This window comes from Actinomadura nitritigenes (assembly GCF_017573545.1).
Lineage (GTDB): Bacteria > Actinomycetota > Actinomycetes > Streptosporangiales > Streptosporangiaceae > Spirillospora > Spirillospora nitritigenes.
Genome location: NZ_JAGEOK010000029.1, coordinates 54,803 through 110,450 on the forward strand (window position 1 = coordinate 54,803; position 55,648 = coordinate 110,450).

Annotated in this window: 54 protein-coding genes and 1 riboswitch (2 of these 55 cut by a window edge); of the genes, 34 read left to right on the forward strand and 20 right to left on the reverse strand. The window is 75.2% G+C overall.

Annotated features, from left to right (window positions below):
- A protein-coding gene (locus tag J4557_RS36030) for a sigma-70 family RNA polymerase sigma factor (protein WP_208271272.1) crosses the window boundary here: on the reverse strand, positions 1–158 show its start. The gene continues 706 nt to the left of window position 1, outside the view; only the first 158 of its 864 coding nucleotides appear in the window; the start codon lies at positions 156–158; its stop codon lies off the left edge, out of view.
- Between the two features lie 78 nt (positions 159–236).
- Between J4557_RS36030 and J4557_RS36035 the strand changes: the two genes are divergently transcribed.
- Entirely contained in the window at positions 237–932 is a 696-nt protein-coding gene (locus J4557_RS36035) for an FMN-dependent NADH-azoreductase (RefSeq protein WP_208271273.1), read from the forward strand.
- Between the two features lie 15 nt (positions 933–947).
- Positions 948–1,592: a hypothetical protein gene (locus tag J4557_RS36040; protein WP_208271274.1), complete on the forward strand. Its 645-nt coding sequence runs from the start codon at positions 948–950 to the stop codon at positions 1,590–1,592.
- A gap of 31 nt (positions 1,593–1,623) precedes the next feature.
- Here J4557_RS36040 and J4557_RS36045 read toward each other — a convergent pair whose 3' ends face one another.
- The 4 genes from J4557_RS36045 to J4557_RS36060 form a co-directional block, all read right to left on the reverse strand.
- Entirely contained in the window at positions 1,624–2,403 is a 780-nt protein-coding gene (locus J4557_RS36045; RefSeq protein ID WP_243776900.1) for a group II truncated hemoglobin, read from the reverse strand.
- 64 nt (positions 2,404–2,467) lie between these two features.
- Positions 2,468–3,007, reverse strand: a complete 540-nt coding sequence (locus J4557_RS36050; RefSeq protein WP_243776901.1) for a copper resistance CopC family protein — start codon at positions 3,005–3,007, stop codon at positions 2,468–2,470.
- Positions 3,004–3,711, reverse strand: a complete 708-nt coding sequence (locus tag J4557_RS36055) for a YcnI family copper-binding membrane protein (RefSeq protein WP_208271275.1) — start codon at positions 3,709–3,711, stop codon at positions 3,004–3,006. The genes J4557_RS36050 and J4557_RS36055 overlap by 4 nt, the downstream gene beginning before the upstream one ends.
- A gap of 78 nt (positions 3,712–3,789) precedes the next feature.
- Positions 3,790–4,413: a hypothetical protein gene (locus J4557_RS36060; RefSeq protein ID WP_208271276.1), complete on the reverse strand. Its 624-nt coding sequence runs from the start codon at positions 4,411–4,413 to the stop codon at positions 3,790–3,792.
- A gap of 108 nt (positions 4,414–4,521) precedes the next feature.
- A riboswitch (cobalamin riboswitch) is annotated at positions 4,522–4,750 on the forward strand.
- 94 nt (positions 4,751–4,844) lie between these two features.
- On the opposite strand from J4557_RS36060, the gene J4557_RS36065 reads away from it, so the two are divergent.
- The 3 genes from J4557_RS36065 to J4557_RS36075 all read left to right on the forward strand — a co-directional run bounded on the left by J4557_RS36065 (position 4,845) and on the right by J4557_RS36075 (position 8,534).
- On the forward strand, positions 4,845–7,163 hold the full coding sequence (locus tag J4557_RS36065) for a ribonucleoside-diphosphate reductase subunit alpha (protein WP_307800407.1): 2,319 nt from the start codon (positions 4,845–4,847) through the stop codon (positions 7,161–7,163).
- On the forward strand, positions 7,163–8,161 hold the full coding sequence (locus tag J4557_RS36070; protein ID WP_208271277.1) for a ribonucleotide-diphosphate reductase subunit beta: 999 nt from the start codon (positions 7,163–7,165) through the stop codon (positions 8,159–8,161). The genes J4557_RS36065 and J4557_RS36070 overlap by 1 nt, the downstream gene beginning before the upstream one ends.
- A gap of 76 nt (positions 8,162–8,237) precedes the next feature.
- Positions 8,238–8,534, forward strand: a complete 297-nt coding sequence (locus J4557_RS36075) for a hypothetical protein (protein ID WP_208271278.1) — start codon at positions 8,238–8,240, stop codon at positions 8,532–8,534.
- 127 nt (positions 8,535–8,661) lie between these two features.
- Here the strand turns inward: J4557_RS36075 and J4557_RS36080 are convergent, their stop codons facing one another.
- Positions 8,662–9,642, reverse strand: a complete 981-nt coding sequence (locus J4557_RS36080) for an aldo/keto reductase (RefSeq protein ID WP_208271279.1) — start codon at positions 9,640–9,642, stop codon at positions 8,662–8,664.
- 121 nt (positions 9,643–9,763) lie between these two features.
- On the opposite strand from J4557_RS36080, the gene J4557_RS36085 reads away from it, so the two are divergent.
- From J4557_RS36085 to J4557_RS36095, 3 genes are all read left to right on the forward strand, one after another.
- Entirely contained in the window at positions 9,764–10,603 is an 840-nt protein-coding gene (locus J4557_RS36085) for a helix-turn-helix transcriptional regulator (protein WP_208271280.1), read from the forward strand.
- An 89-nt stretch (positions 10,604–10,692) separates the two neighbouring features.
- Positions 10,693–11,682 (forward strand): DMT family transporter, encoded by a 990-nt coding sequence (locus J4557_RS36090; protein WP_208271281.1) that lies wholly within the window; start codon positions 10,693–10,695, stop codon positions 11,680–11,682.
- An 11-nt stretch (positions 11,683–11,693) separates the two neighbouring features.
- Positions 11,694–12,626 carry a LysR family transcriptional regulator gene (locus tag J4557_RS36095; protein ID WP_208271282.1) on the forward strand — a complete coding sequence of 311 codons (933 nt, stop codon included), beginning with the start codon at positions 11,694–11,696 and terminating at the stop codon, positions 12,624–12,626.
- A gap of 28 nt (positions 12,627–12,654) precedes the next feature.
- Here the strand turns inward: J4557_RS36095 and J4557_RS36100 are convergent, their stop codons facing one another.
- The gene (locus J4557_RS36100; RefSeq protein ID WP_208271283.1) at positions 12,655–13,089 is read right to left on the reverse strand and encodes a MarR family winged helix-turn-helix transcriptional regulator; all 435 of its coding nucleotides are present in this window, start codon (positions 13,087–13,089) and stop codon (positions 12,655–12,657) included.
- Between the two features lie 112 nt (positions 13,090–13,201).
- Between J4557_RS36100 and J4557_RS36105 the strand changes: the two genes are divergently transcribed.
- The 3 genes from J4557_RS36105 (at position 13,202) to J4557_RS36120 (ending at position 17,853) form a co-directional block, all read left to right on the forward strand.
- Entirely contained in the window at positions 13,202–13,837 is a 636-nt protein-coding gene (locus J4557_RS36105) for an MBL fold metallo-hydrolase (protein ID WP_208271284.1), read from the forward strand.
- A 42-nt stretch (positions 13,838–13,879) separates the two neighbouring features.
- Positions 13,880–17,293, forward strand: a complete 3,414-nt coding sequence (locus J4557_RS36110) for a DUF4132 domain-containing protein (RefSeq protein WP_208271285.1) — start codon at positions 13,880–13,882, stop codon at positions 17,291–17,293.
- A 146-nt stretch (positions 17,294–17,439) separates the two neighbouring features.
- Entirely contained in the window at positions 17,440–17,853 is a 414-nt protein-coding gene (locus J4557_RS36120) for an acyl-CoA thioesterase (protein ID WP_243776902.1), read from the forward strand.
- A gap of 14 nt (positions 17,854–17,867) precedes the next feature.
- Here J4557_RS36120 and J4557_RS36125 read toward each other — a convergent pair whose 3' ends face one another.
- Complete coding sequence (locus J4557_RS36125) at positions 17,868–18,719, reverse strand: helix-turn-helix transcriptional regulator (protein ID WP_208271287.1); 852 nt, start codon at positions 18,717–18,719, stop codon at positions 17,868–17,870.
- 114 nt (positions 18,720–18,833) lie between these two features.
- Between J4557_RS36125 and J4557_RS36130 the strand changes: the two genes are divergently transcribed.
- Positions 18,834–19,700, forward strand: a complete 867-nt coding sequence (locus tag J4557_RS36130; RefSeq protein WP_208271288.1) for an NAD-dependent epimerase/dehydratase family protein — start codon at positions 18,834–18,836, stop codon at positions 19,698–19,700.
- 131 nt (positions 19,701–19,831) lie between these two features.
- Here the strand turns inward: J4557_RS36130 and J4557_RS36135 are convergent, their stop codons facing one another.
- A complete protein-coding gene (locus J4557_RS36135) occupies positions 19,832–20,215 on the reverse strand; it encodes a winged helix-turn-helix transcriptional regulator (RefSeq protein WP_208271289.1) in 384 nt (127 codons plus the stop codon).
- A gap of 82 nt (positions 20,216–20,297) precedes the next feature.
- Between J4557_RS36135 and J4557_RS36140 the strand changes: the two genes are divergently transcribed.
- Positions 20,298–21,011: an SDR family oxidoreductase gene (locus tag J4557_RS36140; protein WP_208271290.1), complete on the forward strand. Its 714-nt coding sequence runs from the start codon at positions 20,298–20,300 to the stop codon at positions 21,009–21,011.
- Positions 21,012–21,096: 85 nt separating this feature from the next.
- Here the strand turns inward: J4557_RS36140 and J4557_RS36145 are convergent, their stop codons facing one another.
- Complete coding sequence (locus J4557_RS36145; protein ID WP_208271291.1) at positions 21,097–21,828, reverse strand: PaaX family transcriptional regulator C-terminal domain-containing protein; 732 nt, start codon at positions 21,826–21,828, stop codon at positions 21,097–21,099.
- A 111-nt stretch (positions 21,829–21,939) separates the two neighbouring features.
- Between J4557_RS36145 and J4557_RS36150 the strand changes: the two genes are divergently transcribed.
- The 6 genes from J4557_RS36150 (at position 21,940) to J4557_RS36175 (ending at position 31,332) form a co-directional block, all read left to right on the forward strand.
- A complete protein-coding gene (locus J4557_RS36150) occupies positions 21,940–23,706 on the forward strand; it encodes an acyl-CoA dehydrogenase family protein (RefSeq protein WP_208271292.1) in 1,767 nt (588 codons plus the stop codon).
- Between the two features lies 1 nt (position 23,707).
- Complete coding sequence (locus J4557_RS36155; RefSeq protein ID WP_208271293.1) at positions 23,708–24,478, forward strand: crotonase/enoyl-CoA hydratase family protein; 771 nt, start codon at positions 23,708–23,710, stop codon at positions 24,476–24,478.
- A gap of 94 nt (positions 24,479–24,572) precedes the next feature.
- Complete coding sequence (locus J4557_RS36160) at positions 24,573–26,720, forward strand: serine/threonine-protein kinase (RefSeq protein WP_208271294.1); 2,148 nt, start codon at positions 24,573–24,575, stop codon at positions 26,718–26,720.
- 29 nt (positions 26,721–26,749) lie between these two features.
- A complete protein-coding gene (locus tag J4557_RS36165) occupies positions 26,750–28,825 on the forward strand; it encodes a protein kinase domain-containing protein (RefSeq protein ID WP_243776920.1) in 2,076 nt (691 codons plus the stop codon).
- A gap of 86 nt (positions 28,826–28,911) precedes the next feature.
- Positions 28,912–30,159 (forward strand): cytochrome P450, encoded by a 1,248-nt coding sequence (locus J4557_RS36170; protein WP_208271296.1) that lies wholly within the window; start codon positions 28,912–28,914, stop codon positions 30,157–30,159.
- A gap of 75 nt (positions 30,160–30,234) precedes the next feature.
- A complete protein-coding gene (locus J4557_RS36175; protein WP_208271297.1) occupies positions 30,235–31,332 on the forward strand; it encodes an NAD(P)-dependent alcohol dehydrogenase in 1,098 nt (365 codons plus the stop codon).
- An 11-nt stretch (positions 31,333–31,343) separates the two neighbouring features.
- On the opposite strand, the gene J4557_RS36180 is transcribed toward J4557_RS36175, so the two are convergent.
- On the reverse strand, positions 31,344–32,252 hold the full coding sequence (locus J4557_RS36180; protein WP_243776903.1) for a 2-hydroxyacid dehydrogenase: 909 nt from the start codon (positions 32,250–32,252) through the stop codon (positions 31,344–31,346).
- 77 nt (positions 32,253–32,329) lie between these two features.
- Here J4557_RS36180 and J4557_RS36185 point away from each other — a divergent pair, with 77 nt between their 5' ends.
- The 3 genes from J4557_RS36185 to J4557_RS36195 all read left to right on the forward strand — a co-directional run bounded on the left by J4557_RS36185 (position 32,330) and on the right by J4557_RS36195 (position 34,566).
- Positions 32,330–32,725 carry a hypothetical protein gene (locus J4557_RS36185; protein ID WP_243776904.1) on the forward strand — a complete coding sequence of 132 codons (396 nt, stop codon included), beginning with the start codon at positions 32,330–32,332 and terminating at the stop codon, positions 32,723–32,725.
- Positions 32,722–33,732 carry a nitronate monooxygenase gene (locus J4557_RS36190; protein WP_208271298.1) on the forward strand — a complete coding sequence of 337 codons (1,011 nt, stop codon included), beginning with the start codon at positions 32,722–32,724 and terminating at the stop codon, positions 33,730–33,732. The genes J4557_RS36185 and J4557_RS36190 overlap by 4 nt, the downstream gene beginning before the upstream one ends.
- 225 nt (positions 33,733–33,957) lie before the next feature.
- A complete protein-coding gene (locus J4557_RS36195; protein ID WP_208271299.1) occupies positions 33,958–34,566 on the forward strand; it encodes a hypothetical protein in 609 nt (202 codons plus the stop codon).
- A gap of 15 nt (positions 34,567–34,581) precedes the next feature.
- On the opposite strand, the gene J4557_RS36200 is transcribed toward J4557_RS36195, so the two are convergent.
- Positions 34,582–35,010, reverse strand: coding sequence for a MarR family winged helix-turn-helix transcriptional regulator (locus J4557_RS36200; protein WP_208271300.1), 429 nt, complete (start codon positions 35,008–35,010; stop codon positions 34,582–34,584).
- Positions 35,011–35,119: 109 nt separating this feature from the next.
- On the opposite strand from J4557_RS36200, the gene J4557_RS36205 reads away from it, so the two are divergent.
- A complete protein-coding gene (locus tag J4557_RS36205; protein WP_208271301.1) occupies positions 35,120–36,010 on the forward strand; it encodes an MBL fold metallo-hydrolase in 891 nt (296 codons plus the stop codon).
- Positions 36,007–37,203 carry an MFS transporter gene (locus tag J4557_RS36210; RefSeq protein ID WP_208271302.1) on the forward strand — a complete coding sequence of 399 codons (1,197 nt, stop codon included), beginning with the start codon at positions 36,007–36,009 and terminating at the stop codon, positions 37,201–37,203. Before J4557_RS36205 ends, J4557_RS36210 begins: the two co-directional genes overlap by 4 nt.
- Before the next feature lie 17 nt (positions 37,204–37,220).
- Here the strand turns inward: J4557_RS36210 and fahA are convergent, their stop codons facing one another.
- From fahA to J4557_RS36230, 4 genes are all read right to left on the reverse strand, one after another.
- Entirely contained in the window at positions 37,221–38,393 is a 1,173-nt protein-coding gene (fahA, locus tag J4557_RS36215; protein WP_208271303.1) for a fumarylacetoacetase, read from the reverse strand.
- On the reverse strand, positions 38,390–39,232 hold the full coding sequence (locus tag J4557_RS36220; RefSeq protein ID WP_208271304.1) for a hypothetical protein: 843 nt from the start codon (positions 39,230–39,232) through the stop codon (positions 38,390–38,392). The genes fahA and J4557_RS36220 overlap by 4 nt, the downstream gene beginning before the upstream one ends.
- Positions 39,229–40,425 carry a homogentisate 1,2-dioxygenase gene (locus J4557_RS36225; protein WP_208271305.1) on the reverse strand — a complete coding sequence of 399 codons (1,197 nt, stop codon included), beginning with the start codon at positions 40,423–40,425 and terminating at the stop codon, positions 39,229–39,231. The genes J4557_RS36220 and J4557_RS36225 overlap by 4 nt, the downstream gene beginning before the upstream one ends.
- Positions 40,426–40,601: 176 nt before the next feature.
- The gene (locus J4557_RS36230; protein ID WP_208271306.1) at positions 40,602–41,132 is read right to left on the reverse strand and encodes a MarR family winged helix-turn-helix transcriptional regulator; all 531 of its coding nucleotides are present in this window, start codon (positions 41,130–41,132) and stop codon (positions 40,602–40,604) included.
- Positions 41,133–41,248: 116 nt separating this feature from the next.
- Between J4557_RS36230 and J4557_RS36235 the strand changes: the two genes are divergently transcribed.
- The gene (locus J4557_RS36235) at positions 41,249–42,985 is read left to right on the forward strand and encodes a pyruvate dehydrogenase (RefSeq protein WP_208271307.1); all 1,737 of its coding nucleotides are present in this window, start codon (positions 41,249–41,251) and stop codon (positions 42,983–42,985) included.
- Between the two features lie 42 nt (positions 42,986–43,027).
- Here J4557_RS36235 and J4557_RS36240 read toward each other — a convergent pair whose 3' ends face one another.
- Complete coding sequence (locus J4557_RS36240; protein WP_208271308.1) at positions 43,028–43,939, reverse strand: LysR family transcriptional regulator; 912 nt, start codon at positions 43,937–43,939, stop codon at positions 43,028–43,030.
- A 164-nt stretch (positions 43,940–44,103) separates the two neighbouring features.
- On the opposite strand from J4557_RS36240, the gene J4557_RS36245 reads away from it, so the two are divergent.
- The 6 genes from J4557_RS36245 to J4557_RS36270 all read left to right on the forward strand — a co-directional run bounded on the left by J4557_RS36245 (position 44,104) and on the right by J4557_RS36270 (position 48,931).
- Complete coding sequence (locus J4557_RS36245) at positions 44,104–45,429, forward strand: MFS transporter (RefSeq protein WP_208271309.1); 1,326 nt, start codon at positions 44,104–44,106, stop codon at positions 45,427–45,429.
- A gap of 96 nt (positions 45,430–45,525) precedes the next feature.
- Positions 45,526–45,864, forward strand: coding sequence for a helix-turn-helix domain-containing protein (locus J4557_RS36250; RefSeq protein WP_208271350.1), 339 nt, complete (start codon positions 45,526–45,528; stop codon positions 45,862–45,864).
- A 49-nt stretch (positions 45,865–45,913) separates the two neighbouring features.
- Entirely contained in the window at positions 45,914–46,321 is a 408-nt protein-coding gene (locus J4557_RS36255) for a VOC family protein (protein ID WP_208271310.1), read from the forward strand.
- A 59-nt stretch (positions 46,322–46,380) separates the two neighbouring features.
- Complete coding sequence (locus J4557_RS51870; protein ID WP_208271311.1) at positions 46,381–47,556, forward strand: sensor histidine kinase; 1,176 nt, start codon at positions 46,381–46,383, stop codon at positions 47,554–47,556.
- Positions 47,553–48,224, forward strand: a complete 672-nt coding sequence (locus J4557_RS36265; protein WP_208271312.1) for a response regulator transcription factor — start codon at positions 47,553–47,555, stop codon at positions 48,222–48,224. The genes J4557_RS51870 and J4557_RS36265 overlap by 4 nt, the downstream gene beginning before the upstream one ends.
- Before the next feature lie 80 nt (positions 48,225–48,304).
- Positions 48,305–48,931: a hypothetical protein gene (locus J4557_RS36270; RefSeq protein ID WP_208271313.1), complete on the forward strand. Its 627-nt coding sequence runs from the start codon at positions 48,305–48,307 to the stop codon at positions 48,929–48,931.
- Here J4557_RS36270 and J4557_RS36275 read toward each other — a convergent pair.
- Positions 48,924–49,517, reverse strand: a complete 594-nt coding sequence (locus tag J4557_RS36275) for a TetR/AcrR family transcriptional regulator (protein WP_208271314.1) — start codon at positions 49,515–49,517, stop codon at positions 48,924–48,926. The two genes, J4557_RS36270 and J4557_RS36275, sit on opposite strands and share 8 nt — an antisense overlap.
- Before the next feature lie 182 nt (positions 49,518–49,699).
- Here J4557_RS36275 and J4557_RS36280 point away from each other — a divergent pair, with 182 nt between their 5' ends.
- A complete protein-coding gene (locus tag J4557_RS36280; protein WP_208271351.1) occupies positions 49,700–51,352 on the forward strand; it encodes an MDR family MFS transporter in 1,653 nt (550 codons plus the stop codon).
- Positions 51,353–51,546: 194 nt separating this feature from the next.
- Positions 51,547–53,166, forward strand: a complete 1,620-nt coding sequence (locus J4557_RS36285; protein WP_208271315.1) for an AMP-binding protein — start codon at positions 51,547–51,549, stop codon at positions 53,164–53,166.
- A 30-nt stretch (positions 53,167–53,196) separates the two neighbouring features.
- Here J4557_RS36285 and J4557_RS36290 read toward each other — a convergent pair whose 3' ends face one another.
- A complete protein-coding gene (locus J4557_RS36290) occupies positions 53,197–53,643 on the reverse strand; it encodes an ATP-binding protein (protein ID WP_208271352.1) in 447 nt (148 codons plus the stop codon).
- 508 nt (positions 53,644–54,151) lie between these two features.
- On the opposite strand from J4557_RS36290, the gene J4557_RS36295 reads away from it, so the two are divergent.
- A complete protein-coding gene (locus tag J4557_RS36295; RefSeq protein ID WP_208271316.1) occupies positions 54,152–55,351 on the forward strand; it encodes a hypothetical protein in 1,200 nt (399 codons plus the stop codon).
- Between the two features lie 3 nt (positions 55,352–55,354).
- Here the strand turns inward: J4557_RS36295 and J4557_RS51220 are convergent, their stop codons facing one another.
- Positions 55,355–55,648, reverse strand: partial view of a DUF4232 domain-containing protein gene (locus J4557_RS51220; protein WP_208271317.1) — the end only. The gene runs 321 nt beyond the window's last position; 294 of the gene's 615 nt are visible here — the last part of the coding sequence; its start codon lies beyond the right edge, outside the window — the gene reads right to left on this strand; its stop codon occupies positions 55,355–55,357.

A 55,648-nucleotide genomic window follows, 5' to 3' on the forward strand; every position in this document is an offset into this window, starting at 1 on the left:
AGGTTCGCGACGTCCCCGGCGCCCGCCCGGGACGCCCGCAGCCACGTCTCCTGGACCGCGTCGTCGGCCTCGTCCAGCGAGCCGAGCATCCGGTACGCGACCGCCCGCAGGTGGCCGCGGCACTCATCGAACCGCTCCGCCAGCACCTGCTCGTCCATCCGTCCCCTTTCGTCGGCGCGGGTCGTCATAGCTGTGGGAACAAGGACGACACGAGAGCGAAGGAGACGCGCTCCACCATGCTATCGGCCCACGACCAGGTCACCTCGCTGCTGCACCTGGACTCCAGCCACTCCGGCGATTCCATTACCCGGCGCCTGTCCGCGCGGTTCGCGGACGCGTGGCGGGAACGGCACGGGACGTCCGGTCACCGGTACCGCGATCTCGTCGCCGATCCGGTGCCGCCGATATCGGCGGCCTACTGCGAACTCGGACGCCGCGTCGAGAGGAACGGCTACGTGCCGCCCGCGAAAGTCGACGCGCTCGTGGAGGACGCCGCCGAGGAACGCGAATGGTCGCTGACCCTGCCGCTGGTCGAGCAGTTCCTCGACGCCGGAACGGTGCTGATCGGCGCCCCCATGTACAACTTCTCGGTCCCCGCTTCGCTCAAGGCGTGGATCGACCGGATCACCTTTCCCGGTGCGTACACCGACCCGGACACGGGCCGGAGCCTGCTGCACGGCAAGCGGATCGTCGTCGTGACGGCGCGCGGCGGCGCTTACGGTCCCGGCACGCCGCGCGAGGGCTTCGACTTCCAGGAGCCCTACCTGCGGGCCTACTTCGGCAATCTCGGCGTCGCCGAGGACGGCGTGACCTTCGTCAACGCCGAAATGACACTCGCCGGCCTCGTCCCGCACCTGGCACGATTCAAGGGAATGGCGGCACGATCGCTCGCCGAGGCCCGCGAGGCGGTGACCGCCCTGGCCTCTCGCTGACAAGGGGGTCGCCGTGTGGAGCCCGGAATCGTCGTCGTGCTGAACGGCCTCGCCGGTGCGCGGAAGGCGGGCGCCGTCGCCGGAATGGCCGTCGGTGCGCTCATGGCGGCCGCTCTTGGGGCCGCCATCGCCGTCGGCGCGACGAGGGGGAGTTGCTCGGCGGCGGGCGTCGCCGCCTGGGCCGGCGGCGTGGCCGTGCTGGTCGCCACCGCCGTGGTGTGGACGGCGCTCCCGCGCCTGCGCCGCAGGTTCGCCCATCCCAGGGTCTGGCTCGACGGGACGGTCCTGCACGCTCGCCTCCGTGACGGGCTGCGGAGCTGCGACCTCGCGACCGCGCGGGACGTCTCGGTCGAGGACGTGCCGCCCCGGCACGTCCGGCAGTGGAACCCGGCGTTCCAGCGGGCAGAGATCGTCACGGTTCCGGGGATCGCGCGCTTCCGGGTCGGGACCGGCACGGGGGCGATCGACTTCGCGCTGTACGACACCCAGCGGAGGGCGGAGGTGCCGCGGGAGACGCTGAAGGCGCTGGCGGACGCGATCCTCGCCGGCCCGGACCGCGAGGGGCGGGCCGGCGAGGGCGCCGACGACGCCGTCCGGAAGCTGCGCGAGATGGCGGTGGCGGCGGTGAGACTGCGGGGCGTTCCTCGCCGGCTTCCCTGAGCGCGGCTCGCGCGCGCCGTCGGCTCGGCGGCTACCCGGCGGGCGTGTAGGGCGGGGCCTCGCCCCAGCTCCAGTGGGGCATGGGGGCTTCGAGGGGCGGGGTCGCGCCGGGCTGGGAGTTCGCCAGCGCGATCCGGGTGCCCCACTCGATGTAGGACGCGAACGCGGCGCGGAACTCGGGGTCGGCGGGCAGGCCGACCTCGTCCGCCGCGTCCATGAGCAGGGCGACCCAGCGGCGGCGCTGCGCCTCGGTGATCGCCTTGCCGAGGTGCTGCCGGACCATGTGGTGGTAGCCGCCGCGCTCGCGGCTGTAGCGCTCGGGGCCGCGGAACACCTCGCCCAGCCAGATCGCGACCCATTTCGGGTGGTCCGGGGCCATGTGCTCGAAGAGGGGGCGGAGCAGGTCGTCCTTCAGGACGGCGGTGTAGAAGACCTCGGTGAGGCGCTGGAGGGCCTCTTCGCCGCCGGCCCAGTCGTACATGGTGGGGACGGACGAGCCCCTGCCGCGGACGGGCGTCGCCTCGTAGTGCCGCATCTCCTCGATCTGCTCGACGTACGGCTTGATCTCGGCGAAGAAGGCGGGGAAGTGCTCGCCGGAACGGAAGCCCCGGGAGTGGTCCTCGGCGGACGTCCAGCGGATCCGCAGGACATAGCACTCGGGCTCGTCGACGCAGCGGGACAGCTCGTAGTCGACGCACTGCGGCGCGGCGGCGAGCGGGACGGCGGCGCGGGCGTAGGCGGCTTCGAACTCCTCCGCCCTCGCCCGGTCGATCCGGTAGCGGATGTACTCGACGATCACTGGGGCCCCCAAGGAATGATCTTCCGGTCGGGTAATCAATGTAACGTTGTAATCACCCGACCGGAAGACCTTGTGATCATTCGTTCGGGGGCGCCCCCGAAGTACGGCGGTACCAGGCGAACCCGCCGCCCGCGATCGCCACGACGGCGGCGGCGAGGCCGATCCACAGCCAGCCGGACGAGCCGCCGGAGCCGTTCCCGGCGGTCTTCGCGGCGGGCGCGGACGCCCCGGGCGCCGCGCCGGCGCCGGTGGACCCGGTGACGGTGAACCTGTAGGTGCCGCTGATCGGATGGCCGTCCGGCGACACGACGCGCCAGCCGACCGTGTACACACCGTTCGGCAGCGTGCCCTTCACCGCCTCGGTGACCTTGTCGTCCACCGCCCGGGCCTTGCCCGCCTCGCGCCGCCCGCCACCGGCGTCCGTCAGCACGACCTGCGGCAGCTGCACCGGGTCGGCGTACGTCAGGACGATCTGGGAAGGCGGCGCGACCGTCGCGTTCGCGGCGGGGTTCGCGCCGGTCAGCGACGTGTGCGCGGAGGCGGGCGAGGCGGTCAGCGCCAGCGCGGCGCAGGCCGCGGCGGCGCCGGAGGCGGCGCGCCGGACGGCCCGGCTCATGCCCGGCTCCGCGCGCGGGTCAGGCCGTAGCCGCCGACCGCGATGCCGATCACGCCGGCGCCGATGCCGACGCCGCCGAGCACCCGCGCGGTGCCGTCGTCGGAGCCCGCCTCCGCCTCGGCGGCGGGCTTCGACCGGGCGGTGAGCCCGGCGGCGTCGGCGGCGCCCTTGGGCGTCAGCTTCAGCGTCGGCGCCGGGTGCTCGGGCTCGTCGGAGCCGTCGCCCGGGTCCTGCTCCCACTTGACGACCTGGCCGTCCGAGTAGGTCTGGTCGGCCTTGAACGTCATCGTGTCGGTGTCGGTCGGCAGCGGGCCGAGCGAGACGTCGAACTCCTGGAACTGGCCGGGCGCGATCCTGCCGCCGGACCAGGTGATCCGCGTGACGGCCTTGGTCAGCTCGCCGCCCTCGGTCTTGATCGGCTTCGGCAGCGTGGACTCCACGACCTTCGCCGTCCAGCCGGGGACGGGGCGCACCGACACCGACGCGAGCGGGTGGTCGACCGGGAAGTCCACCACGAGCTCGGTGGTGTCGGCGCTGTCCTCCTCGTTCGGCACCCGGAACGAGACCTTGGCGTAGGAGCCCTGCTCGGCGGTCCTCGGGTTGACGGTGACGTGCGCGGACGCGGCGGTCGCGAACGCGACCACGCCGGCGCCGGCGAGGACGGCGAGCGTGCCGAACCGGCGGGCATGCGTGCGGGAAGGCAAGACGGAACTCCGTTCGAGTCGTACGGGAAGGGCCGGCGCGCCGGAGGGACCCGGCGGCCGGTGACGTACGGCGCTCGCTCAGCTGCGGGCGAGCGCCCTCGAACGCGGCGGGGGACCCCGCCGGACGACCTGGTGCCGGAGCGTGCGTCCCGTGGCGATCGCGCCGGCCGCCACCGGCACCACCGGGGTACGCACCGGGCGCTCCGCCGGTTCGATCAGCAGCAGCGCGAGCAGCAGCCGGATCGGGCGGTCGGCGGCGGACGCGAGGCGCCGCGCGAGGGACCACGCGGCCCGCTCGCCGCGCCGCAGCCACCAGGCCGCGACCACGGCGGCGGCGACGTGCGCGACGGTCATGGACGTGCCGGAGCCGTGCATCGCGGGCATCGCGGGCATCGCGGCGGCGTGGCCCGCCTGGGCGGCGGTGTCGCAGTGCCGCATGCCCTCGGTCGCGCTCGCGAACAGCGTGTGCAGCGCGAACTGGCCGCCGAGCAGCCCGCCCATGATCGTCGGGAGGGAGCGCTCGTGGCCCGCGAGGGCGGCGGCGACGGCGAGGGCCCCGCCGAACCCGGCGAGCACCGCCCAGCCCGGCACCGGCTCGTGCGACGCCAGGTCGTGGCCGAGGGTCGCGAGCGTGACGCACACGGTCGCGAAGACGACCGCGCGCGCGGTGCGGAAGGCCGGCTGCCGGGGACGCGGGGACATGACGGGGACATCGTCCCACCCGGGTCCGGGGGCGTGCATCCGCCCCCCGGGGTCCCCTCCCGACGCGCCCTACATGTTGGGGTTGCGCAATGAGGATCAACAAGATGTAGGGTTCAATCCCGTGCTGGTTCGCCCCCGCCGCTCGCGGCGGGGGCGTCGTAAGAGGGAACCCGGTGCAAGTCCGGGACTGCCCCGCAGCGGTGAGCGGGAACGACCGCCGTCACAGGCACTGAACCGGATCGTCCGGATCGGGAAGCGACGGCCAGTAGGTCGTGCCTCCGTCAGGAGGCGCGGGCGCCCGCGAGTCCGAAGACCTGCCATGCACGCCGTACGTCCGAGGCTTCGCGGGTGAGCCGGGGGACGGTGCGCGGCAGCCTGCCGTCGCGCCCGTTCGCATGCCCTCGCGAGGCCGTCTCACGAGGGGAGAGAACGTGACAGTCACCATGGACGCGGAGGCGCCGGCCGCCGGGGGGATCGCGGCCGAGGTCGCCGCGGCCTGCGCCGGCATCGAGGGGACCGCGCCGGAACGGGTGCTCGGCGCGGTCCGGGCCGGGGACGGCGCGAGCGCCGCCGGCCTGCGGGACCTGGCGATCGGGGAGGCCGCCGCGCTGGTCGCGGTGGAGCCGGGGTACTCCCGGGTCGCCGCGCGGCTGCTGGCCGCCCGGATCCGCGACGAGACCGCCGAGGCCGGCGTCCGGAGCTTCGCGGAGTCCGTCGCCGCCGCGCACGCCGAGGGCCTCCTCGCCGACGGCCCCGCCGCGTTCGTCGCCGCCAACGCCGCCGCGCTGGACGCCCTGATCGACGAGGGTCCGGGGGGCGTGGGGGGTCGTCCCCCCTCGGGAGGCACGGAGGCGGACGACCGGTTCGGGTACTTCGGGCTCCGCACCCTCTACGACCGGTACCTGCTGCGGCATCCGCGCACCCGGCTCGTCCTGGAGCGCCCCCAGCACTTCTTCCTGCGGGTGGCCGTGGGCCTGTCCGACACGGTGGACGAGGCGGCCGAGCTGTACGGGCTGCTCAGCACGCTGTCGTACCTGCCCAGCTCGCCGACGCTGTTCAACTCCGCCGCGCGGCGCCCGCAGCTGTCGTCGTGCTTCCTGCTGGACTCGCCGCGCGACGAGCTGGAGGCGATCTACGAGCGGTACGGGCAGGTCGCGCGGCTCAGCAAGTACGCGGGCGGGATCGGGATCTCGTGGACGCGGGTCCGGTCGCGCGGGTCGCTGATCCGGGGGACGAACGGGCACTCGAACGGGATCGTCCCGTGGCTGCGCACGCTGGACGCGTCCGTCGCCGCCGTCAACCAGGGCGGCCGCCGCAAGGGCGCCGCGTGCGTGTACCTGGAGCCGTGGCACGCCGACGTCGAGGAGTTCCTCGAGCTGCGGGACAACACCGGTGAGGAGGCGCGCCGCACGCACAACCTGAACCTGGCGAACTGGATCCCGGACGAGTTCATGCGCCGCGTCGAGGCGGACGGGACGTGGTCGCTGTTCGACCCGAAGGAGGTCCCGGAGCTGACGGACCTGTGGGGCGACGCCTTCGACGAGGCGTACCGGGCGGCCGAGAGGGAGGGCCGGTACGTCCGGCAGATCCCGGCCCGGAAGCTGTACGGGCGGATGATGCGGACGCTCGCCGAGACCGGCAACGGCTGGATGACCTTCAAGGACGCCGCGAACCGGGCCTGCAACCAGACCGCCGAGCCGGGCCGGACCGTCCACCTGTCGAACCTGTGCACCGAGATCCTGGAGGTCACGGGCGAGAACGAGGCGGCGGTGTGCAACCTCGGGTCGGTGAACCTGGCGGCGCACGTGTCGCCGTCCGGGCTCGACTGGGACCGGCTGCGCGCGACGGTCCGCACCGCCGTCCGGTTCCTGGACCGCACCATCGACCGCGGCTTCTACCCGACGCCCGAGGCGGAGACGGCCAACCGGAGGTGGCGTCCCGTCGGCCTCGGCGTCATGGGGCTCGCCGACGTGTTCTTCACGCTCCGGCTCCCGTTCGACTCCGCCGAGGCCCGCGAGCTGTCCACCCGGATCGCCGAGGAGATCGCGCTCGCCGCCTACGCCGCGTCCGCCGACCTCGCCGAGGCGCACGGCCCGCTCCCGGCCTACGCCGAGACCCGCACCGCGCGCGGGCAGCTGCACCTCGACCACTTCCCGGACGCCGCGCCGGCCCGTCCCGCCGAATGGGAGGCGCTCCGCGCCCGGATCGCCGAGGTGGGGCTGCGCAACTCGCTGCTGGTCGCGATCGCGCCGACCGCGACGATCGCGTCCATCGCGGGCTGCTACGAGTGCATCGAGCCGCAGGTGTCCAACCTGTTCAAGCGCGAGACGCTGTCGGGCGAGTTCCTGCAGATCAACGGGTACCTCGTCGAGGACCTGAAGTCGCTCGGGCTGTGGAACGACGCCGTCCGCGAGGCGATCAAGCGGGCGAACGGCTCGATCCAGGGCCTCGTCGACCTGCCCGAGGAGATGCGGGACCTCTACCGGACGGCCTGGGAGCTGCCGCAGAAGGCCCTCATCGACCTCGCCGCCGCCCGCACCCCGTACATCGACCAGTCGCACTCCCTGAACCTGTTCATGGAGACCCCGACGATCGGGAAGCTGTCCTCGATGTACGCCTACGCGTGGCGCAGCGGCCTGAAGACCACCTACTACCTGCGCTCACGGCCCGCCACGCGGATCGCGCAGACGACCGTCGCCGCGACGGTCTGCTCCCTGGAGAACCCCGAGACCTGCGAGGCGTGCCAGTAATGCCGCTGCTCGACCCCGGCATGGACCTGACCCTGCGGCCCATGCGTTACCCCGACTTCTACGAGCGCTACCGCGCCGCGATCCGCAACACCTGGACGGTCGAGGAGGTGGACCTCGCCTCCGACCTCGCCGACCTCGCCCGCCTCACCCCGGCGGAGCTGCATCTGGTGAACCGGCTCGTCGCGTTCTTCGCCACCGGCGACTCGATCGTGGCGAACAACCTCGTCCTCAACCTCTACAAGCACGTCAACGCGCCGGAGGCCCGGCTGTACCTGTCGCGGCAGCTGTTCGAGGAGGCGGTGCACGTCCAGTTCTACCTGACCCTCCTCGACACCTACCTGCCCGACCAGGACGAGCGGGCCCGGGCGTTCGCGGCGATCGAGCACATCCCGTCCATCCGGGCGAAGGCGGAGTTCTGCTTCCGCTGGATCGACTCGCTCGGCGCGCTCGACGAGCTGCGCACCGCCGCGGACCGGCGCGCGTTCCTGCTCAACCTGGTCTGCTTCGCCGCGTGCATCGAGGGCCTGTTCTTCTACGGTGCGTTCGCCTACGTGTACTGGCTGCGGTCCCGCGGCCTGCTGAACGGCCTCGCGTCCGGGACGAACTGGGTGTTCCGCGACGAGTCCATGCACATGGAGTTCGCGTTCTCGGTCGTCGACACCGTCCGGGCGGAGGAGCCGGAGCTGTTCGACGCGGAGCTGACCGCGCGGGTCACCACGATGCTGGAGGAGGCCGTCGAGGCGGAGCTGGCGTTCGCGCGCGACCTGTGCGGCGACGGCCTGCCCGGGATGGGCGCCGGCGACATGCGCGCCTACCTGGAGTACGTCGCCGACCAGCGGCTCGCCCGCCTCGGCCTGCCGGTCCGGTACGGGACGGCGAACCCGTTCGCGTTCATGGAGCTGCAGGACGTCCAGGAGCTGTCGAACTTCTTCGAGCGCCGCGTCTCGGCGTACCAGATCGGCGTGGAGGGCAGCGTCGCCTTCGACGAGGCGTTCTGACGCCGCCGGGCCCGGCCCCGAACTTTCCGGTCGTGATGCGCGTTGAACTGGGAAAGCTAGGCCGAGGAGGAAGAACATGGCTTCTCTCATCGACCGGATCATGAAGTTCGTCCGGGGACCGCAGGGGCAGAAGGCCCGGGCGAAGGCGGAGCGGTTCGCGCAGAGCCCGCAGGCGCAGAAGGCGCGGGCGAAGGCGGAGCGGCTCGCGCACGGCCCGCAGGGCCAGAAGGCGCGGGCCAAGGCGGAGCAGCTCGCCCGCAGCCCGCAGGCGCAGAAGGCCCGCGCGAAGGCGGACCAGCTCATCAACGACCCGCGCAACCAGGAGAGGGCGCAGAGGCTCCTCTCCCGCCTGCGCGGCGGTCCCCGCCGCTGACCGCGCGGACGGCCCGCCCCGATCCGCGGACGGCCCGCCCCGATCCGCGGACGGCCCGCCCCGATCCGCGGACGGCCCGCCCCGATCCGGGGGCGGGCCGTCCGGCGCGCCGGGTTGCGAGGCCGGCTCAGGTGTCGAGGTTGGCGAGGTAGGACTCGTTGCCCTGGGCGCCCGCCGCCGCCTCCGGCGGGACGATCCGCTCCAGCCGCTCGGAGACCTCCGCGTCCAGCGCCAGGTCCCCGGCGGCGGCGTTGGCGCGGGCGTTCGCCGCCTTGCGGGTCCCCGGGATCGGCAGCGCCCCGCGGTCGACCAGCCAGGCCAGCACGAGCTGCGCCGCCGTGACGCCCTGCTCGGCGGCGAGCGCGGCCACCCGGTCCGCGAGCGAGACGTTGCGCTCCACGTTGCCGGCCTGGAAGCGCGGGTTGCCGCGCCGCCAGTCGCCCGCCTCCAGGTCGTCGAACCCGCGGACCTGGCCGCCGAGGAGGCCGCGCCCGAGCGGGCTGTACGCGACGAACGCGATGCCGAGCTCCGCGCACGCCGGGACCAGCTCCTTCTCCGGCGCCCGCTGGAGCGGCGAGTACTCGGTCTGCAGGGCGGTCACGGGGTGGACGGCGTGCGCGCGCCGCAGCGTCCGCTCCGACACCTCCGACAGCCCGTACCCGCCGATCTTCCCGGCCTGGACGAGCTCGCCGAGCGCCCCGGCCGTCTCCTCGATCGGGGTCGTGGGGTCGAGCCGGTGCAGGTAGTACACGTCCACGTGGTCGGTCCGGAGCCGCGACAGGCTGGCGTCCAGGGCCCGCCGGACGTACTCGGGCCGCCCCATGCCGGGGACGAGGATGCCGTCCGCGTCCTGGTTCCCGCCGAACTTGGTGGCGAGGACGTACTCGTCCCGCCGCTTCTCCAGCGTGCGGCCGATCAGGGTCTCGCTGTACCCGGCGCCGTAGATGTCGGCGGTGTCGACGAACGTGACGCCGGCGTCCAGCGCGGCCAGGAGCGTCTCGGTGGCGTCGCGCTCCTCGACGCCGCCGTAGACGGGCGCCACGTTCATCGCGCCGAACCCCACCACCGACACCTGCGGGCCGTCCGTTCCAAGGGTGCGATAGCGCACTGGTAGTCACCTCTCGTCCGTCAAAGATCTGCCTTCACCCTGCCCCGCTCGCCCCCAGGCAACCAGTGCCCGCCGATGGCTAGGACGCGGAGGGCCACCCTCCGGAGGCACACTGGGGCCCATGGCGACACGCGAGATGGCGGACTTCCTGCGCTCCCGGCGCGACCGCATCGGCCCCTCGTCCGTGGGCCTGCCCGGCGGCGGGCGGCGGCGCGCCCCCGGCCTGCGCCGCGCGGAGGTCGCGCTGCTCGCCGGGATCAGCCCCGACTACTACATGCGGCTGGAGCAGGGCCGCGGCATCCGCCCCTCGCCGTCCGTCCTGGACGGTCTCGCCCGGGCGCTCGTCCTCAACGACGACGAGCGCGACCACCTCTACCGGCTGGCGCTCTCCCTGCCGTCCCCGCCCTCCGCCGCGGCGGACGCCCCGGTGGCGGACGCCCCCGTGCACCCCAACGTGCGGCGCCTCCTGGACGAGATCGCCCCCGTCCCCGCCTACGTGATCAACCCCCGCCTCGACGTGCTGGCCTGGAACGGGACGGCCGCCGCGCTCATGCCGCACATGGCGGAGCAGCCCGCGCCGCGCCGCAACATGCTCCGGTACGCGCTCCGCGACCCGCGCGCCCGCACGTTCTACGTGGAGTGGGAGGAGGTCGCCCGGCACGGCATCGCGCAGCTGCGCACCGCCACCGGCCGCGACCCGGACGACCCGGCGACCCGGGCGCTGGTCCGCGAACTGTCCGGGGACCCGTGGTTCCGCACGTGGTGGGAGCGGCAGGACGTCAAGGGCCCGGGCATGGGCCGCAAGGAGTACCGGCACCCGGTGGTCGGCCGGCTGTCGCTCGACTACATCGGCATGGTCCTCCCCGGCACCCCCGACCACCAGTTCGTCACCCTCACCGCCCCCGAAGAAGGCCCGTCAGCCCCGGCCCTGAAAAAGCTGGCCGCCCTGGCCCGCTCCTGAGCGTCGACGCTCGTCGAATAAGCGTCACTAAAGCTTTCCGGGACAAAAAGTAACTGGAACTTTTCGGTGTGGTCGGGAACGGTGGCGGCATGGCCTCCCGCTCCGGTTCCGCTCACGTCCTCGCCCTGGCGGGCACCGTCGTGCTCTGGGCCTCGGCCTTCCCCGCCATCCGGGTCGGCATCGACGGCCTCGGCGTGGCGGCGCTGTCGTTCCTGCGGATCGCGATCGCGGCCGTGGCGCTGACCCTGGTGGCGCCATTGGCCAAGGTGCGCCCGCCCCGGCGCCGCGACCTGCCGATGATCGCCTTGTGCGGGGCCACCGGCGTCACCGCCTACCAGGTCCTGCTCAACTGGGGCGAGGTCCGGGTGGAGGCCGGGACCGCGAGCCTGCTGATCGCGACCGCCCCCGTCTTCAGCGTCCTGCTGGGAAGCCTGCTCCTCGAGGAGCGGCCGACCCGCACCGTCATCGCCGGCAGCGGCGTCGCGCTCGCCGGTGCGGCCATGGTCGGCCTGGCCGAGGGCGCCGGCGGGTTCACCGTCTCGGCCCTCATCGTCCTGGCCGCCGCCGTCGTCCAGGGGACCTACCACTTCGCGACCAAGCCCCTGCTCCGCCGCTACACCGGCCTGGAGGTCGCGACTTACGCGATGGTCGCGGGAACCGTCCTCGCGCTGCCCCTGGTCCCCGCGGCGTGGCCCGCGACCTTCCGCGCACCGGCGGGCGCGCTGGCCTCCGCGGTCTATCTGGGCCTGCTGCCGTCCGCGCTCGGCTTCGTCATCTGGGCCCACGCCGTCGCCCGCCTGCCGCTCGCGGCCTCCACGGCGGCCCTGTACCTGGTGCCGCCGGTGGCGCTGATCGTCTCGTTCGTCTGGCTCGGCGAGGTGCCCCACCCCATCGCGCTGATGGGCGGTGCGGTCAGCGCGGCAGGGGTGATCCTCATCCACCGGCGCAGGGCGGCTCCGGACCCCGGCGACGCACCGGACGGCGACGCGCCGGACTCCGGTGACGCCTCGGACGGCCACGTGCCCGAGGCCGTCGGGACACACTGGGAACCGCCGCCCCGATTCGAGCGATCCGACTAAGGAGCCTGTCCGTGCTCGACGTACGCCGTCTGCGGATCCTCCAGCACCTGGCCGCCTACGGCACCGTCGCGGCCACCGCCGAGGCCCTGCACCTGACGCCGCCGGCCGTTTCCCAGCACCTCGCCGCCCTGCAGAAGGAGGCGGGCGCCCCCGTGGTGGAGAAGGTCGGCCGCACGCTGCGGCTCACCGCGGCCGGAGAGCTGCTGGTGGCCCATGCCGAGATCATCCTCGCGGAACTCGCGGCGGCCGAGGCCGGCCTGGCCGCCCTGCAGACCGGACGGCGCGGCATCGTGCGGATCGCCGCGTTCCCCTCCGCCGCCCGCGCCCTCATCACGCCCCTGTGGCGGCGCCTGGCCGAGACGGACGCCTCGCCGGCCCCCTCGCTGCGGCTCTCCGTCGTGGAACCCGATGAAGCGCTCGACCAGCTGCGCAAGCGCTCCACCGACCTCGCCGTGGTGCACAGCTACACCGTGCTGCCGCGCGACTTCCCCGCCGCGTGTGAGCAGGCCGTCCTGATGGAGGAACCGGTGCTGCTCGCCCTGCACCCCCGGCGGGCCGAGGCGCTGCGCCTGGCCCCTGGCGAGCCCGCGGACCTCTCCCGCCTGTCGGACGCGCCGTGGCTGACGCCCGGCCCGGAGACCTCCTGCCACGAGATGATCCAGCGAGCCTGCGGCATCGCCGGTTTCGTCCCGGACATCTGCGTTCGCAGCAGCGATTTCGCCGTGCTGGCCGGCCTGGTCGCGGCGGGAGCGGGCGCCGCGCTGATCCCCCGCATGGCCCTGCCGGAGAGCACTGCGGCTCTCAGCCTCCACCCCCTGGCCCACCCCGTCTCCCGGACCATCTTCACCGTCAGCCGGGCGGGCACCGTCAAGCGCCCCGACCTGCGGCGCGTGCTGGACCTGCTGCACGACCCGGTGACCGTTCCCGGGGGAGCACGCGACTGAACGCGTGCCGGCCGGTCAGCGGGGTGGGTCAGCGGGGCGGGTCGGCGGACGCGGTGAGGCGGTCGAGGAGGGCGGGGAGCTCGGCGAGGCGGTCCTGCTCGTCCGGCGTCAGTTCCGTCGCGATGGCCCGTGCGAGCCAGTCGCGGCGGGCGCCGCGGTCGCGGTCGAGGGCGGCGCGGCCCTCGGGGGTGATCGCGATGACGCGGCCCCGGCCGTCGCGGGGGTCGGGGCGGCGGGCGGCGTAGCCGAGGTTCTCGAGGTCCTTCACCGTGCGGCTCTGGCTCTGGTGCCGGACGCGGCGCCGCTGCGCGAGGGAGGCGATGCTCGCCTCGCCCTCGCGGTCGAGCAGCCCGAGCGTCTGGGCGATGGGCGGCGCGAGCGCGTCCGCCTCGGACCGGGTGGCGCGGACGAGCCCGCCGATGGACGTGCGCAGCCGCTCGGCGAGCTGGTCGTGGTCCGTCATGGCGGCCTCCGGGGACGCGGCGTCCCGCCAGTATATACAGCAAAGGTGTACAGTTGGAGCTGTACACCTTTGCCGCCCCCCTGCCGAACCGCACTGGAAGGAAGGCCACGCGATGCAGTTGACCAAGCACGCCCACGCCTGCGTCGTCCTCGAGAAGGGGGACACGACGATCGTCGTCGACCCCGGGACGTTCACCCCGGACGCGGAGGCCGCCGTCGCCGCCGCCGACGCGGTCCTCATCACGCACGAGCACTTCGACCACTTCGACGAGGGCCTGCTCGGCGCCGCCCTGGAGAAGCGTCCCGACCTGCACGTCCACGGCCCCGCCTCGGTGCGGGACAAGCTCGGCGAGTACGGCGGCCGGGTGCGGGCCGTCGCGTCCGGCGACGCGCTGTACATCGGGGACTTCGCCGTCACCGTCCACGGCGAGCGGCACGCGATGATCCACCCGGACATCCCGATCGTGGCCAACACCGGCTACCTGTTCGACGGCCGGGTCTACCACCCGGGCGACAGCTACCACGTCCCCGACGTCCCGGTCGACACGCTGCTGCTGCCGACCAGCGGGCCGTGGACCAAGGTCGGCGAGGCCGTCGACTTCGTCCGCGGCGTCCGGCCCGCCCGCCTCCTGCAGATCCATGAGCTGATGCTCAGCGAGCTGGGGCAGAACTCGGTCGCCGGAATGCTGACCAACCTGACCGGCCTCGAACTGGCGCTCCTCGCCCCCGGAGACGCTCGGGAACTCTGAACCGGCAGGGGATGTCGGCGCCCTGCACTACGGTGGCCCGGCATGATCAAGAAGAGCTCCCCGCCGCCCGGCGAGGACGTCCTGGAGATCCCGCGATCCTGGAAGCGGCACCTGCATCCCCGGCGCGGCGGCCATCCCGGGCCGGGAATCGAGATCGCCGGGACGAGTGAGGCGGAGGTCCTGGCCCCCTACGCGGCCGCGATCGAGACGGCGCTGAGCCACCGCAAGACCGACCCGGCCCTCGCGGCGGCGGCGCGGCAGCACCTCGCGGGCAACGCCGATCCGCTGGGCGCGGCGGTGGTCGCGGTCGTCCCGGAGTCGGAGGTCCACTCGGGCGAGGCGGCCGTCCGGTCCCTGGACGCCTGGATCACGGCGTACGGGCTGCCGTTCGCCGTCCGCGCCTTCGTCGAGCGGACCGGCGTCACGTCCGGCAGCGCCTACGGCACCGGGAAGGGCGGAGTGGTGCCGCCGGCCGTCCCGGGCTTCGACGGGTACCGGCTCGGGGACGCGGCCAAGCGGCTCCGGACGGTGCTGGCCGGGGCCGGTGACGCCGCCTACCGGGAGGCCGTCGCGGTGCTCGCCGGTCTGCGCACGACGCCGATGCGCCGGATGGTCGCCGCCTACCTCGTCCCGACGGAGCTGGACTGGGTCGCCGAATGCTGCGCCCTCCCCGAGGGCGCGGTGCCGAGGGAGCTGCTGCTGCGGTCCCTGGGATCGGCCGGGCACCTCGAGATCCTGGGCGCCGCCGCGCGGATCTCGGTCTCCGACTGCTACTACATCGAGAACCTCGTCACCCTGGCCGAGGGCGTGGGCCCCGCCATCGCGCCGTTCATGGCCGAGGCGTTCGACCGCCACCACGGCAGCGCCCCGCGCCGCAAGGGGCTGCTGGACGTGCTGGGCCGCCTGCCGAGCGACGAGGCGTTCCGGCTCATGCTGGAACGCCGCGGGAACGCCCACATGCGGGCCGCGCTGCGCGACACGATGCGGCGCTTCCCCGTCCGCGCCGTCCGCGTCCTGGCGGCGGCCGCGGCGGCGGGGGACGCCACGGCGGGGGAGCTGCTGGCCGACCACCTGCGCGGCGGCGCGGTGCCCGTCCCGCCGGATCTCCCGGCGGAGGCCCGCGCGGTCGTGGAGAAGCTGGCGGCGGCGGACGGCCTGGTCCCCGAGGCCGCGGCCGGCGACCTGCCACGGCTCCTGGTCGATCCGCCCTGGGCCCGCGCGCGGCCGCGCCGCGAGCCGGTCGTCGTCAAGGGCCTCTCCGCCCCCGGGCGGCAGGACGTCGTGTGGGCACCGGGCGAACGCGACGCCTGGCTGGCCACGGAGATCGCCGACCCCAGCGGCGGCGGCGTGACCGTCCGCGCCGTCCGCCCGACGGCCGCGGTCGACGCGACCTGGGAGAGGCGGATCGCGAACATCCGCGCGGGCGTCGCGCTCGACCCCGTCCAGCGCGAGGCCTACTGGCAGGGCGCGATGCTGGCGAAGGGCCCCGAGGAGCTGGTCCGTCCGGCGCTGCGCGAGTGGCGGCCCGCCGGGTGGAACCAGCGGGGGCTCGGCACGCGCAACGCGTGGAGCCCGGACCACTGGCTCCGGCCGATCATCGCCCGCTTCGGCCTCGACGCGCTCCCGGTCACGCTGAGCTTCGCCCGTGCCCGCCCCGCGCGGGGCGCCGAGCTGCTGCTGCCCTTCCTGGACGGCGAGGTCGCGGAGGCGATGGCCGGCTGGCTGCTGCGCGTCCCCGGAGCCCGCGAACCGGTGGCCGCATGGTTCGCCCGGCACGGCCGGGCGGCACTGCCGTACCTGCTCCCCGCGGCCCTCGGCAAGGCCGGACGGGCTCGCACGGCCGCCGAGTACGCGCTCCACTTCGTCGCGGGCGGCGAAGGCGAGGACGCGGTGATCGCCGCCGCGCGCCCGCACGGGGAGCGGGCCGTCGCCGCCGTGGAGGGGCTGCTGTCCGGCGACGCGGAGGACCTGCTTCCCCGGAAGAAGGCCCCGGAGCCCGCGGAGGTGAACGTCGAGGCCCTTCCGCAGGTGCTGCTGCGGGGCGGCGAGCGGGCGCTGCCCGTCCCGGCCGTCCGGCACCTGCTCACCCTCCTGGCGATGGCGTCGTCGGGCGAGGAGGTCCCCGGACTCGTAGGCGTCCTGGAGGTCTGCGACGAGCGGTCGCTCGCCGAGTTCGGGTGGGCGCTGTTCCGCGACTGGCGGGAGCGCGGCGCCGTCGCGAAGGAGGCGTGGCGGTTCACCGCCCTCGGACGGCTCGGCGACGACGAGGCCGTGCGCGGGCTGGTGCCCCTGATCCGCGCCTGGCCGGGGGAGGGCGGCCACCATCACGCGGTGCGCGGGCTCGACGTGCTCGCCCTGATCGGGACGGACCTCGCGCTGCGCGAGCTCCACGCCATCTCCCAGAAGGCCCGGTACAAGGGCCTCAAGCAGCGCGCCCAGGAGAAGGTCGAGGAGATCGCGGCGGCTCGCGGCCTCACCCCGGAGCAGCTCGGCGACCGGCTGGTCCCCGACCTCGGCCTGGACGCCGCCGGCACGCTCGTCCTCGACTACGGGCCGCGGCGGTTCACCGCCGGCTTCGACGAGACGCTGCGCCCCCATGTCGTCGACGAGCTCGGCCGGCGCCGAGCGGACCTGCCCAAGCCCGGGGTCCGCGACGATCCCGCGCTGGCCCCCGCCGCGCACCGGCGCTACGCGGACCTGAAGAAGGACGTCCGCGCGATCGCGGGCCTCCAGATCCGGCGCCTGGAACTGGCGATGACGGCGGGGCGCCGGTGGACGCCGGACGAGTTCACCGCGTTCTTCGTCCGGCACCCGCTGGTGTGGCACATCGCCCGGCGCCTGGTCTGGCTCGCCGAGCACGGCGGCACGGCGACGGCGTTCCGGCTCGCCGAGGACCGCACCTTCGCCGACGTCGCCGACACCGCCGTCGCGCTGCCGGACGGCGCCGCCGTCGGGATCGCCCATCCGCTGCACCTCGGGGACGCGCTGGACGGCTGGTCCGCGGTCTTCGCCGACTACGAGATCCTGCAGCCGTTCCCGCAGCTCGGGCGGGACGTGCACGCGCTGACCGACGAGGAGGCGGCGGGCGGGCGGCTGCCGCGGTTCGAGGGCGCGACCGTCCCCTTCGGGAACGTGCTCGGGCTGGAGCGGCGCGGCTGGCACCGGGGGCCGGTCAACTCCGACGGCGGGATCGACTCCATGGTCCGTCCGGTCGCGCGCCGGCAGGACGGGGCGTGGACGCGGTACGTCGTCGTCACGCTGGAGACGGGGCTGTACGCCGGCGATGTGCGCGCGTCAGGGGACCAGACGTTCGAGGCCGTCTGGATCGGCGCCGACCCGGCTCCCGAGCGCTTCTCCCACCTCGACCGCCAGGACGGGCCGTACCGCTTCGGCGAGCTGGACCCGGTCACGGCCTCCGAGGTGATCGCCGACCTCGAGGAGGCGACCGCGCGCTGACGCACGCCGTACACGCTGCCCGACCTGCCGTACGACTACGCCGCGCTGGAGCCGGCGATCAACGGGACGTTGGACGCGTTCCGCACGCAGCTCACGACGTCCACCGTGCCGCGTGTCACCAGCGGATACCTAGACTGGCGCGCGTGATGAGCGACTACCCCCACCAGGTCAGCATGCCGACGCGCTGGAAGGACAACGACGTCTACGGGCACGTCAACAACGCCGTGCACTACTCGCTGATGGACACCGCCATCAACGAGTGGATGATCGGCAAGGCGGGGTTCGCGCCGCTGGACGCGCCGTCGATCGCGCTGTGCGTGGAGTCGCACTGCCGGTACGAGGCCGAGGTGTCGTTCCCGGACACGATCCGGCTCGGCCTCCGGGTCGGCAAGCTCGGCACGTCCAGCGTCCGCTGGGAGATCGGCATGTACCGGGCGTCCGACGACGCGCTCATCGCCGAGGGCCACTTCGTACACGTCTTCGTCGACCGGGAGACCCGGCGGCCCGTGCCGATCGCCGAGCCGATGCGCGGCGAGATGGCCAAGCTCGTCGTCGCCTGACGGCGACCGGCCGATCAGGCCGGGACGTCCATCCGCCGCGTCCCGACGACCTTGAGCAGCCGCAGCGCCTCCTGCGCGGACGACCCCGGCTCCGCGGTGAAGATCACCAGATGCTGGTCCCGGTCGGGGACGGCGAGGACGTCGAAGTCCAGCTCGATCTCCCCGACCTCCGGATGCGCGAACCGCTGCCGGGTGTGGTGCTCGATGCGCAGCTCCCGCGACTCCCACAGCGCCGCGAACTCCGCGCTCGCCGCCGCCAGCTCGGCCACGAGGGCGCGGATCTCCGCGCTGTCCGGATAGCGGGCCGCCGCCACCCGCAGGTAGCTGACGGCGGTGACGACGAAGCGGCCGTGGCCGGACGCGGTGATCGCGGAGTCGCCGGAGCCGCCGTGCAGGAAGTAGCGGCGCAGCAGGTTCCGGTCCGGGCCGCCGAGCGCGGCGAAGTCGCCGAGCAGCGCCGCCGCGAGCGGGTTCCACGCCAGCACCCGGCAGGTGTCGTCGAGGACGACGGCGGGCGCGTCGCCCAGCCGGTCGAGCAGCGTGCGGGTCGCCGGCGCCACCTCGCGGGACGGTCCGCCGTCCCGCTCGCGCTCCCGCTCCCCGGCGAGCCGGAACAGGTGGGCGCGCTCCTGGTCCGTCAGCCGCAGCGCCCGCGCGATGCCGTGCAGCACCTGCGGCGACGGGTTGCGCCCGCGCGCCTGCTCCAGCCGGCTGTAGTGGTCGACGGAGATGTGCGCGAGCCCGGCGACCTCCTCGCGGCGCAGCCCCGGCGTCCGGCGGTGCGCCCCCGGCGGCAGGCCGGCGTCCTCGGGCCGCAGCCGCTCCCGCCTCGTCCGCAGGAAGGCGGCCAGCTCGCGCTTGTCCATGCGTCCACGATACGGCGGGCACGGGCCGCCCAGAGGGGGACCGTCGGTCCCTGGCCGGGCGCCGCCGGCGGACGCAGGGTGGTCGGCGGGAACCACCGACACGAGGACGGGACGATGCACATCTTCATCACGGGCGCCAGCGGCTACGTGGGCGGGGTGGTCGCGGAGAACCTGGTCAGGGCGGGGCATCGGGTCTCCGCGCTCGCCAGGTCCGACGCGGCGGAGGAGCGGGTCGCCGCGCTCGGGGCGGTGCCGGTCCGCGGCGCGCTCGGCGACGTCCGCGTCCTGCGCGAGGCCGCCGCGTCCGCCGACACCGTGATCCACACCGCCGTCGACTACACCGACCCGGGCATGCGCGAGGTCGAGGAGGCGGCGCTGGACGCGTTCCTGGACGCCGGACGGCCGCTGATCTACACCAGCACCGGCCTGGTCTACCCCGACGGCAGGGGGAAGCCGGTCACCGAGGACGCCCCGACCGAACCGGACGCGTCGTCCCCGCAGCCGTGGAAGGCGCTGGGGGAACGCCAGGCGCTGGAGGCCGGGACCGCCACGGTGATCCGGGCCGGGCTCGTCCACGGCAGGGGCGGCTCCGGCCTGCTGGAGGGCATGTTCGCCTCGGCCCGGCAGAACGGCGTCACCGCCTACATCGAGGACGGCGCGAACGAGTGGTCGTCCGTCCACGTCGACGACCTCGCGGCCCTCTACGCGGCCGCCGTGGCGGGCGCGCGCGGCAGGACCGTCGTCAACGCGGCGTCCCGGACCACGACGGCGATGCGCGCCATCGCCGAGGCGGTCGCCGAGAAGGCGGGCGCGAAGGCGGTCTCGCTCACCCGGGAGCAGGGCCGCGAGCTGCTCGGCCCGTTCGCCGACGTGCTGACCCGCTCGACGCCCCTGGACCCGTCCCGCGCCGAGTCCCTGTTCGGCTGGCGCGCCACCGGACCGTCCCTGCTGGAGGACATCCGCTCCGGCTCGTACGGGTGACGTCCGCGGCCCGGCCCCGGCCTCCGGGCGCGGGGCCGGTCAGCGCAGCACGGTCGCTGAGGCCGGCCGCGCCGAGAATGAGGGCGCGTCGCGCCCCTCCCGTCTCGGTGGCCGGTGCTCGTGCTCGGGGATCAGCCCCCGGAACCGCCGCCGACGGGCGGGCCGGTGGTGGCGTCGTAGGTCTGCTGGGCGGTGATGATCTCGGCGGCGTGGTCGCGGATCCAGCCGGTCAGGCCGCGGAGGGGCGCGGTGATGCCGCGGCCGAGCGGGGTGAGGGCGTAGGTGACCGAGGGCGGGACGGTCGGCTCCACCGTGCGGAGGACGAGGCCGTCGCGGACGAGGGTGCGGAGCGTCTGCGACAGCATCTTCTCGCTGACGCCCTCGATGCGGTCGCGCAGCTCGTAGAAGCGCAGGTCGGAGGAGTCCAGCGCGGTGAGGACGAGGATGCCCCAGCGGCGGGTCACGTGGTCGAGGACGACCCGCGCCGGGCAGTCGCGCCGGAAGACGTCGTCCATCAGGGCACCTACTCCCGCCGCCTGGGCTTACTTTTCAGTACGTACTTTCGATAGGTTAGCCCACCCTTCTAGCGTGGCCGGCATGGAACCAGTCGCGCTCGTGACCGGTGGGGGCCGTGGCATCGGCGCCGCCACCGCCAGGGAACTCGCCCGCCGCGGATTCCGCGTGGTCGTCAACTACCACCGCGACCGGGCGTCGGCGGAGGCCGTCGCCGCGGAGACGGGCGGGACGGCGGTGCGCGCGGACGTCCGGGACCCGGCCGAGGCGGCGGCGCTCGTGGCCGCGTGCGGGCCGGTGACCGCCCTGGTGTGCAACGCGAACATCGATCCGTCGTTCGGGCCGGTGCGGTCGCTGCCGTGGGAGGCGTTCATCGGGAAGGTGGAGGGCGAGCTCGCCGCCGCGTATCACGTGACCCAGGCCGTCCTGCCGGACATGCCGGCGCACGGGCGGATCGTCTACGTGTCGAGCCTCAGCGCCGATCTCACCCGGCCCATGACCGGCGCGCACACGACGGCGAAGGCGGCGCTGGACGCGTTCGCGCGGCACGTGGCGGCGGAGGCGAGCCCGGTGGCGGTCAACGTGGTCGCGCCGGCCGCGGTGCGCACCGAGGGGTCGGCGGCCGCGCGGACGCCGGAGATCGAGGAGGCGCTGGCGGGGCGGTCCGTGCTGGGGCGGATGGTGGAGCCCGACGACGTCGCGGCGGTGATCGCCGCGGTGGTGGACGGGTCGCTGCCCGCGGTGGCGGGCGCGCGCATCCCGGTCGACGCGGGGTTCCGGGTGCTCGCGGCCCCGTGAGCGGCCCGTGAGCGGGCGCGGCGGGCGGGCGGGCGCGGCGGGCGGCGGGGGCTCGCGCCGCGGACGGCCGCCGCGACGGCGGCTGTCAGGGTTGGAGTTCGCTGGTGAGGAGCCGGGCGAAGTCGGTCTCGAAGGCCGCGTAGCCCTCGCGGAGGGCGTCGCCGGGCCAGCCGGGCGGGAGCAGCGCGGACGGCAGGATCGGGTCGCGGAGGAGATGGCGGAGGGCGGCGGCCGCGAGGGTGAAGCGCTCGGCGATGCCGCCGGCGCCGGCGAGGGACGTGCGGAGCGCCTCGGCGGTCGCGGCCCAGCCGTCGAGGTCCCAGAGGGTGCGGGCGAGGGCGGCGGGGTCCTGCTCGGGGCGGCCTTCGAGGAAGGTGCACTGGCGGACGACGGTCCCGGGGCGGGGCCGGTCGAGGTTGGCGGGGCGCAGCCAGGTGCCCTCGCGCAGTTCGGCGAGGCGGAGCGCGGACATGGCCTGGCGGAGCGCGGCGCGGTCGGCGGCGGGGCGGCGCTCGGCGGTGATGACGGCGATCTCCCAGGCGCCGTCCCAGGGGCGGGTGCGCGGGCGGCGGCTCTCGTCCTGGCGGGCCTGGCGCTCCAGGAGCCGGTCGGTGAGGGCGTACCGGCCGTCGGTCTGGACGAGGTCGCCGGAGGTGACCATGCGGGAGAGCGCGACGCGGATCGTGCCCTCGGCGATGCCGAACAGGTCGCCGACGCGGACGAGGTGGCGGGCGGCGAGGCGGGGCGGGTGGACGCCCAGCAGGGTGCTCAGCACGACGGAGCGTGCCGTGAGGGGGCGGATCTGGAGCGTGTCCATGGCTGGTGGGGACTTTATCCGGTGCGGGCCCGGCGGGCGGGCGGTCCGGGCGCGGCCGCCGGTGAGATTACAGTCTTCCATCACGTGACATGGAAGCGTAATGTCCGGGGCATGGCCTCTTACCTGATCGAGCCGTTCGACCGGCTCCCCTTCGGCGGCCCGGACAAGGCCCGCCGGTACGCGACGGAGCGCTACCAGGGGGCGGCGGGCCTCAACTGGTACGACTGCGACCCGACGCTGCGCTTCCTGATGCGGCGCCACCTCGGCGACGGCTTCGGCTGGGCCGAGCCCCGGCTCCGCGAGCTGGGCGCGCTCATGGGCGGCCCGGTGAACGCGTGGGCGGAGGAGACCGACCGGAACCCGCCGCGGCTCGAGAAGTACGACCGGTGGGGGCGCGACGTCAGCGAGGTCGTCATGCCGCAGTCGTTCGAGGCGGCCCGGCGGGAGCTGGTGGCGACGTCGTTCACCCGGCCCGCCTTCGTCGCGGAGGCGAAGGCGAACGGGGTGGACCCGGCGCCGCTCGGCGTCGCCTGGAGCTACCTGCTCGACCAGGCCGACATCGGCATGGCGTGCGCGCTCGGCACCGGCGGGGACATGGTCGTCGGGCTCACCGAGCTGTTCGCGCCGGACGAGGTGAAGGAGCGCGTCCGCGCGCTGTTCGCCGAGGGCGCGTTCTCCGGCGAGGCCGCGCAGATGCTCACCGAGCGGTCCGGCGGCTCCGACCTCGGGGCGCTGGAGTCGACGGCGTCCCGGGACGGCGACGCCTGGCGGCTCAACGGGTTCAAGTGGTTCGCGTCGAACGCGAACGGGTCGGCGTTCGTCGTCCTCGCGAAGCCCGAGGGCGCGGTGGACGGGGTGCGCGGCATCGCGCCGTTCCTCGTCCTGCGGGAGCGGCGGGACGGGACGCGCAACGGCGTGCGGATCCGGCGGCTGAAGGACAAGCTCGGCACCCGGTCGGTGGCGTCCGCGGAGATCGAGTTCACCGACGCGGAGGCGTTCCTGCTGGCCCCGGCGTCGAGCGCGGGCGAGGGCGGGGACGGCAAGGGCCTCGCGCGGATGATGGAGCTGACGAACGGCGCGCGGCTCGGCATCGCGATGATGGGGCTCGGCTGCGCGCGCCGGTCGCTGGTGGAGTCGCTCTGCTACACCCGGGCGCGCGAGGCGTTCGGGGCGTCGCTGGGCGAGCAGCCGCTGATGCGGCGCAAGCTCGCCGAGATGATCGTGGAGACGGAGGCCGCCCAGGCGCTGGTGTTCGACGGGTACCTGGGGAGACCCCGCCTGCGCGTGGGTGCGGCGCTCGTCAAGCTGCGCGCGGCGCGGCTCGGCGTGACCGCCGCGAGCGACGCGATCGAGATCCACGGCGGCAACGGCTACATCGAGCAGTGGCCGGTCGCCCGCATCCTGCGGGACGCGCAGGTCAACCCGGTCTGGGAGGGCGGCGACAACATCCTCTGCCTGGACGTCCGCCGCGCCGTCGAGCGCGACGACGCGCACGAGCCGTTCCTCGACCGGCTCGCCGGGGCCGTCGCGAGCGCGCCCGGCGGCGACGACGCGACCGCCGACCTCGTGAACGCGCGGATCGGGCACCTCCGCGAGGCGATCGGGAAGTGGCGCGGCCTCGACCGGGCGACGGCGGAGGCGCGGCTGTACCCCCTCGCCCAGTACATGGCCGACGTGTACGCGGCGGCGCTGCTGCTGGAGCAGGCCGGCTGGGAGCGCGCCGATTCCGGCGCCGACCGCAAGGCGCTCGTCGCGCGCCTCTACGCTCGGAGGCACCTCGCCGACGCCGGCCCGCTGCGGGCGATCGACGCGCCGGCCGAGGACCTCGAACGCTTCAAGGACCTGGCGGACGGCGCGTTCGTCCGCGCGGAGGAGTGACATGCACGTCAGGAGCGAGCGCCGCGGGCCCGTGACGACCGTGATCATGTCCCGTCCGGAGGCGCGCAACGCCGTGGACGGGGCCGTGGCGGACGGGCTCGCGGCGGCGTTCCGGGCGTTCGACGCCGACCCGGACGCGAGCGTCGCCGTCCTGTGGGGCGAGGGCGGGACGTTCTGCGCGGGCGCCGACCTGAAGTCGATCGGCACCGGGCGGAGCCCGCGCGTGGACGCGCCGCCCGCCGACGGCCCGCTCGGCTGCACGCGGATGCGGCTGTCGAAGCCGGTGGTCGCGGCCGTCGCGGGGCACGCGGTCGCGGGCGGCATGGAGCTGGCGCTCTGGTGCGACCTGCGGGTCGTCGAGGAGGACGCGACGTTCGGCGTGTACTGCCGCCGCTGGGGCGTCCCGCTGGTGGACGGCGGGACGGTCCGGCTGCCGCGGCTGATCGGGACGAGCCGCGCCATGGACCTGATCCTCACGGGCCGTCCGGTCGGCGCGCGGGAGGCGTTCGACATCGGCCTGGCGAACCGGCTCGTCCCGCCGGGGACGTCCCGGGAGGCGGCGGAGGAGCTGGCGGCGGACCTCGCCCGCTTCCCGCAGGCGTGCCTGCGCAACGACCGCATGTCCGTCCTGGACGCGGAGGGCCTGCCGGAGGACGAGGCGCTCGCCGTCGAGTACCGCCACGGCCTCGGCTCCCTGCGGGACGCCCTCGACGGAGCCGGGAGGTTCACCGCGGGCCACGGCCGCCACGGGGATTTCGGCGACCTGGGCTGACGTCCCCGCGCCGCCGCGCCCGCCGCGGGACGGGCGGTCCGCGGGGGTGTGAAAGCCGTCGCCGAATGCCCGGATCGCTCTATCATGTCGGCCGGTGGACAGCCGGTTGAAGAGCCTGGGCGCACACGATCCGGCGCGGGTGGGGCCGTACCGGCTGCTGGCGGTGCTCGGCAGCGGCGGGATGGGGCGCGTCTACCTGGGGCGGTCCCCGGGGGCGCGGGCCGCGGCCGTCAAGGTGGTGCGTCCCGAGCTGTCCGGCGACCCCGCGTTCCTGGCGCGGTTCCGGCGCGAGGCGGCGGCGGCCCGCGCGGTCGGCGGCGCGTTCACCTCGCCGGTCCTGGACGCCGACACCGCGGCGGCGCCGCCGTGGCTGGCCACCGCGTTCGTCGCCGGGCCTCCGCTGAGCGACGCGGTGCGGGCGCACGGCCCGCTGGAGGAGCCGGTCGCGCGGGTCCTCGGGGCCGCGCTCGCCGAGGCGCTGGCGGCGGTGCACGGCGCGGGGCTCGTCCACCGCGACCTCAAGCCCGCGAACGTGCTGCTCGCCGCCGACGGCCCCCGGGTCATCGACTTCGGGATCAGCCGGGCCCTGGACGGCACGGCCGTCACCCGCAGCGGCGCGCTGGTCGGGTCCCCGGCGTTCATGGCGCCCGAGCAGGTCGCCTCGGGACGCCGCGCGGGGCCCGCCGCCGACGTGTTCGCGCTGGGCGGCGTGCTGGTGTACGCCGCGACCGGCACGCCGCCGTTCGGCACCGGGGCGGTTCCGGCCGTGCTCGCCCGCGTCGTCGGGGCCGACCCGCTGCTGGACGGCGTGCCGGACGGCCTGCGGCCCGTGGTGGCCGCGTGCCTGGACAAGGACCCCGACCGGCGCCCGTCCCCGGCGGAACTGGTCGAGCGGCTCGGCGGGGCCGATCCGGGGGAGTGGTGGCCCGCACCGGTCCGCGCGGAGATCGCCGCGCGGGCGGGCGAGGCGTCCGCCCTGCTCAGCGCGCCGCCGCCCGTCCCGGACGGGGGCCCGACGCACCCGGCCGCCGAGGACGGCGCGCCGACGGTGCGCGAGCCGTCGCCGACGCGCGTCCTGCCGGACCCTCCCGGCCGACGACGCTTCCTGGCCGTGGCCGGTGCCGCCGCGGGAGCCGCCGTGGCGGCGGGCGTCACCGGATGGCTGCTGCACGACCGGGACTCCCACCGGCCGGGCGGCCCGCGCTCCGCGGTCGTCGGCGCGCCGCAGGGACCGAAGCCGCTCTGGACGTACACCCCCGCGCTGGAGGGCCCGTCGCCGGACCTGCCCGCCGTCGTGAGCGGCGGCGCGGTGCTGCTCGGCGAGGCGTCCCGGCTCACGTGCCTGGACGCCGCGACGGGCGCCCGGCGCTGGACGGCGCAAGAGGACGCCGGGATCGGCCACGTCGAGGTCTCCGGCGGCACCGTGTACGCCGTCGCGGGGAACGGCGACCTGTCCGCGTTCGACGTCGCCACAGGTGAGCGCCGGTGGCGGACGAGCGGCGACCGCCTGCCCCGGCACCCCGGCGACGGCGTCCTCGGGATCGCCGGCACCCTCATGATCGGTTACCGGGACCTCGGGGACGGGAGCGCCGCGTCCGTCGAGGCGTTCGAGGTGCGGGGCGGGCGGGTGCGGTGGCGGCGGTCCGTGGCGTCCCGGCCCTCGCCCGTGGTGAGGGCGGGCCGTCTGCTGGCCGCCCGGGACGGCGCCCTGCGGGCGTTCGACGCGGCGACGGGACGGCAGGCGTGGCAGGTGCCGCTGGGCCCCGTCCCGGAGCTGTCCGTGCAGGCGTCCGAGTCGGCCGTGCTGGTCCCGGCGAACGGCACGCTCACGGCGTACTCCGTGGACGCCGGGACGAGGCTGTGGACCGCCGGCGGGCTCGGCCGTTACGGGCCGGACGTCCTCGTGGCGGCCGGGAACCTGGTGTGCGTCGCCGACGGCGCCACCGCGATCGGCCTGGACGCGCGCACGGGGAGCGTCCGGTGGCGCACCCGGCTGCCCGCCGTCCCGGCCGCCGCGACGCCGCCGTGGTCCCCGGCGCCGGTCGCCGTGCCGATCGCCCCCGACGACGCGCAGGCCCGGACCGCGGCCGGCGCGGGGCTGGCGGTGCTGGACCCGGGCGGCGGCCGCGTCCGCTGGACGTACCGCGTCCCCAACGACGCCCAGACGCGGTGGGACGTGCGGGCCGACGGCACCCGCGCGTACGCCTTCGACGGCAGGCGGCTGCTGGTGTTCCGAGGATGACGGCCGACGCGGGGAGGACCGGAGTGGAGATGACGGAGCCGCTGCGCCCCGAGGACCCGGAGGCGCTCGGGCCGCACCGCCTCCTCGGGCGGCTGGGGCAGGGCGGGATGGGAAGGGTCTACCTCGCGCGCTCCCGCGCCGGGCGGCTGCTCGCCGTGAAGGCCGTCCACGCCGAGTACGCCGGCGACCCGGCGTTCCGCGCGCGGTTCCGGCGGGAGATCGACGCCGCGCGGCGGGTGGCGGGGGCCTTCACCGCGCCCGTCGTCGACGCCGACCCGGACGGATCGCCGCCGTGGCTCGCCACCGCCTACGTGCCCGGGCCGTCGCTGCGGGACGCGGTGCTGCGGCACGGCCCGCTGCCGGAGGGCACGGTCCGCGCGCTCGGGGCCGGGCTCGCCGAGGCGCTGGCCGCGGTGCACGCGGCGGGGCTCGTGCACCGCGACCTCAAGCCGTCCAACGTCCTGCTGGCGGCCGACGGGCCGCGGCTGATCGACTTCGGGATCAGCCGGGCGGCGGACGACGCGGCGCTGACGGCCGCCGGGGCGGTCGTCGGCTCGGCCGGGTACCTCTCGCCCGAGCAGGCCGCCGCCGAGGAGGCGGGCCCGGCGTCCGACGTGTTCTCGCTCGGTGCGACCCTCGCCTTCGCCGCGACCGGACGCCCGCCGTTCGGCGACGCCCGCCCGGAGGCGCTGCTGTACCGGGTCGGCCACGAGGACCCCGACCTGGCCGGAGTGCCGGGACCGCTCCGCGGCCTCCTGGCCGCCTGCCTGCAACGCGATCCGGAGCGGCGGCCGCCCGTCGGCCGGCTGCCAGCGCTGCTCCTCCCGGAACCCGGCGCCGCCCCGGGTGCGGCGCCGGCTCCGGGTGAGCACTGGTTGCCGGACCCGGTCGCGGCCGAGGTGGCGGAGTGGAGCGCTGACGCCGCGAACGCCGGAGACGGCACGTCCGGTGGTGGAGGGGTCGGCCGCCGGTGGCTGCTGGCGGGGCTGGCGGCCGCCGGGGCCGCGGCGGTGGCGGGCGGCGCGATCGCCCTCGCGACCCGCGGCGGCTCGACGCCCCGGCCCCGGCCGTCGGCCGAGCCGAAGATCACCCCTCGCCGGCTCTGGAGCGCGCGCACCGAGAAGCCGGACGGCATCGCGATCGAAGGCGGCCTGGTGCTCTACGCCACCGGCGCGTTCTCCGCCGACCTCGTCGCGCTCGACCTCAGCAGGGGGCAGCGGCGGTGGCGCAAGGGCAAGGTGCTGTTCGCGGACGGGCCCAGCGAGGAGTGGGCCCGGCCGCCCGTCGCCGCGTACGGCGGCGCCCTGTACGCCGCGCTGGGGTCGCTGAACGGCGGCGCCCCGCTGCGCGCCCTCGACCCCGCCACCGGCGCCGTCCGGGCGACGATCGAGCTGCCCGGCGGCCTCGAACCGGGCCTCGTGTGGGGAGCGCAGGGGCCGGTGGTCTTCTGTAGATCATCCGACGCCGACCGCGCCCTGATCGCGGTCGACGTGGCGGCCCGGAAGATCCTCTGGTCGTACCGGGGGCAGGGCGTGGAGGACGACATGGTCACCGTCCCGCCCGCCGGGGGCCTGGTGTTCCGGACCGAGCGGACCGGGACCGTGCACGCCCACGCGGTCGCGGACGGCACCGAGCGCTGGCGCGTCCCGACCGACGCCGCCGCCGGGGACCAGCCGGTGATCGCGGCCGGGGACACCGTCTACGTGACCGGCGGCCACCTGTACGCGCTGGACGCCGCGACCGGGCGCACGCGCTGGGCGTTCGCCACCGGGGCGGACGGGCGGGCCGCCGTCCGGGACCGCGACGTCTTCGTCACGCTGCCCCGCCTCACCGCGCTCGACGCGCGCACCGGCGCGCCGCGCTGGCAGGTGGAGGTGGGCGCGACGCTCGGGCGCCTCGCGATCTGCGGGGACCTGCTGCTCGCCCCGTCCCTCTACGGGGAGCACCCCGCCGTCCACGGCTGGGAGGCGGGCACGGGGAGGCGGCGCTGGGAGTATCCGATCCCCGCGGAGGCGGGCGCGAACCCCTACCCCTCCATCGTGACCGCCGGAGACCTCTTCGCGATCGGCGACGGTTCGGCGATCGCCGCCTTCCAGGTCACCTGACCGGGACGCCCGCCCTGGAGTAACCCTGCACTTACGGTCCGGGGCGCGCCGTTCTAAGCTCGACACCGACGACTCGAAGGAGCGGTATGACCCTGAGCGTGGACGAGGCGGGCCTGGCGCTCGCCGATCCGAAGGCGTACGCCGACGAGGCACGGCTGCACGAGGCGCTCGCGCTGCTGCGGCGGGAGTCGCCGGTGCGGTGGGTGGACGCGCCGGACTACAACCCCTTCTGGGCGATCACGAAGCACGCCGACGTGCTGGAGATCGAGCGGAACCACGAGATCTTCCTGAACGCCCCGCGCCCGCTGCTCGGCACCGCCGAGTTCGACGAGCTGAACCGGGAGCGCGCGGAGCAGGGCATCGCGCTGCGCACCCTGATCCACATGGACGACCCCGACCACCGGGTGATCCGGGCGATCGGCGCGGACTGGTTCCGGCCGCGCGCGATGCGGGCGCTCGAACCGCGGGTGAAGGAGCTGGCGAAGCGGTACGTCGACCGGATGGTGGAGCTCGGCGGCGAGTGCGACTTCGCGCGGCAGGTCGCGGTGCACTTCCCGCTGTACGTCATCCTGTCGCTGCTCGGCCTGCCGGAGAGCGACTTCGACCGGATGCTGAAGCTGACGCAGGAGCTGTTCGGCGGGGACGACGCCGAGCTGCAGCGCGGCCAGACGAACGAGGAGAAGCTGCAGGTCCTGCTGGACTTCTTCGCCTACTTCCAGGGGCTGACGGAGGAGCGCCGCAAGCACCCGACCGACGACCTGGCGTCCGCCATCGCGAACGCGAGGATCGACGGGGAGCCGCTGAACGACTTCGACACCGCGTCCTACTACGTCATCATCGCGACGGCCGGGCACGACACGACGAGCGCGACGATCGCGGGCGGCCTCCAGGCCCTCATCGAGCACCCCGAGCAGCGGGAGCGGCTCACGGGCGACCCGGGCCTGATGTCCCTCGCCGTGGACGAGATGATCCGCTGGGTCACCCCGGTGAAGGAGTTCATGCGGACCGCGGCCCGCGACTACGACCTGCGCGGCACGACGATCCGGGAGGGCGACGCGGTGCTGCTGTCCTACCCGTCCGCGAACCGCGACGAGGACGTGTTCGACGACCCGTTCTCGTTCGACGTCGGGCGCGACCCGAACAAGCACCTGGCGTTCGGGTTCGGCGTGCACTACTGCCTGGGCGCGGCGCTGGCCCGCATCGAGGTCCGCGCCTTCTTCGAGGAGTTGCTGCCGCGGCTGCGCTCGATCGAGCTCGCGGGTCCGGCGGAGAGCATCGCGACCACGTTCGTCGGCGGCCTGAAGCGGCTGCCCGTCCGCTACTCGCTGGCCTGATCCCCGCCCGTCCCGATCCCCGCCCGTCCCGATCCCCGCCCGTCCTGATACGCGCCGCCCTGACAGGAGAGCCCAGTGCAGATCGACGCCGCGGTGCTGCGGGCCGCAGACGCCCCCTACACGATCGAGCGCGTCGAGCTCGCCGACCCCGGGCCGGGCGAGATCGTCGTCCGGATCGCGGGGGTCGGGATGTGCCACACCGACCTGCTCGGGCGGGTGCCGGGCGACCTGGTCGCCAAGCCGGTGATCCTCGGGCACGAGGGGTCCGGCGTGGTCGAGGCGGTGGGGCCGGGCGTGTCCGGTGTCACCGAGGGCGACCACGTGGTCATGTCGTTCGACTCGTGCGGGTCCTGCGCGAACTGCCGCGACGCGGTGCCCGGCGCGTGCCCGCAGATGGCCGCGCTGAACATGATCGCCGTTCCGCTGGACGGGCGGCCCCGCGCCACCGACGCCGAGGGGAACGCGGTCGGCAACCGGTGGTTCGGGCAGTCGTCGTTCGCGTCGCACGCCCTCGGCACCGTGCGGAACGTCGTCCCGGTGACGAAGGACGTGCCGATCGAGAAGCTCGGGCCGCTCGGCTGCGGCGTGCAGACCGGCGCCGCGTCCGTGCTGGTCTCCCTCGGCGTCCGGGCCGGCGACGGCATCGCGGTGTTCGGCGCGGGCGCGGTCGGGCTCTCCGCCGTGATGGCCGCGAAGGTCGCGGGCGCCACCACGATCGTCGCGGTCGACCTGAACGACGCGCGGCTCGACCTGGCCCGCGAGCTCGGCGCCACGCACACGGTCAACGGCGCGGACGACGACATCGCGGGGCAGATCAGGGCGCTGTCGGGCGGCGAGGGCGTGCAGTACTCGTTCGACACGACCGCCGTCCCGTCCGTGGTGTCGGCGGCGGTCGCGTCGCTGCGCACCACCGGCGTCTGCGGCCTCGTCGGCGTCGGCTCCGAGGAGTACCGGCTCGACCCGAACCTGCTGCTCATGGGCCGGACGGTCAAGGGCATCATCGAGGGCGACGCCGTCCCGCACACCTTCATCCCGAAGATGATCGACCTGTGGCGCCGGGACCTGTTCCCCTTCGACCGCCTCATCGCGACCTACCCGCTCGACCGGATCAACCAGGCCGAGGCGGCCGCCGCGTCCGGCGAGGTCGTCAAACCCGTCCTCCTCCCCCGCTGAGCCGCGGCGGGTCAGCGCACGCGGTGGAGGAGGTCGCGGCCGGAGGCGAGCCGCCGGCAGTTCTCCACCGCGACCTCGAAGTACCGGTCCCACGTCTCGCCGGTGAGCCACGCGACGTGCGGCATCACGACGACGTTGTCGAGCGCGAGCAGCGGGTTCCCCGGATCGACCGGCTCGCGCTCGAAGACGTCGAGCCCGGCGCCGCCGAGATGACCGGACGTCAGCGCCGCGACCAGCGCCGACTCGTCGATCACCGCGCCGCGCGCCGTGTTCACCACGACCGCGCCGGGCGGCAGCAGCGCGAGCCGCTCGGCGTTCAGCAGGTGGTGCGTCTCGCCGGTCAGCGGGATGTGCACCGACAGGACGTCGCTGGCCCGCAGCAGGTCGTCCAGCTCCCGCCAGGCCGGGTCGTCGCGGCGCGGGCGCCGCGAGGTGTACAGGACGCGGGCGCCGACCGCCTCCAGCATCCCGCGCAGCAGCCCCGCGATCTCGCCCCCGCCGAGCAGCCCGACCGTCCGGCCCCGCAGCTCCCCGCCGGCCAGGGACCGGTCGGCGGGCCAGCCCTCGCCGCGCCGCGTCCGCGCGTCGAACGCGACGAGCTTGCGCAGCGCCGCGAGCGCCAGCAGCAGGCTCGTCTCCGCGACGGCCTGCGCGTTGCGGCCCGGCATGTTCGCGACGGCGATCCCGCGCTCGGCGGCGGCGTCCAGGTCGATGGTGTTCACCCCGGTGCCGAGCTTCTGGATCAGCCGCAGCTTCGGTGCCCGGTCCATGTCCTCGGCGGTCAGCGGCCGCAGCACGTGCCAGATGACCTCGGTGTCCGGCAGCAGCGCGTGGAAGCGGGCGTCGTCCTGCTCGGAGCAGCCGACGATGTCCAGGCCGGGCTCGGTGTGGTCCATGTCGTAGTGCAGCAGCACCCGCATCCTGGTCCCTCTCGGTCGGTTCGCGTTCGCTGAACCCGGCGGTCGCGGCCGGTGTCCCGCGGGCTATCTTTCCGATCGTGACGCATACCGCGAGCCCGGGAGGGGCCGCCCCCGACGGCCGCGCCGCCTCCGTGCTCCGCTTCCTCGCCGAGATCGTCGCCTGGGCCGCCGCGCCCTGGGCGCTCGCCCCCCACTCCGTCGTCCTCGCCGTGCTCGCCGACGTCGTGCTGATCGGCCTGCCGACGGTGTTCGCGACGCCCGGCGACAAGGCGCGCGTGATGGTCCCGGTGCCGGGCGTCGCGACGATCGGGCTGGTGCTGCTCCAGCTCGCCGCCGCGGTCGCCGCGTCCTGGGCCGCCTGGCCGGTTCCCGCCGCGATCGCGGTGACGGTGCTGTGCGCGGCGGTCGTCGTGTCCGAGCAGCCGCGCTGGCGGTGGTTGGTCCGCGGCGCCCCGGAAAAGGAGGCGGTATGACGGCATCCCGGCTTCCCGACCTGCCGATCGTCCAGGCGCCGATGGCGGGCGGCCCGTCCACGCCGGAGCTCGCCGCGGCCGTGTCGGACGCGGGCGGGCTCGGCTTCCTCGGCGCCGGCTACAAGACGGTGGACGCCATGCGCGCCGACATCGACCGGACGCGCGCGCTGACGTCCCGCCCGTTCGGCGTCAACGTCTTCATGCCGTCGCACGACGACGCCGACCCCGCCGCCGTCGCCGCCTACCGCGACGCCCTCGCGCCCGAGGCGCGCCGGCTCGGCGTCGCCCCCGGCACCCCGTCGGCCCGCGACGACGCCTACGACGCGAAGATCGCCGACCTGCTCGCTGACCCGCCCGCCGTCGTGAGCTTCACGTTCGGCTGCCCGGACGCCGCCGCCGTCCGCGCCTTCCAGGAGCGCGGCACCGCCGTCGTCGTCACCGTGACCACCGCCGAGGAGGCCCGGCTGGCGTCCGCCGCCGACGCGCTGTGCGCGCAGGGGACCGAGGCGGGCGGGCACCGCGGCTCGTTCACCAACACCCTCGACGGCGCGCTCCCGCTCCGCGACCTGCTCCGTGACGTCCTCGCGGTCACGGACCTTCCCGTCATCGCGGCCGGCGGCCTCGGCACGCCGGACGACGTCGCCGGCGTCCTCGCCCTCGGCGCCGTCGCCGCCCAGCTCGGCACGGTCTTCCTGCGCTGCCCTGAGAGCGGCGCGAGCGCCGTGCACAAGGCCGCGCTCGCCGACCCGCGCTTCACGTCCACCGCGATGACCAGGGCTTTCAGCGGACGGCCCGCGCGCGGTCTGGTCAACCGCTTCCTCACCGAGCACTCCGCCGACGCGCCCGCCGCCTACCCGGACGTCCACTACGTGACGTCGCCGCTGCGCAAGGCCGCCGCCGCCCAGGGCGATCCGGACATGGTCAACCTCTGGGCCGGCACCGCGTTCCGCGCCGCCGCCGAGACCCCCGCCGCCGACCTCGTCGGCCACCTGGCGTCCCGCCTCTGACCCGCTGACCCGCGCGACGCGTCCCGCCTCCGGGCCGGTCGGCCGGGCCGCGCCGGTCGGCCGCGCCGGTCGGCCGCGCCGGTCGGCCGCGCCGGTCGGCCGGGCCGGGCGGACGAGGCGGCCGGTGCCGCAGCCGCGGCACCGCTGGAGAATCCCTCCGGCGGGGGAGGCGGGTCGTGCCGGCGGGGGAGGTGCGGCCGGGGTGTGCGCGCGAGGCTTCGAGGCATGACCGATTCCGCTGTTGTCGCCGCGCGTCCCCGGCGGCTGCGGGCCGCGTGGGCCTCCGCGCACGCGCCCGTCCCCGGGGTGCCGCGCTGGGCGCGTGCCGCCGCGCTGGCCGTCCCGTTCGCCGTGCTGCCGTCCAGCCTGTGGCGGATCGCGGCCGTCGCCCTGCACCTGCCGATCGTCCGGCACACGGGGGGCGACGAGAGCGGCAACCTGCCGTCCTGGCTGCCGATCGAGCTGTACGTGGTGCTGCTGTCGGTGCTCTCGGAACTGCTCGCGTTCACCGCCGTCGGGCTGGTGTCGACGTGGGGCGAGGTGTTCCCGAGGTGGGTGCCGTTCCTGCGCGGACGGCGCGTGCCGACGCTCGCCGCGGTCGTCCCGGGTGCGATCGGCGCGGCCATCCTGACCTGCCTGTGGACGTGGGTGTTCGTGATGCTGGCGTTCGGCCGCAACCTCGAGGGCGAACGGCTCACCGCCGACTCGCCGCTCAACGCCGACACCTGGCAGGGCGCCCTGGTCGTCGTCGCCTACGTCCCGCTGGTCGCGTGGGGGCCGCTGCTCGCGGCGGTCACGTTCGCCTACTACCGGCGCCGCGCCCACCGCGCCTGAGACGCGATGCCCTGGTCAGCGCGGTTGCCGGGAGCGAAGCAGAAGTCCCTGGAGGGCGTCCAGCTCGTCCTTGCCGAGGCCGCCCAGGGGCGAGTCCTTCGTGAGCAGTTCGAGCAGGCGCGCGCGCAGGGCGGTGCCGTCCGGGGTCAGGACGAGCTGCTTGGCGCGGCGGTCCTGCGGGTGCGGGCGGCGCTCGACCAGGCCGCGCTTCTCCAGCTTGTCGACGACGAACGTGGCGTTGGACGGCTCGCAGCTCATCCGCTCGGCGAGGTCGCGCATGGTCAGCGGCCCGGTCAGCTCGCGCAGCGCGGTGGCCTGGGGGCAGGTGAGCCCGAGCGTCGCGGCGCGCTCGCGGACGTGCTCCTCGATCTGCCGGGACAGCCCGGTCACCAGCCCGCACAGCTCCCACTCGGCGGTGGCGGCGAACTCCGGATCGGTGCTCATGGCCCCGACCTTACATCAAGCTGCAATGGTTGCAGCTTGAATAGTTCTAGTTGTAAGTTCCCCGGCGTGCGGCGGTCGCAGGGCGCGGCCGTCCCGAAGGGAGACACCCATGCCCGGTACCCCCAGCACTCCCAGCACCCCCGGCACCGGCACCCCGAACCGGCTCGCCGCCGAGGCCGGCGCCGGCACGATCCGGCTCGGCGACCTGACGATCAGCTACGTCCCCGACGGCGCCGTCGAGCTGAAGCCCCGCGTCTGGTTCCCCGGCACCACCGGCGCGTTCTGGGCCGCGCGCACCGAGTACCTCAACACGGCCGGCAACCTCGTCGCGAGCATCGGCGGTCTGCTGGTCGAGCACGGCGACCGCGCCCTGCTGATCGACGCCGGCGTCGGCCCGCTCGCCTGGCCGGACGCCCCCGACCGGCCGATCGGCGCCCTGCACGGCGGCGCGCTGCCCGCGAGCCTCGCCGCGCTCGGCCGTGACCCCGAGGCGATCGAGGCCGTCGCCATCACCCACCTGCACGTCGACCACATCGGCTGGCTGGCGCCCGCGACCGGAGCCCCGACGCCGCTCGCCGGCGCGGAAGTGCTGGTCAGCGCGTCCGAATGGGAGCACCGCGCGCTGTCCGGCACCGATCCCGCCGCCCTCGAGGGCTTCGCCGCGCGGGTCCGGACGACCGCCGACGGCGAGGAGGTCTTCCCCGGCGTGCGGGTCCGGACGACGGCCGGCCACACCGCCGGGCACACCGTCTACGAGATCGCCTCGGGCGGGCGGCGGCTCCTCGCGTTCGGCGACGCGCTGCACTCGCCCGTCCAGGTCGACCACCCGGAGATCTCCGCCGTGGCCGACCACGACCCGGAGCTGTCCGCCGACGTCCGCCGGAGCCTCGTCGCCGAGCTCGCCGACCCGGACACGATCGGCTTCGGCGTCCACTTCGCCGACGTCCAGTTCGGACGCGCCGTCCCCGGCACCCCCGGCTGGCTCCCGGAGCCCCGGTGACCGCGCCCGCCCGCACCGGCCACTGGCCCGCCATCGTCGCCGCCGCGGCCGCCGCGACCGCGGCGGTGATGCCCGGGTTCACGGTCGGCGCGCTGGCCCCGTCCATGGAGGACGCCCTGCACACGAACCGGGCCACGCTGGGGCTGGCGATGAGCGCGTTCTACGCGGCGAGCGCGCTCGGCTCGCCCGCCGCGAAGCGGCTGGCCGCGCGGCTGCCGGTCCCGGCCGCCCTGTCCGCGGCGGCCGCCGTCGCGGCGCTCTCGATGCTGGCCCTCTCCCGCGCCGGGCACGTCGCCGTCCTCTTCCCGGTGCTGGCCGCCGCCGGGCTCGCCAACGGGCTCGTCCAGCCCGCCGCCGGACGGCTCATCGCCGCCCGCGCGCCCGACCGCCGCCGCTCCCTCGCCGCCGGGACGATCGGCGCCGCGCTCGGCGCCGGCACGCTCGTCCCCGGCCTGCTCGTCGCGCTCGTCGTCCACCCCTGCGGCTGGCGCGCCGCGATGGCGATCGCCGGGCTCCTCGCGCTGGTCCCCGTGGCGCTGGCCCCGCTGACCCGCACGCCCGCGGCCGGGCCCCGGCGCACGGCGGCGGCGTCCGCGCCGATGCCGCGCGCCGTCCGGCGGACGCTCGTGCTGTGGGCGGTCGCGGCGGCCCTGTCCGCGACCGGGAACAACGCGGTGGCCTCGTACTTCGTGCAGCTCGGCGCGCACTCCGGGGTGCCGGACGGCCTCACCGGCGACCTCCTCGCGATGAGCGCGGTCATCGCGATCGCCGTGCGGCTGGCCGCGGGCGCGCTCGCCGACCGGGCACCGCGCGGCGACCGGACGGTCATCGCGGTGATGATGCTGAGCGGCGCCGCCGGGCTGGCGCTCATCGCGGCCGGCTCCCCGGTCACGTTCCTCGCCGGGGCCGTCCTGGCGTTCTCCGCCGGGTGGGGCTGGACCGGCCTGCTCCTGTCGGCGGCGCTCCGCCTCCTGCCGGACCGCGCCGAGAACGCGGGCCACACCGTCCAGGTCGGCGTCTACACCGGCGCGACGATCGCGCCGTTCACGTTCGGCGCCCTGTCGGCGTCGCTCGGCTTCGCCGCGGCGGCGCTGCTCGCCGCCGCGGCCGCCCTCACCGCCGCGTCCCTCATGGCCGCGACCACCCGGCCCTCGTTGAGGTGCGGCGAGTCGCCGTCATTGCGAGCCGCATGACGGCGGCTCGCCGCACGTCAACGCGCGGGGAGGACGCGGCCCGTCACCGCGCCGAGGCCGAGGCGCGCGCCGCCCGGGCCCGGCGCGGTGGCGGAGACCGTGACGGTGTCGCCGTCCTCCAGGAACGTGCGGGGCTCGCCGCCGACCTCGACCGGCTCCTTCCCGCCCCAGGTCAGCTCGATGAACGCGCCGCGCTGGTCCTTCTCCGGGCCGGACACCGTCCCGGACGCGAACAGGTCGCCGGTGCGGGACGAGGCGCCGTTCACCGTCATGTGCGCGAGCATCTGCGCGGGCGACCAGTACATCTCGCGGTACGGCGGCCGCGACACGACCTGCCCGTTCCACTCCACGACGAGGTCGAGGTCCAGGCCCCACGGGTCCTTCTCCCGCAGGTAGGGGAGCGGCTCCGGGTCCTGCAGCGGCGTCGGGACGCGGGCCGCCTCCAGCGCGAGCAGCGGCACCACCCACGGCGACACCGACGTCGCGAAGCTCTTGCCGAGGAACGGGCCGAGCGGCACGTACTCCCACGCCTGGATGTCGCGCGCCGACCAGTCGTTGACCAGCACGACCCCGAACACCCGCTCGGCGAACCCGTCCACCCCCACCGGCGCGCCGAGCGGCGAGCCGGTCCCGACGACGAACCCGACCTCCGCCTCGATGTCCAGGCGGCGGCACGGCCCGAACGCGGGCGCGGCCTCGTCCGGCGCCTTGCGCTGCCCGCTCGGCCGGACGATGCCGGTGCCGGACGGCACGACGGTGCCCGCGCGGCCGTGGTAGCCGACGGGCAGGTGCTTCCAGTTCGGCATCAGCGGCTCGGCGTCCGGCCGGAACAGCCGCCCGAGGTTGGACGCGTGGTGCTCGGACGCGTAGAAGTCGACGTAGTCGGCGACCTCGAACGGCAGGTGCAGCGTCACCGCGTCCAGGGCGTGGACGGCGTCGTCGGGCAGGTCGTCCGACACGGCGTCGATGATGTGCTCGCGGACCTCGACCCACCGCTCGTGGCCCTGCTCCATGAACGCGTTGAGCGACGGCCAGGAGAACACGTCGTCGCCGAGGACGGCGGCGAGGTCGACGACCATGTCCGCCACCCGGACGCCGACGCGCGGCTCGCCGCCGTCCGGCGAGAACACGCCGTACGGCAGGTTGTCGAGCCCGTAGAGCGAACCATCGGGAACCAGGATGCGGGTCACGCGTCTTCCTTGAGGAGTGAGGCGGGGAGGAGGCCGAGGGCGGCGAGTTCCGTGAGCGGGTCGGTGATGCTGCACGTGCCGAACGACAGGAAGCGGGCGCGGGCGAAGGACGCCCGCGCGTCGCCGAGGCCGGCGACGCGGGCGGCGATGGACGCGGCGTCGCGGTCGGCGAGGACCGCGGCGACGTCGGCGGCGCCCGCGCCGTGCATCGCGGCGTCGGTGGCGAGCAGCAGGTTGAGGAATCCGTGCTGGTGGAAGCCGGTCTCCGGGTCGGTGTTGCGGACCGGGTGGTGCAGCCCGGCGGTCGCCTTGAACGGGACGCCGGCGTGCACGGCGGCGAGGACCGCGGCGGCCAGCTCGTCCGGCGCCGGGTACAGGTTCGCGTGGACGCCGCCGGTGCGGAACTTCGCGCGGTGCCCGGCGTCGCCGAGCGCGGCGATGATCGCGGGACGGCGCTCGTCGCGCGGCACCTCCACGAACACCGGGACGTCGATGCGCTCCAGGCCGCACAGCAGGTCGGACGCCGTCATCCCGGTGGGCACCGCGACCTCGACGGCGTGCACGGCGACCGGCAGGTCCGCGGCGGCCGCGACCGCCCTCGCGGCCTGCGCGGGCCCGTTGGGCGCGGTGACCGACAGGGCGAGCGGGTCGCCGGCGAGCAGCGGGCGCAGCTGGTCCAGCGCGGTCGCGGGCAGCACGAGCGGGCCGACGAGCGCGGCGTACGGGGCGGACCGGTGCCGGCGGTGGGCGGGGACGGCGTCGGCGAGCGGCGCGAGGCCGGGCGGGAACACGGCCGCGTCGTCGCACAGGCCGCGGGCGAAGGCGGGCACGTCGCTCATGGGTTCCGCCTTCCCGCCCAGGTCCAGGCGTATGCGGGGTCCTCGCAGGCCAGGCCGCCCTCGCCGAGTTCGAGGGGGCGGAAGGTGTCGACCATGACGGCCAGCTCGTCGAAGGACTCGGCGCCGATGCTGCGCTCGTACGCGCCGGGCTGCGGGCCGTGCGCGAGGCCGCCGGGGTGGACCGAGACCGAGCCCTGCCCGATGCCGGAGCCCTTGCGCGCCTCGTAGTCGCCGCCGCAGTAGAACATGACCTCGTCGGAGTCGACGTTGGAGTGGTAGTACGGCACCGGGATGGACAGCGGGTGGTAGTCCACCTTGCGCGGCACGAAGTTGCAGACGACGAAGTTGCCGCCCTCGAACACCTGGTGGACGGGCGGCGGCTGGTGGACGCGGCCGGTGATCGGCTCGAAGTCGTGGACGCTGAACGTGAACGGGTAGAGGCAGCCGTCCCAGCCGACGACGTCGAACGGGTGGTTCGCGTAGGTGAAGCGGGTCCCGCCGATGCCGCGGGAGGTGCGGTGCTTGACGAGGACCTCGACGTCGGTGCCGTCGGCGGTGAGGATCTCGCCGGGGCCGTGCAGGTCGCGCTCGCAGTACGGGGCGTGCTCCAGGAACTGCCCGAACCGCGACAGGTACCGCTTGGGCGGCGCGACGTGGCCGGTGGCCTCGATGACGTAGGCGCGCAGCGGCTCGTCCCCGGCGGGCAGCCAGCGGTGCGTGGTGGAGGTGGGGATGACGACGTAGTCGCCCTGCTTCGCGTCGAGCGCGCCGAAGACGGTCTCGACGGTCGCGGCGCCGGACTCGACGTAGACGATCTCGTCGCCGGTCGCGTTGCGGTACAGCGGCGAGTCCGCGGCGGACACGACGTAGGAGAGCCGGACGTCGGCGTTGCCGAGGAGCAGCCGGCGGCCCGTGACGGCGTCGGTGCCCGCCCAGGTCTCCTTGGGGAACAGGTCGTGGAGCCGGAGGTGGCGCGGCTTGAGCGGCTGGTTCGGCGCGGTGGCCGGGTCGGGCGCGTCCCAGGGCCGCGAGTCGACGATCGCGGACGGGATCTCGCGGTGGTACAGCAGCGACGAGTCGGCGGAGAAGCCCTCCTCGCCCATCAGCTCCTCGAAGTAGAGCCGGCCGGACGCGTCCCGGTGCTGGGTGTGCCGTTTCGGCGGTACGTCGCCGACCCGCCGGTAGTGCGCCATGGTCCCTCGCCTCCCCGCAGATGATTAATGCGTTTACTATCTCTCCGTGACACTACGGCCCCCGGCGGGCAGAAGAAAGGCCCGGTTCCGGACACGGGGCCGGAGCGGCCCGGAGCGGCCCGGAGCAGGCCGGAGGCCGGAGCCGGCCGGAGCGGGCCGGAGTCAGGGGCGGCGGGTCAGCTCCGCTCGCGGACGTCGAACCGGTGCCGGCCCTCGATCAGCTTGTCCAGCAGCATGATCAGTATCCGCTGCTCGGTCTCGGTGAGCACGCCCGCCCACTGCCGCTCCCGCTCGTGCTGGCCCGCGAAGATCTCCAGCATCCGGCGGCGGCCGTCCTCGGTCAGCGACAGGATCACCGAGCGGCCGTCCCGCTCGCCCGGCGAGCGCACCATCATCCCGTCCGCCACCAGCGTCTTCGCCAGGTTCGACACGGCGGCGCGGCTCATCCCGGCCAGGGTCGCGGCGCGGCCCGGCTCCAGCGGACCGGCGAGCCAGGTGACGAACAGCAGCCGGAACCCGGCCCAGGAGTGCCCGCGCGGCCGGTGCACCGTGGACTCCAGGTCGTAGGTGACGATGGCGGACGCCCGGTTCAGCGTCAGCAGCAGCCGGGTCGCGAGCCGGTCCGGGAAGCCGAACTCGTCCGCCAGCCGGCCTCCGGCGAGGTCGACGAACGACCAGAAGTCGAGGTCCTCGCGCTCGTCGTCCATGGTCGCCAGCCTAGCCCCGCGGCCCGGAAAGTGATTCACGGTTTGATCAGTCTGCGACGTGTCGCCGCGACGATCACGGGCAGGTCTCCCCGTGCACACGGCGAGTTGGGGGGATCATGGCGACGGTCGCGGACCAGTTCATCCAGGTGCTCCGCCAGGCGGGCGTCCGGCGGATCTACGGCGTGGTGGGCGACAGCCTCAACCCGGTCGTCGACGCGGTGCGCCGCACCGGCGGCGACATCGAGTGGGTGCACGTCCGCAACGAGGAGGCCGGCGCGTTCGCCGCCGCCGCCGAGGCGCAGACGACCGGGCGGCTCGCGGTCTGCGCGGGCAGCTGCGGGCCCGGCAACACCCACCTGATCCAGGGCCTCTACGACGCGCACCGCTCCGGCGCGCCCGTCCTCGCGCTGGCCTCGCAGATCCCGAGCACCCAGATCGGCAGCGGCTACTTCCAGGAGACGCACCCCGAGCGGCTGTTCACCGAGTGCAGCCACTACTGCGAGCTGATCAACGGGCCGGGGCAGATGCCGCGCATCCTGCGGACGGCGATCCAGCACGCGGTCGGCCTCGGCGGCGTCGCGGTCCTCGCCCTGTCGGGCGACGTCGCCAGCCAGGACGCCCAGAACCCGACCGGCGAGCACGACTTCCTCGTCCGCAAGGGCATCGTGAAGCCGCCCGCCGACCAGGTCGACCAGCTGGCCCACGCCCTCAACCGGGCGCGGAAGCCGATGCTGTTCTGCGGGTCCGGCGTGCAGAACGCGCATTCCGAGGTCATGCAGCTCGCGCACAGGCTGCTGTCGCCGATCGGGCACGCGCTGCGCGGCAAGGAATGGATCCAGTACGACAACCCGTTCGACGTCGGAATGAGCGGGCTTCTCGGTTACGGCGCCTGCTACGAGGCGATGCAGGAGGCCGACCTCGTCCTCATGCTCGGCACGGACTTCCCCTACGACCCGTTCCTTCCGGGCCGCCACACCATCCAGATCGACGACGATCCCGCCAAGCTGGGGCGCCGCACGCCGCTCACGCTCGCCGTCCACGGCGACGTCGGGGAGACGCTCCGCCTCGTCCTGGACAAGGTCGAGCAGAAAACCGACCAGTCCTATCTCGACGAGATGCTGCACCGGCACACGCGCGCCTTGGAGGGCGTCGTCTCCGCCTACACGCGCGACATCGAGAAGCACATCCCGATCCATCCCGAATACGTCGCGGACGTCCTCGACGACCTCGCCGCCGACGACGCGATCTTCACCGTCGACACCGGAATGTGCAACGTCTGGGTCGCCCGCTACATCACGCCGAACGGCCGCCGCCGCGTCATGGGCTCGTTCGTCCACGGCTCGATGGCGAACGCCCTGCCGCACGCGATCGGCGCGCAGTACGGCGCGCCCGGCCGCCAGGTCGTCTCGGTCTCCGGTGACGGCGGCCTCGGCATGCTGCTCGGCGAGCTGCTCACCGTGCGGCTGCACCGCATCCCCATCAAGATCATTTTGTTCAACAACGCGTCGCTCGGCATGGTCCGGCTGGAGATGATGGTGGACGGCCTGCCCTCCTACGAGACCGACCACGAGGCCGTCGACTACGCCGCCATCGCGCGGGCCGCGGGCATCGAGGCCGCCCGCGTCGAGCGGCCCGCCGACGTCCGCCCGGCGATGGCCGCCGCGCTCGCCGCGCCCGGCCCGTACCTGCTGGACGTCGTCACCGACCCGAACGCCCTGTCCATCCCGCCGCACATCACCCCGCAGCAGGTGAAGGGCTTCGCGCTCGCCGCCGGCAAGACCGTCCTCACCGGCGGCGTCGGCAAGATGCTCGACCTGGCCCGCAGCAATCTCCGCAACATCCCCCGCCGCTGACCGCGCCCACGCGCCTGCTCACGCGCCTGCTCACGCGCCTGCTCACGCGTCGTGCGCGCGCGGGCCGGCGGCGGCCATGGCGCGGGCGTGCGCGACGAGGCGCAGCAGCGCCGGATCGCGGTTGCCGCGATGCCAGGCGAGCGCGATCGGGACGGTCGGGACGGGATCGGCGAACCGCCGCGTGACGACGCCGGGGACGTGCAGCGTGCCCGCCTTGCCTTCGGTGATGAACGTGATGCCGTGCCCCGCCGCCACGGCGTGCAGCATCCGCTCCTCCTCGGGCTCCCAGTGCGCGACGGGCGGCCGGACGCCCTCGCCGAAGACCTGGTCGAGCATCCGGTCCCACATGCCGGGGCCGTGCTCGCGCGGCCACCAGACCAGCGGGCGGCCCGCCACGTCGGCGGTGCGGAGCCGCCGCTTGCGGGCCAGCGGGTCGTCGCCGCGGACGGCCGCCACGACGGGCTCGTCGCCGATCTCCAGGACGGCCAGGTCGTCGCGCAGGTCGATGGGCGGCCGGACGATGGCCGCGTCGATGGCCCGCTCGCGCAGCCGCTGCTCGTGCAGGACGGTGAAGCCGCTGGTGAGCTGGACCTCGACGCCGGGGTGCGCGGCGCGGAACCCGTCGACGAGGTCGGTGACGGCGCCGCCGGGCGCGGAGCGGGTGAGGCTGAGGGTGAGGCGCCCGGCCTCCCCGGTCCCGTGCCGCCGCACCAGGTCGGCGGCGGCGTCGGCGCGGGCGAGGACGTCGCGGGCGGCGGGCAGCAGCGCGGCCCCCGCCCCGGTCAGCGCCACGCCGCGCCGGTTGCGGGCGAACAGCTCCGCGCCGAGCTCGCGTTCGAGCGCCTTGATCTGCTGGCTCAGCCCCGGCTGGGCGACGTGCAGCCGCTGCGCGGCGCGGCCGTAGTGCAGCTCCTCGGCGACCGCCACGAAGTACCGCAGATGCCGCAATTCCATGCCGCCGACGATAGCCGGTGATAACCCTCGCTTCTCACAGGAGAAGAACCTGAACTTGGACGCGGTGTCCGCGCACGTGGCGGAATGGCCCCATGGTCACCGTAACGACAAGCCCGCGCGCCGCCGGGACGGCCGGCGCACGGCAATGGACAGCCCTCGGTTCCGTGCTGCTCGCCACGTTCATGGGGCTGCTGGACGCGAGCATCGTGACGGTCGCCGTCCCGTCCATCCAGCACGGGCTGGGCGCCTCGTTCGGCGAGGTCCAGTTCGTCGCCGCCGGGTACACCCTCGCCTACGCGGTCGGGCTGGTGACCGGCGGGCGCCTCGGCGACCTGTACGGGCGGCGGCGCAGCTTCCTGACCGGGGTCGTGCTGTTCCTCGTCACCTCGGTGCTGTGCGCGGCGGCGCCGTCCGCGCCGCTGCTGATCGGGGCGCGCGTGCTCCAGGGCCTGGCCGCCGCGGTGATGCTGCCGCAGGTGCTGTCGATCGTCCAGGCGTCCTTCACCGGCCCGGCGCGGGCGAGCGCCCTCGGGCTGTACGGGGCGACGATCGGGCTGGCGTCGATCTCCGGGCAGATCGTCGGCGGCGCCCTGCTCGCCTGGAACCCGCTCGGGCTCGGCTGGCGGTCGGCGTTCCTCGTCAACGTGCCGATCGGGCTGGTCGCCCTGGCCGTCGCGGGCGCGACCGTCGCCGAGGGGCGCGGCGCGCGCTCCCGGCTCGACCTCGGCGGCGCGGGCCTCCTCGGGGCCGCCCTCGTCGGGCTGCTGCTCCCGGCCGCGCTGGGGTGGCCGGTGTGGAGCCTGCCGTTCCCGCCGGCGGGGCTGGCGCTGCTCGCCGCCTTCGGCGCCTTCGAGCGGCGGCAGGCGAACCCGCTGGTGCCGATGCGGCTGCTCGCCCAGCGGCGGATGGTGCGGGGGCTGCTCACCGTCCTCGCCTTCTACGCGGGCAACGCCGGGCTGTTCCTCCTGCTGGCCTACCACCTGCAGGCGGGGCTCGGGCAGAGCCCGCTGCACAGCGGGCTGATCTTCGCGCCGCTGGGCGTCGGGTTCGCGGTCGCCAGCCTGGCCGGGCGCAGCCGCGCCGCGCTGGTGCCGGGCGCCGCCCTGATGGGGGCCAGCCTCACCGCCGTGCTGCTGATCGTCGCCACCGTCCCGGGGCACGCGCAGATCGGCTGGCTGCTGCCCGCGCTGGCGGTCTCGGGGATCGGCGAGGGGCTGGTCGCCGCGCCGCTGATCGGCCGGGTCCTCGCCGGGGTCGACCCGGCGGACGGCGGTGCCGCGAGCGGCGTCCTGCTCACCGCCACGCAGGTCGCGAACGCCTCGGGCGTCGCGCTGATCGGCGGCCTGTTCGCGGGGGCGCTCGGCGCGGCCCCCGGCACGCCCGGCACCGCCCTGTCCGCCTACGACCACGCCACCGTGGTCACGACCGCGGCGGTGCTGGCCCTGGCCGTCCTGACGGGCCTTCTCGCCCGCACCCTCACCGACCGCTGAGACCCCGCGCCCCCGTACCGCCCGGCATGGTGGGATGGGGGCGTGAGCCGTGCCGTGGAGGAGAACAACCGCAGGCTGCTGCGGGCGCGGGACGCGATGGACCGCGCCTACGCGCAGCCGTTGGACGTCCCGGCCCTGGCCCGGATCGCCCACGTGTCCCCGGCGCACTTCACCCGCGCGTTCCGGGCGGCCTTCGGCGAGACGCCGCACCGCTACCTGCAGCGCCGCCGCGTCGAGCGGGCGATGTTCCTGCTGCGGGAGACCGACCGCAGCGTGACGGACATCTGCTTCGAGGTCGGCTTCGGCAGCCTGGGCACGTTCAGCCGCACGTTCAGCGCCATCGTCGGGCGGTCGCCCCGCGAGTACCGGCGGGAGGCGGCGGCCGTCGACGTGCCGATCTGCTTCGTCAAGGCGTGGACGCGGCCCAGCAACTGAGCAGTTTCGGATAAGTCTTCCGCGGGGCCCGCTCACTACCGTTGACCTCATGTTCAACGCGATCACGCATTCCCAGATCTACGTCCTGGACCAGGACGAGGCTCTCGACTTCTACGTCGGCAAGCTCGGCCTGGAGGTCAGCGCCGACGTCGACATGGGCTTCATGCGCTGGCTGACCGTCAGCGTCCCCGGCGACTCCGAGCGCCACATCCTGCTGGAGCGGCCCGGCCCGCCGTCGCTGTCGGACGAGACGGCCGAGCAGGTCCGCGAGCTGCTGACCAAGGGCGCGATGGGCGGCCACCTCATCTTCGGCACGGACGACTGCCGCAAGACCTACGAGACGCTGCGGGACCGCGGCGTGGAGTTCACCGAGGAGCCCACCGAGCGCCCGTACGGCATCGACGCCGCCCTCCGCGACCCGTTCGGCAACAGCATCCGCTTCACCCAGCGGGTCTGACCGCCTCCGGACGGGCCCGCCCGCGAGCCGCGCGCGGGGTTCGTCCCTAGGGTGGTGCCGTGGGGAGCATCCGGGTGCGGCACCGCTCGGTGACGGTCGCGCCCTGGGCGCTGGACGCGGCGCTCTCCGCGGCCGCCTTCGGCGTGACCGCGTACCGGATCGACACCGGCGCCGTCGAGGCGGGCGGCCGCGCCCCGGACGCCGCGGCCTACGGCATCGGGCTCGCGATGGCGGTGGCGCTGCTCGCGCGCCGCCGGTGGCCGGCGTGCGTGCTGGGCGTGGTCACCGTGCTGTGGATCGCGTACCACGCCCGCGGCTACCCGGGCGGGGCGCCGGGGGTCCCGGTGTGGGCGGCGCTGTACTCGGTCGCGGTCGCGCCCCGGCGGTGGGCGGGGCTCGTGCTGGCGGGCGTGCTGATCGTCTCGGACGCGTCGGCCCGGTCGGAGGGCGGTGCCCACCCGTTCGACGCGCTGCTGGACGGGACGACCGTGGTGTTCGCCGCGATGCTGCTGCTCGGCGACGCCGTCCGCAGCCGGCGGGAGCGGCGGGCCGAGTACGAGGCGCGGCTTGAGGCGCTCGCCGCGCGGCAGGAGGACGCCGCCGCGCGGCGCGTCGCCGAGGAGCGGATCCGGATCGCGCGGGACCTGCACGACGTCTCCGCGCACACGATCGCGGTGATCGGCGTCCAGGCGAACGTGGCCGCCGAGCTGCTGACCGAGGACCCGGAGACCGCCGGGGAGGCGCTGCGGGCGATCCGCGCGGCCGGCGCGGAGGCGATGGCGGAGCTCCGCGCGACGGTGGGCGTGCTGCGGGACGAGGACGGCGCCGAGGCGGAGGCCCCGGCTCCCGGGCTCGACCGGCTCCCCGACCTGGTGCGGAGCTACGGCTCCGCCGGGCCGCGCGTCGAGCTCGGCGTCGAGGGCGAGCGGCGCCCGCTGCCCGGCGTGGTGGAGCTGACGGCGTACCGGATCGTCCAGGAGTCCCTGGCCAACGCGCTGCGCCACGGCGGCGCGGGCGCCGTGGAGGTCCGGCTCCGGTACCGCGCGGACGGCCTGGACGTCGAGGTCGTCGACGACGGGCGCGGCGGCGCGCCGGCCGGTGACGGGTACGGGGTGCGCGGCATGGCCGAGCGCGCGGCGGCCCTCGGCGGGAGCCTGACCGCCGGGCCGGCCGGCGGGCCGGGGGAGTCCGGGTTCCGGGTGCGGGCCTGGCTGCCGTGCGGGGGGACGCGATGACGATCCGGGTGCTGCTGGCCGACGACCAGGCGCTGGTGCGGGCCGGATTCCGCGTGCTGCTGGAGCGCGCGGACGACATCGAGGTCGTCGGCGAGGCCGGGGACGGCGACGAGGCGGTCGCGCTGGCCCGCGCGCGGCGGCCGGACGTCGTCCTGATGGACGTGCGGATGCCGGGCTGCGACGGGCTCGCGGCGACGCGGCGGATCGTGGCGGACGCGGGGCCGTCCGGGGCGAAGGTCGTGGTGCTGACGACGTTCGACCTCGACCGGTACCTGTTCGCGGCGCTCCGGGCGGGGGCGAGCGGCTTCCTGCTGAAGGACCTGGAGCCGGACGCGCTGCGGCAGGCGGTCCGGACGGTGCACGCGGGCGACGCGCTGCTCGCGCCCCGGCTGACCCGGCGGCTGATCTCGGTGTTCGCGGACCGGGCGGGGCGGCCCGCGGTGGCGCCGGAGCGGCTGGCGGCGCTCACCGCCCGGGAGCGGGAGGTCGTGGCGCTGGTGGCGGACGGGCTGTCGGACCGGGAGATCGGCGACCGGCTGGCGATGCGTCCGGCGACGGCGAAGACGCACGTCAACCGGGCGATGGCGAAGCTCGGCGCGCGGGACCGCGCGCAGCTCGTGGTGCTCGCCTACCAGTCCGGCCTGGCCGGGGTACCGCGACCGGAGTAGGGGCCGTGCCGCGGACGCGGTAGCCGGGTGCGCCCGCGGGGCCGATGGAATCGCCGGCCCGTCTTCCTAGCGTCGGGTGCATGGATGTTCACACGAGAGTCATCGCCGGCGGCTGCCTGGTGGCGGCACCGGCCGTCCAAGGAGTGTCGACCTTCTTCTGGAACGACGGGGACCAGGGGATCGCGGCGGGCGCGCTGATCGTCGTCGCCACGGTGTTCTGGGTGACGGGGCTCGCGGCGCTGTTCCGCCTCGTCGAGGCGCGCGCGCCGCGCTACGCGGCCGTCGCGTTCCCGCTGGCGGTCTACGGCTGCGTCGGCGGCGCGGCGTTCGGGGTGCAGGCGCTGTGCGAGGAGCTGTTCGGGGTCCCGCACGACACGGCCGTGGACCTGCTCCGCGACCACCAGGCGGCGGCGGAGGCGGCGTTCTGGTTCGCGGGGCCGCTCTTCCCGATCAGCGTGTTCGTGCTCGGGGCGGTGCTGATCCGGCTGCGCCTCGTCCCGCTGCCGACCGCCGTCCTGCTGTCGGTGGGCGCGGTGCTGTTCCCGCTCAGCCGGGTGCCGCGCGAGGTCGTCGTCGCGCACCTCGCCGACCTCGTGCTCCTGCTGCCGTTCGCGCACCTCGGCGTGCTGATGGCGAGGGGACGGCTGGCGCCCGCGAGGGCGGCGGACGCGGCGGACGGGCCCGCGCCGGTGGAGGCCGTCAGGTGAAGGGGGCGGCCATCTCGGTGAGGGCCTCGTCGGTCACCTCGGCCATGGAGCGGGGCGGGTCCTGCTCGGTCCAGGCGAGGGCGCCGATGCGCAGGGCGGTCATGAAGGCGCCGGCCATGACGACGGCGCGGGTGGAGCGGGGCGGGAGCCCGTCGCGGGCGGCGACGAGGTCGGCGAGGGCCCGCTCGAACGTGGCGTAGTGCGCGAGCTGGCGGGCCAGGACGGACGGGTGAGCGCGGGCGAGGCGGGCCTGCGCCGCCCAGCGCGGGTCGGGCTCGCCGATCTCGCCCGCCAGGCCGTGGAACGCGGCGCGCAGCGCGGCCCAGGACGTCTCGCCGGGCGGGCGGGCGGCGAAGCGGTCGAGGAGGCCGCGCATGCGCTGCTCGTCGCCGTAGAGGAGGGCGTCCTCCTTGCCGTCGAAGTAGTTGGAGAACGTGCGCCGGGACACGCCGGCGGCGTCGGCGATGGCCTCGACCGTCACCTCGTCGAGGCCGTGCTCGACGGCGAGGCGCATCGCGGCCTCGTGCAGGGCCGTGCGCGTCGCCTCCTTCTTGCGCTCGCGCAGCCCGCCGGCCGGGGTCTCCATGCCGCCCAACTCTACGGGGGCCCTCGCCCGGCCGGACGAAAACTTTCTCGATGCGAAAACTTGCCCAGTGGGAATAATGTGGGCCGCTGACGCCTTGTACACGGCGTTCCCGCCCACCACCCCGGAGGCGTCCCTTGACCGTGTCCGCCGACCAGCCGGCCCCGCCGGCGCCGTCCGCGACGATGTCGCGCAGATCGATCTTCGAGGCGCTCAGCGGCCTGCTGCTGGTGCTCTTCGTCGCGATGCTGAGCGAGACCGTCGTGTCCACCGCCCTGCCGCAGATCATCGGCGCGCTCAAGGGCAGCCAGTCCCAGTACACCTGGGTCGTCACCGCGACCCTGCTGACCGCCACCGCGAGCACCCCGATCTGGGGCAAGCTCGCCGACCTCTACGACAAGAAGCGGCTGCTCCAGGCGTCGATCGTCATCTTCGTCGTCGCGTCGATCGCGTCCGGGTTCGCGCGGAACGGCGCCGAGCTCATCGCGTTCCGCGCCCTGCAGGGGCTCGGCGTCGGCGCGCTGCAGATCCTCGTCCAGATCGTCATGGCGGCGATGATCAGCCCCCGCGACCGGGGCCGCTACTACGGCTACCTCGGCGCGGTCATGGCGGTCGCCACCGTCGGCGGCCCGCTGCTCGGCGGGCTGATCGTCGACACGTCCTGGCTCGGCTGGCGCTGGTGCTTCCTGATCGGCGTGCCGTTCTCCGCGGTGGCGTTCGCGCTGCTGCAGAAGACGCTGAAGCTGCCGGTGGTCCGGCGCGGCGACGTGAAGATCGACTACTGGGGCGCGGCGCTGCTGGCCGGCGGCGTCAGCCTGCTGCTGATCTGGGTGACCTTCGTCGGCGACACGTTCGCCTGGCTGTCCTGGCAGACCGGCGCGATGGTCGGCGCGGGCCTGCTCGTCCTGGCCGCCGCCGTCCGGGTCGAGGCGAAGGTGCCGGAGCCGATCGTCCCGCTCGGCATCGTCGCCCGCCGCAACACGGCCCTGGCGATCCTCGCCAGCCTCGCGGTCGGCATGGCGATGTTCGGCGGCGCGGTCTTCCTCGGCCAGTACTTCCAGATCGGCCGCGGCTACAGCCCGACCGAGGCGGGCCTGCTCACGATCCCGATGATGGTCGGCGTGCTCGGCTCGTCCACGGTCGTCGGCCGGCTCACCACCCGGACCGGCAAGGTCAAGGGCTACATCGTCGCCGGGACGGTCGTGCTCACCGCCGGGTTCGCGGCGCTGGCGACCATCGACCAGCACACCTCGCTGGTGTTCGTCGGCGCGGGCATGTTCCTGGTCGGCGCGGGCGTCGGCATGGCGATGCAGAACCTCGTCCTCGTCGTGCAGAACTCGGTGCACCTGCACGAGATCGGCGCGGCGAGCGGCACCGTCACGTTCTTCCGCTCCCTCGGCGGGACGATCGGCGTCTCGGTCCTCGGCGCCGTGCTGGCGAACCGGGTGTCGGGCGACATCGCCCACGGGCTGTCCCGCCTCGGCGTGAGCCCGTCCGCGAGCGGCGACACCGGGAACCTGGACGTGGGCGCGCTGCCCGGCCCGGTCCGTGAGATCGTCCGGGCCGCCTACGGCGACGCGACCGGGCACATCTTCCTGTTCTCCGCGCTGATCGCGGTGGTCGGGATCGCCGCGGCGGCGTTCCTCAAGCCGGTGACGCTGCGCGACAGCCTCGACCTGGACACCGCCGCGTCCCTGCCAGACGGCGCGGCGCCCGCCTCCGCGCCCGCCGGTGCGGTCCCGGCCGCCGGTGCGGTCGAGGTCGCCGGTGCGGTCGAGGTCACCGGGGCGGCGGTGCCCGCCACCGCCACCGAGACCGGAGGTCCGGCGAGCCGGTAGCTCCACCGGGGTCAAGGGCCGGCGGGCCGCCGCGTTCGACGCGGCGGCCCGCCGCCGCGTCATGGCCGCCCGCGCGTTGTCAGGAGCCTGACAAGCGCCCGCCGGAACACCTGGGTTGAGTCGCAAGAGCCGCGCGGCCCGCCGTCCGTACGGTCGAAGCCCCACTGGAGCACGCGGCGGACCGGGAGCGGCAGATGAGCGGACGATCGGAGTTCGGGCGGCGCACCGCGTCGGTCGCGCGGGCGGGCGAGATGTTCGTCCGCAGCGGGCTGTGGCGCCCCGGGCCGCCGCTCCGGGTCGCCCGCCAGCTCGGCGCGCTGCGCCGCTGGGGCACCCTGCTCGGCGGGACGGTCGCGTCCGCCGCCGCCCGCGACCCGGACGCCGTCGCGATCGCCGACGACCACGGCGAGCTGACGTACGGGCAGGTCGACGCCCGCACCGACCGGCTCGCCGCCGCGCTGCGCCGGATCGGCGGGACGCCCCGCGTCGCGGTCCTGTGCCGCAACCACCGCGGCATGGTCGAGACGCTCGCCGCCTGCGGGAAGGCCGGCGCGGATCTCGTCATGCTGAACACCGGGATGGGCACCGGCCAGCTCGTGGCGGTCGTCCGGCAGCAGGAGGCCGACGTGGTGATCGCGGACGAGGAGTTCGGCGCGTTCCTGAGCGCGCTGCCGAAGACGGTCCGGGCCGTCACCGCCGGGTCGCCGGACGCGGAGCTGGAGACGCTCATCGCGACGGCGCCCGCCGGGCCGCTGGAGCCGCCGGGCCGCACCGGCCGGACGATCGTGCTCAGCTCCGGCACGACGGGCCGCCCGAAGGGCGCCGACCGCCGCTCCCGCCCCGGGCTGCAACCCCTCACGTCGATCCTGTCGCGCATCCCGTACCGGGTGCACGAGCGGATGCTCATCGAGGCGCCGCTCTTCCACACCTGGGGATACGCGATGCTGCAGGTCGCGGTGTCGCTGCGCGCCACGATCGTGCTGCGCGCCCGGTTCGACCCCGAGCTGACGCTGCGGTCGGCCGAGGCGACCGGCGCGACGGCGCTCGTCGCCGTCCCCGTCATGCTCCAGCGGATCATGGACCTGCCGGACGCCGTCCGCGCGAAGCACGACACGTCGGCGCTGCGGATCGCGGCCGTCAGCGGCTCGGCACTGCCCGCGTCGCTCGCGACCGCGTTCATGGACGCGTTCGGCGACGTCCTCTACAACCTGTACGGGTCGACGGAGGCATCCTGGGTCACCATCGCCACCCCCGCCGACCTGCGCGCCCACCCCGACACCGCGGGCACCCCGCCGCCCGGCACCCGCGTCGCGGTCCTCGACGACGACGGCCGCCCCGTCCCGCCCGGCACCACCGGGCGCATCTTCGCCGCGAACGAGCTGATGTTCGCCGGCTACACCAGCGGCGACACCAAGGAGATGCGCGACGGGCTGATGAGCCTCGGCGACCTCGGGCACCTCGACGCCGACGGGCGCCTGTTCGTGCACGGCCGCGACGACGACATGATCGTGTCCGGCGGCGAGAACGTCTTCCCCACCGCGATCGAGGAGGCCGTCGCGGCGCTGCCGCAGGTCCGCGAGGTCGCGGTGACCGGCGTGCCGGACGAGGAGTTCGGGCAGCGCGCCGCCGCCTACGTCGTGCTCCGCGACGGCGAGACGCTCGACGCCGACGCCGTCCGCGCGCAGGTCCGCGACCGCCTCGCCCGCTTCGCGGTGCCCCGCGACGTGCACTTCCTGGACGCCCTGCCCCGCAACGCCACCGGCAAGGTCGTCCGCCGAGCCCTCACCCCACCCCCTGACCCCGGACACGCCTGAGCCGCCGGGCACGGGCGGGGACGCGGAGCGCTAGCGGAGCGGGGAACGGTCCGTCCGTCGCGACGCGGGCTCCAGGAGGCCGTCCCCCGGGGAGACGGCGTCCCCCTGGGAGATCTCGAACCAGAGGCGGGTGCGGCGGGGGGTCTGGTCGAGGCCCCACTCGTCGGCGAGGGCGTCGATGACGGTGAGGCCGCGGCCGTGGTCGATGCGGCGGCGGCCGTGCAGGTCGTCCTGGACGGGGCCCTCGTCGGACACCTCGACGCGCACCCGCCGCCCGTCGGTCTCGACGGCGACCGTGATGGCGCCGCTGCCGTGCAGGACGGCGTTGGCGATCGCCTCGGCGGCCATCAGCTCGACGTCGTCGAGGAGCTCGTCCCGCGCGACGACCTTCGCGGCCAGCTCGCGCACGGTCCGCCGCGCCCGCCGGCCCTCCGCCGGGTCGCCGACGAAGCCGAACGGTTCACCGAGCCGTTCCATCGCAGTCACCGCATCACCACATCGAGTCGGAAGCGCACTGCAATCATTCACCTGCGGTGCGTGATCGGGCAATGCGCCGGACGAGTCGATCCGCGTCTTTGTGGGACGCGCCCGCCGGACCGGGCGCCGCGCCCCCGCGTCGGGGACGCGCGTACCCCCGGCCGGGACCGGTCCAATGCCCGGTCATCGACTTCTCCGCGGGAGCCTACGGTATGGATCACCGCGCCATCGCCGCCTTGCGAAAATGGTGAACCGCCGCGCCCGCACGGCTCATTCGCCCGCACGAGCGGGCGCCGAGCCGGTCGTTCGAACGTCCGATGCGGGATCACTCACCCGGACGCACAAAAACGGCAGATTCTCCGTGCCCGGGGTCCAATCGCCGGACGCCCTCGCCATGTCACCATCCGTTCCGTCAGCGTTCGTTGCCCGGCGGGCGGCCGTACAGGGGGTGCCGCCGCCGGGGGCCGCCTCTGGCTCCGGACCGGGGCCCACCCCCGGAGGTGCACCCGTGAACACCAGTGAGATCGTGTGGGCCGCCGTCCTCGCCTGCACCGCGCAAGCCGTCTACTTCATCGCCTTCGTCCTGTTCAAGACGGCCGTCGGGCGGATCGGCCCGCTCGGCGGCCGGCGGCCGCTGCACGGCGCGGCGCTGCTGCTCCGCAGCCCCCGCTGGGTCGCCGGGGGCGCGGTCGTCCTCGCGGGCTTCGCGCTGTTCGCGGGCGGGCTGATCAGCCTGCCGGTGGTCGCGGCGCTGCCCGCGTACGCGGCGAGCCTCGCGCTGCTCCTCGTCGTCGGGATGAGCGGGTTCGGCGAGCGGCCCACGTCCCGGGAGTGGCTGGCCGTCGGCATCGTCGTCGCAGCGATGATCACCGCGGCGCTGTCGGTGCTGCCCGCGCGGGGCGAGACGCTCGCCGGCGCCCTGCACCGGCCGGACGGCGCCGCGGCGGCCCAGGCGCTTCCGCTGTGGAAGGCGGGGCTGGTCGTCGTCCCGTCGCTGGGGCTGCCGCTGTGGATGCTCTTCGTGCGGGACCGGCTCGTCGCCGGGCGCCACGCGCGGCCGATCACCGGCATCGCCTACGGGCTCGGCGCGGGCGTCCTGCTCGGCGCGACGGAGGTGTTCGGCCAGGGCATGGCGATGATGCTGGCCGGGCACCGGACCGCGGCGGTGCCGGCCACCCCGCACCCGTACCTGTTCGTCGCGGCGGGCGCGCTCGGGCTCGGCCTGCTGTCCATCGGCCTGCAGCGCTGCCGGCTCACCATCATCGTCACCGTCGTGACCGTCACCGCGAAGACGTACCTGCTGCTGTCGGCCACCCTGCTGTACGGCGAGCCGTGGCCGCACGCGCCGGCGCTGTTCCTGCTGCGGCTCGCGGGCGTGCTGCTGGCCGTCCTGGCGCTGCTGGCCTTCCCCCGGCACGAGGAAGGCTCCGCGCTCCAGGGCGAGCGCGGTCCCGGGCTCCGGCCTGAGCGCATCTCCGCGCCGCGTCCCGTCCGCCGCGCCGAGGCCGGACGTCCCGCCGCCGAGCGTCCGGTGGGCTGGACGGCGCCGCGCGCGACCGGCCGCTACGCCAGGACGCCCGCCCGGTTCCCGGACGGCCCGTCCGTGCGCCCCGGCACCCCGCCGGCGAGCCCGCCTCCGGCCGGGTGGCCGGTCGTCCGGCCCGTGCAGCCGCCGGACGGCCAGGTCCGCTTCCCCGCGGGCGGGTGACCGTCAGCGCGCGAGCGTCCAGGCGGTGGTCTCCAGGCGGCCGGTGTTGCCGAGGTCGAGGGGCCCGTTGGCCGGGACGACGAGGACGGGGCGCCCCGGTGCCGGGCGGACCTCCAGGTAGCTGCCGTTGACGGCGGGGACGGTCGACTCGGTGACGAGGTTGCGCCAGACGATCCCGATGCGGGCCGACCTGCCGGGCGCCACGGTCACCGGTTTCGGTCCCGGGTCCTTGATCTCGCGCGTCCCCTGCACGGCCCGGACGTCGAACGGCTGCCGCTTCTCGTCGAGGACGCGCAG

Excerpts from the sequence above, each read along its gene's own strand:
- J4557_RS36035 (WP_208271273.1), top strand. The coding sequence starts at position 237 with ATGCTATCGGCCCACGACCAGGTCACCTCGCTGCTGCACCTGGACTCC.
- J4557_RS36050 (WP_243776901.1), bottom strand. The coding sequence starts at position 3,007 with ATGAGCCGGGCCGTCCGGCGCGCCGCCTCCGGCGCCGCCGCGGCCTGC.
- J4557_RS36060 (WP_208271276.1), bottom strand. The coding sequence starts at position 4,413 with ATGTCCCCGCGTCCCCGGCAGCCGGCCTTCCGCACCGCGCGCGCGGTC.
- J4557_RS36070 (WP_208271277.1), top strand. The coding sequence starts at position 7,163 with ATGCCGCTGCTCGACCCCGGCATGGACCTGACCCTGCGGCCCATGCGT.
- J4557_RS36075 (WP_208271278.1), top strand. The coding sequence starts at position 8,238 with ATGGCTTCTCTCATCGACCGGATCATGAAGTTCGTCCGGGGACCGCAG.
- J4557_RS36085 (WP_208271280.1), top strand. The coding sequence starts at position 9,764 with ATGGCGACACGCGAGATGGCGGACTTCCTGCGCTCCCGGCGCGACCGC.
- J4557_RS36090 (WP_208271281.1), top strand. The coding sequence starts at position 10,693 with ATGGCCTCCCGCTCCGGTTCCGCTCACGTCCTCGCCCTGGCGGGCACC.
- J4557_RS36100 (WP_208271283.1), bottom strand. The coding sequence starts at position 13,089 with ATGACGGACCACGACCAGCTCGCCGAGCGGCTGCGCACGTCCATCGGC.
- J4557_RS36105 (WP_208271284.1), top strand. The coding sequence starts at position 13,202 with ATGCAGTTGACCAAGCACGCCCACGCCTGCGTCGTCCTCGAGAAGGGG.
- J4557_RS36110 (WP_208271285.1), top strand. The coding sequence starts at position 13,880 with ATGATCAAGAAGAGCTCCCCGCCGCCCGGCGAGGACGTCCTGGAGATC.
- J4557_RS36120 (WP_243776902.1), top strand. The coding sequence starts at position 17,440 with ATGAGCGACTACCCCCACCAGGTCAGCATGCCGACGCGCTGGAAGGAC.
- J4557_RS36125 (WP_208271287.1), bottom strand. The coding sequence starts at position 18,719 with ATGGACAAGCGCGAGCTGGCCGCCTTCCTGCGGACGAGGCGGGAGCGG.
- J4557_RS36130 (WP_208271288.1), top strand. The coding sequence starts at position 18,834 with ATGCACATCTTCATCACGGGCGCCAGCGGCTACGTGGGCGGGGTGGTC.
- J4557_RS36135 (WP_208271289.1), bottom strand. The coding sequence starts at position 20,215 with ATGGACGACGTCTTCCGGCGCGACTGCCCGGCGCGGGTCGTCCTCGAC.
- J4557_RS36140 (WP_208271290.1), top strand. The coding sequence starts at position 20,298 with ATGGAACCAGTCGCGCTCGTGACCGGTGGGGGCCGTGGCATCGGCGCC.
- J4557_RS36145 (WP_208271291.1), bottom strand. The coding sequence starts at position 21,828 with ATGGACACGCTCCAGATCCGCCCCCTCACGGCACGCTCCGTCGTGCTG.
- J4557_RS36150 (WP_208271292.1), top strand. The coding sequence starts at position 21,940 with ATGGCCTCTTACCTGATCGAGCCGTTCGACCGGCTCCCCTTCGGCGGC.
- J4557_RS36155 (WP_208271293.1), top strand. The coding sequence starts at position 23,708 with ATGCACGTCAGGAGCGAGCGCCGCGGGCCCGTGACGACCGTGATCATG.
- J4557_RS36165 (WP_243776920.1), top strand. The coding sequence starts at position 26,750 with ATGACGGAGCCGCTGCGCCCCGAGGACCCGGAGGCGCTCGGGCCGCAC.
- J4557_RS36170 (WP_208271296.1), top strand. The coding sequence starts at position 28,912 with ATGACCCTGAGCGTGGACGAGGCGGGCCTGGCGCTCGCCGATCCGAAG.
- J4557_RS36180 (WP_243776903.1), bottom strand. The coding sequence starts at position 32,252 with ATGCGGGTGCTGCTGCACTACGACATGGACCACACCGAGCCCGGCCTG.
- J4557_RS36190 (WP_208271298.1), top strand. The coding sequence starts at position 32,722 with ATGACGGCATCCCGGCTTCCCGACCTGCCGATCGTCCAGGCGCCGATG.
- J4557_RS36195 (WP_208271299.1), top strand. The coding sequence starts at position 33,958 with ATGACCGATTCCGCTGTTGTCGCCGCGCGTCCCCGGCGGCTGCGGGCC.
- J4557_RS36200 (WP_208271300.1), bottom strand. The coding sequence starts at position 35,010 with ATGAGCACCGATCCGGAGTTCGCCGCCACCGCCGAGTGGGAGCTGTGC.
- J4557_RS36205 (WP_208271301.1), top strand. The coding sequence starts at position 35,120 with ATGCCCGGTACCCCCAGCACTCCCAGCACCCCCGGCACCGGCACCCCG.
- J4557_RS36220 (WP_208271304.1), bottom strand. The coding sequence starts at position 39,232 with ATGAGCGACGTGCCCGCCTTCGCCCGCGGCCTGTGCGACGACGCGGCC.
- J4557_RS36225 (WP_208271305.1), bottom strand. The coding sequence starts at position 40,425 with ATGGCGCACTACCGGCGGGTCGGCGACGTACCGCCGAAACGGCACACC.
- J4557_RS36230 (WP_208271306.1), bottom strand. The coding sequence starts at position 41,132 with ATGGACGACGAGCGCGAGGACCTCGACTTCTGGTCGTTCGTCGACCTC.
- J4557_RS36235 (WP_208271307.1), top strand. The coding sequence starts at position 41,249 with ATGGCGACGGTCGCGGACCAGTTCATCCAGGTGCTCCGCCAGGCGGGC.
- J4557_RS36240 (WP_208271308.1), bottom strand. The coding sequence starts at position 43,939 with ATGGAATTGCGGCATCTGCGGTACTTCGTGGCGGTCGCCGAGGAGCTG.
- J4557_RS36250 (WP_208271350.1), top strand. The coding sequence starts at position 45,526 with ATGGACCGCGCCTACGCGCAGCCGTTGGACGTCCCGGCCCTGGCCCGG.
- J4557_RS36255 (WP_208271310.1), top strand. The coding sequence starts at position 45,914 with ATGTTCAACGCGATCACGCATTCCCAGATCTACGTCCTGGACCAGGAC.
- J4557_RS36265 (WP_208271312.1), top strand. The coding sequence starts at position 47,553 with ATGACGATCCGGGTGCTGCTGGCCGACGACCAGGCGCTGGTGCGGGCC.
- J4557_RS36270 (WP_208271313.1), top strand. The coding sequence starts at position 48,305 with ATGGATGTTCACACGAGAGTCATCGCCGGCGGCTGCCTGGTGGCGGCA.
- J4557_RS36275 (WP_208271314.1), bottom strand. The coding sequence starts at position 49,517 with ATGGAGACCCCGGCCGGCGGGCTGCGCGAGCGCAAGAAGGAGGCGACG.
- J4557_RS36280 (WP_208271351.1), top strand. The coding sequence starts at position 49,700 with ATGTCGCGCAGATCGATCTTCGAGGCGCTCAGCGGCCTGCTGCTGGTG.
- J4557_RS36285 (WP_208271315.1), top strand. The coding sequence starts at position 51,547 with ATGAGCGGACGATCGGAGTTCGGGCGGCGCACCGCGTCGGTCGCGCGG.
- J4557_RS36290 (WP_208271352.1), bottom strand. The coding sequence starts at position 53,643 with ATGGAACGGCTCGGTGAACCGTTCGGCTTCGTCGGCGACCCGGCGGAG.